Raw genomic sequence first — 57,410 nt, 5'->3', positions numbered from 1 at the left:
GTATCAACGATCAATGATATTGACAGTATGCCGTTCCGCCCAAGCTGGATTTACCCTTCCGTCGCCGAGATAGACGTTATCTAAACCTGTCCCCTGCCCGATGACGCGCCGCTTTCAGGCCTACGGTTCGAACAACATTGTAGGCCTGATAAGCGAAACGTCATCAGGAAAAACATAATTCAATTAAACCACGATAAAACTGAAGATCCATCAATAAATCCGCGCAATACGTAATCATTTTTCACTAATCAACAATGGCGATTGCATTTTTCATTTTTCAGACCGTAATCCCCTTGCGCCTTCCACGCCTTTGCGGCATTTTTTAGTCAAGCAAATACAAAAAGTACGACGCAACAGATTAACGGAGAAGGCTATGTGTTCTATTTTCGGCGTATTCGATATCAAAACAGATGCAGCGGAACTGCGTAAAAAAGCCCTTGAACTGTCACGCCTGATGCGCCATCGCGGCCCGGACTGGTCCGGCATCTACGCTTGCGATAACGCGATTCTCGCACATGAACGCTTGTCGATTGTTGATGTTAACGCTGGCGCCCAGCCCCTGTATAACGCCAGAAAAACCCACGTACTGGCGGTGAACGGTGAAATTTATAACCATCAGACGTTACGCGCGGAGTATGGCGATCGTTACGCGTTCCAGACAGGCTCCGACTGCGAAGTTATTCTCGCGCTATATCAGGAAAAAGGGCCGGATTTCCTTGACGATTTACAGGGGATGTTCGCCTTCGCCCTGTATGACAGCGAAAAAGACGCTTATCTGATTGGTCGTGACCATATCGGTATTATTCCGCTCTACATGGGCTATGACGAATTCGGCAACTTCTACGTAGCGTCAGAAATGAAAGCGCTGACCCCGGTCTGCCGCACCATTAAAGAGTTCCCGGCGGGCAGCTACCTGTGGAGCAAAGACGGCGAAATTCGTCAGTACTATCAGCGCGACTGGTTCGATTACGATGCGGTAAAAGACAACGTCACCGACAAAAACGCGCTGCGCCAGGCGCTGGAAGAATCCGTGAAAAGCCACCTGATGTCCGACGTGCCCTATGGCGTGCTGCTCTCCGGCGGTCTGGACTCGTCGGTTATTTCGGCAATCACCAAAAAATTCGCCGCCCGTCGCGTCGAAGATCAGGAGCGCTCCGAAGCCTGGTGGCCACAGTTGCACTCTTTTGCGGTCGGTCTGGAAGGTTCGCCTGACCTGAAGGCGGCCCAGGAAGTGGCTAACCACCTCGGCACCGTGCACCATGAAATTCACTTCACCGTGCAGGAAGGCCTTGATGCCATTCGTGATGTTATCTATCACATTGAAACCTATGACGTGACCACTATCCGCGCCTCAACGCCAATGTATCTGATGTCGCGTAAGATCAAAGCGATGGGCATCAAAATGGTGCTCTCCGGCGAAGGTTCCGATGAGGTGTTTGGCGGCTACCTGTACTTCCATAAAGCGCCGAACGCCAAAGAGTTACATGAAGAGACGGTCCGTAAGCTACAGGCGCTGCATATGTATGACTGCGCCCGCGCCAACAAAGCGATGTCCGCCTGGGGCGTGGAAGCGCGCGTACCGTTCCTGGATAAAAAATTCCTCGACGTGGCGATGCGTATCAACCCACAGGATAAAATGTGCGGCAACGGCAAGATGGAAAAACACGTGCTGCGCGAGTGCTTCGAGTCTTATCTGCCAGCAAGCGTCGCGTGGCGTCAGAAAGAGCAGTTCTCTGACGGCGTAGGCTACAGCTGGATCGATACGCTGAAAGAAGTGGCGGCGAAACAGATTTCCGATCAACAACTGGAAACCGCCCGCTTCCGCTTTCCATACAACACGCCGTCGTCTAAAGAGGCGTACTTGTACCGGGAAATTTTTGAAGAATTGTTCCCGGTGCCGAGCGCGGCGGAATGCGTACCCGGCGGCCCGTCCGTGGCCTGTTCTTCCGCCAAAGCCATTGAGTGGGATGAAGCATTCAAAACGATGGATGACCCGTCAGGCCGCGCGGTCGGCGTGCATCAGTCGGCGTACCAGTAAATTAACGATGACGAAAGAGCCCTTAGTGGCTCTTTTTTTATAGCAAACCACTTTCGGAAAAACGATTAATAACCAATAATTGCCGAATATTGCGCCACGCTGTTCGCAACCTAACCAAACAGACACTTTCCGACGTTTTTCGATGAAAAAGAGGTTGACGCTTCAAGGCTCAATACGCATAATGCGCCCCGCAACGCCGATAAGGTAACGCGAAAAAAAGATGGCTACGTAGCTCAGTTGGTTAGAGCACATCACTCATAATGATGGGGTCACAGGTTCGAATCCCGTCGTAGCCACCATCTTTTTTGCGGGAGTGGCGAAATTGGTAGACGCACCAGATTTAGGTTCTGGCGCCGCAAGGTGTGCGAGTTCAAGTCTCGCCTCCCGCACCATTCACCGATAAGCGTTGTACGGATGGGGTATCGCCAAGCGGTAAGGCACCGGTTTTTGATACCGGCATTCCCTGGTTCGAATCCAGGTACCCCAGCCATATTTCTTCGAGTTTGCGGTTCACCGCGACGGTATTGGGGTATCGCCAAGCGGTAAGGCACCGGTTTTTGATACCGGCATTCCCTGGTTCGAATCCAGGTACCCCAGCCATCGAAGAAATCATCTGGCTACGTAGCTCAGTTGGTTAGAGCACATCACTCATAATGATGGGGTCACAGGTTCGAATCCCGTCGTAGCCACCATATTCAGAACACGTCGAGGTATTCGACCGGTTCGAAAATAATTTGTTGGGGTATCGCCAAGCGGTAAGGCACCGGATTCTGATTCCGGCATTCCGAGGTTCGAATCCTCGTACCCCAGCCAGTTTTAAAGACGCTCTGCTAATGAGCGCAAGAAGTACGACAATTGGGGTATCGCCAAGCGGTAAGGCACCGGATTCTGATTCCGGCATTCCGAGGTTCGAATCCTCGTACCCCAGCCACCTTTAAAAAGCTCGCTTCGGCGAGCTTTTTGCTTTTCTGGCAATTCGGACTGCCTGATGGCGCTACGCTTATCAGGCCTACGGGCGAATACAGGCCGGGTAAGGTATCCGCCACCCGGCATAACACAAACTACAACCCCAACGCATACTTCAGCGCCTGACGTTTTAGCACGCCTGCGCGCTGCGCCGCCATCAGCCCCATATTGCGTAAAATACGCAGCGGCGGCAGTTCATTGCTGAACCCGGCATAAAACAGATCCATTCCACTTTGCATCATAAAATTATCTGCCATGCGCCGCGTCTGATAGCGTTTCAACACCGAATGGCTGGCCCAGGACTCGCCATAGCTACGGGCACTCGCCAGCACATCAATCAACGCATCAACATCCCGATACCCCAGGTTGACGCCCTGCCCGGCCAGCGGATGAATGGTATGCGCCGCGTCGCCTACCAGCGCCAGCCCCGGTTGCGCATACTGCAACGCGTGACGACGGGTTAGCGGAAACGCGCCCGCCGCGACAGGCATCACCGCCCCCAGACGCGCCGGAAAGTGCTGGTTAATTTCCACCTGCAATTGCGTCATCGATAAACCCTGCAACTGGCGAATACGTGCCGGAGCGTCATACCACACCAGCGACGCCCAATCATCGAACAGCGGCAAAAAGGCGCGCGGCCCCGTTGGCGTAAACTGCTGCCAGGTGCTGTCGCCTGGCGAATTTTCACACTTGACGGTGATAAGCATACACGACTGCGCATATTGCCAGGCATGAATGCCAATTCCCGCCATTTGCCGAACCTGCGAATTCGCGCCGTCGGCGCCAATCACTAACTTCGGCGTTACCCATTCGCCGTCGGCCAGTTCCAGCGCATAACCATCGTGGCGGCGGTGCAATGCCGCCAGTGAAGCCGGAACGCGCAGCGTCACGCCGGGGTGCGCTTCCAGCGCCTGCCACAGCGCCTGTTGCAGGACGTTGTTCTCTACCATATAGCCTAACAGCGGCAGCTTGAGTTCAGCGGCGTCGAACACCACATGGGCGTTTTCCCACTCCCAGGTCTCCAGTCGCCGATAAGGATGGCTACGCATCCCCTGCACCGCCTCCCAAACGCCCAGTCCCTTGAGCAGCGCCACGGATGCCGCGCTAATGGCCGAAATCCGCACGTCAGGCTGGCTGTCAGCCACAAACGGCGCAGGCGCGGCATGTTCTATTACCATCACCGTAAACCCTTGCTGCGCCAGACCCAGCGCCAGCGCGCCGCCGACCATTCCCCCGCCGACAATGGCAATTTCCGTTGGTTGATTTGTCATGGTCATTCATCCTGTTACGTTTTAGACAAGTTTACAGGATTTTTTACCCATTAGGGCTGACGTCAGTCATACTGGTCACAACCGCGCCAAAGCATTACACTATGCGCCCTGCTTTTCAGCCACTATTTCGCAAGAGCAAGTCGATGACTAAAAAACTCCATATTAAAACCTGGGGCTGTCAGATGAACGAGTACGATTCATCGAAGATGGCCGATCTGCTGGACGCCACCCACGGCTATCAACTGACCGACGTGGCGGAAGAGGCGGATGTGCTGCTGTTGAATACCTGCTCAATCCGCGAGAAGGCTCAGGAAAAAGTCTTCCATCAATTAGGTCGCTGGAGACTGTTAAAAGAGAAAAATCCCGATCTGATTATCGGCGTCGGCGGCTGCGTGGCTTCCCAGGAAGGCGAGCACATTCGTCAACGCGCCCATTACGTCGACATTATTTTTGGCCCGCAAACCTTACACCGCCTGCCGGAGATGATTAACTCCGTGCGTGGCGACCGCAGCCCGGTGGTCGATATCAGCTTCCCGGAAATCGAGAAGTTCGACCGTTTGCCGGAACCGCGCGCAGAAGGCCCGACCGCTTTCGTTTCTATCATGGAAGGCTGCAATAAATATTGTACTTACTGTGTGGTACCGTATACCCGCGGTGAAGAAGTCAGCCGTCCCTCAGACGATATCCTGTTCGAAATCGCCCAGCTAGCGGCGCAGGGCGTGCGTGAGGTCAACCTGCTGGGCCAGAACGTTAACGCCTGGCGCGGAGAAAACTACGACGGCACCACCGGCACCTTTGCCAATCTGCTGCGTCTGGTTGCCGCCATCGACGGCATTGACCGTATTCGCTTTACCACCAGCCATCCGATTGAGTTCACCGACGATATTATCGAGGTGTACCGCGATACGCCGGAGCTGGTCAGTTTCCTGCATCTGCCGGTACAGAGCGGTTCCGATCGCGTGTTGAATCTGATGGGGCGCACCCACACTGCGCTGGAATATAAAGCAATCATCCGTAAACTGCGCGCGGCGCGGCCGGACATTCAGATAAGCTCTGACTTTATCGTCGGATTCCCTGGCGAAACTACCGATGATTTCGAAAAAACCATGAAGCTTATCGCTGACGTCAACTTTGATATGAGCTACAGCTTTATCTTCTCTGCGCGTCCGGGAACGCCGGCTGCCGATATGGTTGATGACGTACCGGAAGAAGAGAAGAAGCAGCGTCTGTATATTCTGCAAGAGCGTATCAATCAGCAGGCGATGGCATGGAGCCGCCGTATGCTCGGCACGACACAGCGCATTCTGGTGGAAGGCACGTCACGTAAAAACATTATGGAACTGTCTGGCCGTACCGAAAACAATCGGGTGGTGAACTTTGAAGGCACGCCGGAGATGATTGGTAAGTTTGTCGATGTGGAAATTACTGACGTCTATCCGAACTCCCTGCGCGGAAAAGTGGTGCGTACCGAAGATGAAATGGGTCTGCGCGTCGCCGAAACGCCGGAGTCCGTCATTGCCCGTACCCGTAAAGAAAATGAGCTGGGCGTAGGATTCTACCAGCCTTAATCCTGCAGGAAAGGCAATAATGCCCGATGGCGCTACGCCTGTCGGGCTTCCTGGTCATGGCCTGTCGCCCGACGGGCCTTGCAATTTTCCCTCTTCATCCCCATCTTCATTGCAATGCTTGCGCCTTTTCCCTATGGCGTGAATAATTTCCTTAGATGCCGGTAAATGTTCAGCGTCCGGCGATACAGACACAAGAGGAACAGTTTGAATATAGACACTCGCGAAATTACCCTTGAGCCCGCAGACAACGCCCGTCTGTTGAGCCTTTGCGGGCCGTTTGATGACAATATTAAACAGCTCGAACGTCGTCTCGGTATTGAAATCAACCGCCGTGACAATCACTTTAAACTGACCGGTCGTCCGATTTGCGTGACCGCGGCGACAGATATTTTGCGAAGTCTGTATGTCGATACCGCACCGATGCGCGGCCAGACTCAGGATATCGAACCGGAACAAATTCATCTGGCGATCAAAGAAGCGCGGGTGCTGGAACAGAGCGCGGAAAGCGTGCCTGACTATGGCAAAGCGATTAATATCAAAACCAAGCGCGGCGTGATTAAACCGCGTACCCCGAACCAGGCGCAGTACATCGCCAATATTCTCGATCATGATATTACCTTTGGCGTCGGCCCGGCGGGTACCGGTAAAACGTATCTTGCGGTCGCCGCTGCGGTAGACGCCCTGGAGCGCCAGGAGATTCGCCGTATTCTACTGACCCGTCCGGCGGTGGAAGCGGGCGAAAAACTCGGCTTTCTGCCAGGCGATTTAAGTCAGAAGGTGGACCCGTACCTGCGTCCGCTGTATGACGCGCTGTTCGAAATGCTCGGCTTTGAAAAAGTCGAGAAGCTGATTGAACGCAATGTGATTGAAGTCGCGCCGCTGGCCTATATGCGCGGACGCACATTAAACGACGCCTTTATCATTCTGGATGAAAGCCAGAACACCACTATCGAACAGATGAAGATGTTCCTGACGCGTATCGGCTTTAACTCGAAAGCGGTGATCACCGGCGACGTGACGCAGATTGACCTGCCACGCAACACCAAATCCGGCTTGCGTCATGCCATTGAAGTGCTGGCGGAAGTTGATGAAATCAGCTTTAACTTCTTCCACAGCGAAGACGTGGTTCGCCATCCGGTCGTTGCCCGCATTGTGAACGCCTATGAAGCCTGGGAAGAGGCCGAACAAAAACGCAAAGCGGCGTTGGCGGCAGAGCGTAAGCGTGAAGCCCAGGAGCAGGAACAGAAATGAACCAGGTGATCCTCGATTTACAGTTGGCCTGTGAAAACCACGCGGGCCTGCCGGATGAAGCTCAGTTTCAACGCTGGCTGGACGGCGTTATTCCGCAGTTTCAGGAAGAGGCGGAAGTCACAATCCGTCTGGTGGATGAGGCCGAAAGCCACGACCTTAATTTGACGTACCGCGGGAAAGATAAACCCACTAATGTTCTCTCCTTCCCGTTTGAAGCGCCCCCCGGCATTGAAATGCCGCTACTGGGCGATCTGATTATTTGCCGTCAGGTCGTGGAGCAGGAAGCGCAAGAACAGAGCAAGCCGCTGGAGGCGCACTGGGCGCACATGGTCGTGCACGGTAGCCTGCATTTGCTGGGTTACGATCATATCGACGATGACGAAGCAGAAGAGATGGAGTCTCTCGAAACGGAGATTATGCTTGCTATGGGCTATGAGGATCCGTACATTGCCGAGAAGATTGCAGAATAGTAGCTTGCCGGATGGCGGCGCTTGCGCCTTATCCGGCCTACATTCATGCCTTTTGTAGCCCTGATAAGCGTAGCGTCATCAGGCAAAACATGCCGTCACAGCTGAGTATACGCATGACGAGCTTTGTATTAACTAACATGAGAACCCATACGACGCCATGAGCGACGACAATTCACACAGTAGTGACACAGTAAACAGCAAAAAGGGATTTTTCTCCCTCTTACTCAGCCAGCTTTTCCACGGTGAACCGAAAAACCGTGAGGATCTTCTGGCGCTGATCCGTGATTCCGGGCAGAACGAACTTATCGATGAAGATACGCGCGACATGCTCGAAGGGGTGATGGACATCGCGGACCAACGCGTTCGCGACATCATGATCCCCCGTTCCCAGATGATTACCCTGAAACGCAACCAGACGCTTGACGAGTGCCTTGATGTCATTATCGAGTCTGCCCACTCGCGTTTTCCGGTGATCAGCGAGGACAAAGATCACATTGAAGGGATTCTGATGGCGAAAGACTTGCTGCCGTTTATGCGCAGCGACGCCGAAGCCTTCAGCATGGAGAAAGTGTTACGCCAGGCGGTTGTTGTCCCGGAAAGCAAGCGGGTCGATCGTATGCTGAAAGAGTTCCGCTCACAGCGTTACCATATGGCTATCGTGATTGACGAATTCGGCGGGGTATCCGGTCTGGTAACCATCGAAGATATCCTCGAACTGATAGTCGGCGAAATCGAAGATGAGTATGACGAAGAAGACGATCTCGATTTCCGCCAACTCAGCCGCCACACCTGGACCGTTCGCGCGCTGGCGTCCATTGAAGACTTTAATGAAGCCTTCGCGACCCACTTTAGCGATGAAGAGGTTGACACCATCGGCGGTCTGGTGATGCAGGCATTTGGTCATCTCCCGGCGCGCGGTGAAACCATTGATATTGATGGTTACCAGTTTAAAGTCGCAATGGCCGACAGCCGGCGTATTATTCAGGTTCATGTCAGGATCCCGGATGACTCGCCCCAGCCCACGCTGGATGAATAAAACCGATATTGGACGTATAACTCAATGGCATTTGCCTCATTAATTAAACGCCAGCGCATTCGCCTGCTGCTGGCGTTATTATTCGGCGCCTGCGGAACACTGGCTTTCTCTCCGTATGACGTCTGGCCCGCAGCGATAGTGTCGCTTATCGGGCTGCAGGCCTTAACGTTTAATCGCCGCCCGCTCCAGTCTGCCGCCATCGGCTATTGCTGGGGACTCGGACTTTTCGGTAGCGGGATTAACTGGGTTTATGTCAGTATCGCGCAGTTTGGCGGCATGCCGGGCCCGGTTAACGTTTTTCTGGTGGTGCTGCTTGCAGCTTATCTCTCGCTGTATACCGGACTGTTTGCCGGGATTTTGTCGCGCCTGTGGCCAAAAACCAACTGGCTGCGCGTCGCTATCGCCGCGCCTGCAATATGGCAAATCACCGAATTTTTACGCGGCTGGGTGCTGACCGGCTTCCCCTGGCTGCAATTTGGCTATAGTCAGGTCGATGGCCCGCTAAAAGGCCTGGCGCCGGTAATGGGCGTCGAAGCGATCAACTTCCTGCTGATGATGGTCAGCGGCCTGTTAGCGCTGGCACTGGCGACGCGGAACTGGCGTCCGCTGGCTGTCGCCGTGATTCTGTTTGCTTTGCCCTTTCCGCTACGTTATATCCAGTGGTTTACGCTGGAACCTACCAAAGCGACCCAGGTATCGCTGGTGCAGGGCGATATTCCGCAGTCGCTGAAGTGGGACGAAAACCAGCTACTGAATACGCTAAAAATTTATCTCAACGAAACTCGCCCAGAGTTAGGCAAATCACAGATTATTATCTGGCCTGAGTCGGCGATTCCGGATCTCGAAATCAATCAGCAGCCTTTCCTTCGTTCGCTGGACGAGATGTTACGCGAAAAAAATAGCACGCTGATCACCGGTATTGTCGATGCGCGTCTCAATAAACAGAATCGATACGACACCTACAATACGATTATTACGTTGGGCAAGGATAATCCATACAGTTATGACTCGCCCAATCGCTACAATAAAAATCACCTTGTGCCCTTTGGCGAGTTCGTTCCGCTGGAGTCTATCCTGCGTCCGCTGGCGCCGTTCTTCGATCTGCCCATGTCCTCCTTTAGCCGCGGCCCTTATATCCAGCCGCAGTTACATGCGCACGACTATAAGCTGACGGCGGCAATCTGTTATGAAATTATTCTTGGCGAGCAGGTGCGAGATAACTTCCGCCCGGACACCGACTACCTGCTGACGATTTCTAACGACGCCTGGTTTGGTAAGTCCATTGGCCCGTGGCAACATTTCCAGATGGCGCGGATGCGTTCGCTGGAGCTGGCGCGTCCGTTACTGCGCAGTACTAATAACGGTATTACGGCGGTGATTGGCCCGCAGGGCGAAATTCAGGCGATGATCCCGCAGTTCACACGCCAGGTACTGACCACCAATGTCACGCCAACCACGGGTTTAACTCCCTATGCCCGTACCGGCAACTGGCCGCTATGGGTACTGACCGCGCTGTTTGCTTTTGGCGCGGTAGTGATGAGTCTGCGACAACGACGGAAATAATCTCTCCCCAGGCCGGATAGCGCTTCATTTATCCGGCCTGAAAATCCTCCTTTTTTCCTCATTCTGGCACGTCTATTGCTTTGTTAAACATGGCAAACCTGTTCTGGCTGCTTGTGCAACCGGGTCGCACCAAAAACGATCATCGGTAGCACCTGAACGGTGCAATGTAGGATTTTTGCCTCTGAACGGTGCGGCGCACTTCGCAAAAATAAACAATATCGCAGCAAAATATTTACAACAAGCCACACTAAATGTTAACAAACACACATAACACTGCACGCGCAAGTTGCAGGCAATAACAACATCACAATAGCTATCAATGCGTCGACGGCGCAGATGATAAAGGAGTTGGATATGCAATTACGTAAGCTAACCACAGCAATGCTGGTCATGGGACTGTCTGCGGGCCTTGCGCACGCAGAAGATGGCGCGCCTGCCGCTGGTAGCACCCTGGACAAGATCGCTAAAAATGGCGTGATCGTCGTCGGGCATCGCGAATCTTCTGTGCCCTTTTCTTATTACGACAACCAGCAGAAAGTGGTCGGCTATTCCCAGGACTACTCCAACGCCATTGTGGAAGCGGTAAAAAAGAAACTTAACAAGCCCGATCTGCAGGTGAAGCTGATCCCGATCACCTCGCAAAACCGTATTCCGCTGTTGCAAAACGGAACCTTCGATTTTGAATGTGGTTCAACGACTAACAACCTTGAGCGCCAGAAACAGGCCGCTTTCTCCGATACGATTTTCGTCGTCGGGACGCGACTGCTGACTAAAAAAGGCGGCGATATTAAAGATTTCCCGGATCTGAAAGGCAAAGCGGTTGTCGTCACCTCCGGGACGACCTCTGAAATTCTGCTGCATAAGCTTAACGAAGAACAAAAGATGGGGATGCGTATTATTAGCGCGAAAGACCACGGAGACTCGTTCCGCACCCTGGAAAGCGGTCGCGCCGTCGCCTTTATGATGGATGACGCGCTGCTGGCCGGCGAGCGCGCCAAAGCCAAGAAACCGGATAACTGGGAGATTGTCGGTAAACCGCAGTCCCAGGAAGCCTACGGCTGTATGCTGCGTAAAAACGACCCTGAGTTTAAAAAGCTGATGGACGATACCATCGCCCAGGCGCAAACCTCCGGCGAAGCGGAAAAGTGGTTTGATAAGTGGTTTAAAAATCCGATCCCACCGAAAAACCTGAACATGAATTTCGAATTGTCTGACGAGATGAAAGCCCTGTTCAAAGCACCGAATGATAAAGCGCTTAACTAACTAAAACTAAATGGGACGGGACTCCTGTCCTCTCGATTGTCGCTCAGCACGGACAGACTATAAGCCTGATGGTCGTTCCCCATCGGGCCTGAAGCCGCAAATCGCCGGGCAACAATCTTCGAGGGTAGCGCTGCTACCCTTTTTTTTCGGAGTAGATGTATGTCAATAGACTGGAACTGGGGTATTTTTTTACAGGAAGCCCCCTTCGGCAATACCACCTATCTCGGCTGGCTATGGAGTGGTTTTCAGGTCACCGTAGCCCTTTCGATTACCGCCTGGATTATCGCTTTCCTGGTAGGATCTATTTTCGGCATTTTACGTACCGTTCCCAACCGTTTCCTCTCCGGACTGGGCACATTGTACGTAGAACTGTTCCGCAACGTGCCGCTGATCGTGCAATTCTTCACCTGGTACCTGGTGGTGCCTGAACTGTTGCCGGAAGATCTTGGCATGTGGTTTAAGGCAGAACTCGATCCCAATATTCAGTTTTTCCTCTCCTCAATGATCTGTCTGGGACTGTTTACCGCCGCCCGCGTTTGCGAACAGGTGCGCGCCGCGATTCAGTCTCTGCCTCGCGGGCAGAAGAACGCGGCGTTGGCGATGGGGCTAACGCTGCCGCAGGCTTATCGCTATGTCCTGCTGCCGAATGCCTATCGCGTTATCGTGCCGCCAATGACGTCAGAGATGATGAACCTGGTGAAAAACTCGGCTATTGCCTCAACCATCGGCCTGGTGGATATGGCGGCGCAGGCAGGCAAACTGTTGGATTACTCGGCGCACGCCTGGGAATCCTTCACCGCCATTACGCTGGCCTATGTGCTGATTAACGCCGTTATCATGCTGGTCATGAGCCTGGTTGAACGCAAAGTCCGCCTGCCGGGCAACGTGGGGAGCAAATAATGTACGAATTTGACTGGAGTTCGATTATCCCCTCACTGCCTTACCTGCTGGCCGGGTTGGTCATCACGCTGAAGATCACCGTCACCGCCGTTGTCGTGGGGATAGTCTGGGGAACCATTCTGGCCGTCATGCGCCTCTCAAGCTTTGCCCCTATCGCCTGGTTTGCTAAAGCGTATGTTAACGTTTTCCGTTCCATCCCGTTGGTGATGGTCTTGCTGTGGTTCTATCTGATTGTACCCGGCTTTCTGCAAAACGTGCTGGGACTATCGCCGAAAACCGATATCCGCCTGATCTCCGCGATGGTGGCATTCTCCATGTTTGAAGCGGCCTACTATTCCGAGATTATTCGCGCCGGTATTCAAAGTATTTCCCGCGGGCAGTCCAGCGCCGCGCTGGCGTTGGGGATGACCCACTGGCAGTCGATGAAGCTCATTATTCTGCCGCAGGCGTTTCGGGCGATGGTGCCGCTGTTGCTTACGCAGGGCATCGTGCTATTTCAGGACACCTCTTTAGTTTATGTACTCAGCCTGGCGGACTTCTTCCGCACCGCGTCGACTATCGGCGAGCGTGACGGTACTCAGGTCGAAATGATTCTGTTCGCCGGCGCCGTTTATTTTGTTATCAGCCTGAGCGCGTCGTTGCTGGTCAGCTATTTGAAGAAAAGGACAGTTTAATGATTACCCTGAAAAATGTTTCAAAATGGTATGGTCACTTTCAGGTGCTGACCGATTGTTCAACAGAAGTGAAAAAAGGTGAGGTGGTGGTAGTCTGCGGGCCATCGGGTTCCGGTAAATCCACGCTGATTAAGACCGTCAATGGTCTGGAACCGGTGCAAAAAGGCGAAATTACCGTTAACGGCATTATAGTGAACGACAAAAAAACCGATCTGGCGAAACTGCGTTCCCGCGTAGGCATGGTATTCCAGCACTTCGAACTGTTTCCCCACCTGTCGATCATCGAAAACCTGACGCTGGCGCAGGTGAAAGTGCTGAAACGCGATAAGGCCGCCGCCCGCGATAAAGGCCTGAAGCTGTTGGAGCGCGTTGGCCTGTCTGCACATGCCAACAAGTTCCCGGCGCAGCTTTCCGGCGGCCAGCAGCAGCGCGTGGCGATCGCCCGCGCGCTATGTATGGACCCCATTGCCATGTTATTCGATGAACCGACTTCCGCGCTCGATCCGGAAATGATCAACGAGGTGCTGGACGTGATGGTCGAACTGGCGAACGAAGGGATGACTATGATGGTGGTGACGCACGAAATGGGCTTTGCCCGTAAAGTGGCTAACCGGGTGATCTTTATGGATGAAGGTAAAATCGTCGAAGATTCGCCAAAAGAGGAGTTCTTCGCTAACCCCAGTTCCGATCGCGCAAAAGACTTCCTTGCGAAAATCCTGCACTAATCTTCCCGGCGCGCACGTCAGAGTGCGCGCTATCTCACGCTTTACTTCTTCGCTTCTCGAAACGTATCCAGCCGGGCGTTAACCTTGTCACAAAGTACCGCTTACAAGGAGCCACAATGGCACTGCCCATTATTATTGATTGCGATCCGGGTCATGATGACGCGATCGCCCTCGTTCTCGCCCTCGCCTCCCCTGAACTGGAAGTGAAAGCGATCACCTCTTCCGCCGGCAACCAGACGCCGGAGAAGACCCTGCGCAACGTGCTGCGGATGCTGACGCTGCTCAAACGCCCGGATATTCCGGTGGCGGGCGGCGCGGTGAAACCGCTCATGCGCGAACTGATTATCGCTGATAACGTTCACGGCGAAAGCGGTCTTGACGGCCCGGCGCTGCCCGAGCCGTCATTCGCCCCGCAAAGCGGCACTGCCGTTGAGCTGATGGCAAAAACACTGCGCGAGAGCGCACAGCCGGTCACCATCGTCTCCACTGGCCCACAGACCAACGTGGCGCTGCTGCTGAATAGCCATCCGGAACTGCATACGAAAATCGCCCGCATTGTGATCATGGGCGGCGCGATGGCGCTGGGTAACTGGACGCCTGCTGCGGAATTTAATATTTACGTCGACCCGGAGGCAGCCGAAATTGTCTTCTAGTCAGGCATTCCGGTGGTGATGGCCGGGCTGGACGTCACCCATAAGGCGCAGATTCACGCCGCCGATATCGAGCGTTTCCGCGACATCGGCAATCCAATTTCGACGATCGTGGCTGAACTACTCGACTTCTTCTTTGAATACCACAAAGACGAAAAATGGGGATTTGTCGGCGCGCCGCTGCACGACCCTTGCACCATCGCCTGGCTGCTGAAACCTGAGATTTTCACCACCGTTGAGCGTTGGGTTGGCGTGGAAACCCAGGGGAAATACACCCAGGGGATGACGGTGGTGGATTATTATTTCCTGACGGGGAATAAGCCGAATGCGACGGTGATGGTGGATGTAGATCGCCAGGGATTTGTCGATTTGCTGGCGGAACGGCTGCAATACTACGCATAAAGCGCAAAGTAGAATCCAGGGATGAACAGCGATGTTTTGGCGTAACAATAGACCTGAAATCAGCCTGCTACAGCACGATGTAGCCCATATAACGTTTTCAGTACGTAACGGAAAAGCATTGCTTCGTCCCTGCGTTATTCACGCTCCCGACTCTGACGCCGGTATTCATACGCTTTCCTGGCATGGCTCGCCGCTGATTCGTTTTTTCTCTGAATCCTGGTGCCCAACCTGCGCAGAATTTGTTTATGCCGGTTTTAGCAATGATGATGAAGGCGCCGCGCAGTTTTTATCCTCACTTGCCGAGTGGAATCAGCCAGGAGTCGGGTTGAACGAAGCATTTACCGCCCTGACGCCGCTGTTTTCACTCTTTGCCGATGGCTATTACCGGCTGGAAGAACGCGAACTTTATCCGACGGATGGCAACGGGCATTTTTTCTGGGCGGTGGGTAACGAAAAACAACCGAATCCCGCGACCACAGGGCAGTGGATTGCTGACGTGGACTATCACTACCAGTCCGGCGAACCCTGTTTTTTACTGCCAGGCCAGCCCCCATCGCGATTTAACCCACAACGCGCCGGGTATTATCGCGATAAGCCAGAGAGCCACGCGCTGGCCTGGTATATGAATGACAGCTGGCTTTGCGTCCTGCTTGATGGTCACCATAAAGCCACCGCCGCCGCGCTGGAAGGCCGGCCCGTGAAGACCTGGGTCATCAGCCAGCCGGTGGCGATGACATGCTACGAGACGCGACAGCAATACCTTCGATTTTATGACGGCGAGCGCCTGGAAGAAGCCCAGTTTCAGCGCCGCATCCCCCTGAAAATACAGTACGAAAAACTACCGCCATCCCTTTGGGAGGATTACTTTACTCGCCATGACGAACGTTATACCCGCGTCAACTGGCCGAACGCATTGGCTAACTGCGCGGCGAATTATCCCAATCTTGCGGCCTGCGCAGACATTATTGCCGCAGGCGATCTGAGCGAGGCCGGCCTCAACAAAATCATGGCGCAAGGGATCACCGAAGAGGGATTTCCCGCCGTATTGTTACGCGCGCTGTTTTATACCCATTCCCCCTTGTTGATTGATTTTGTCCGTTTTCTGACTCGCACCCCCGATTATGCTTGCCACTACCCGCTGGCGTTTCGTTTACTGGCCCAGAAACGCACGCCACAGGCCGATGCTTTTTTCCTCGATTTCGCCATCAATGATGACGACGAGCGCCCGGAGTTGACGAACATTATGGATGAATACTTTCGCCAGGCGTGACATTGATAAAGATCACCACGCCCGAGAGTAGTGTTCTTTATTCTATGAACTCTTTTTCCCGATAAATTAAACGCAATGGATAATGCAACGTTAGCGATTGGTATCGATCTCGGCACCACCAATAGTTTAATTGCCGTCTGGCAAGACGGGGCCGCACAATTAATACCTAATAAATTTGGTGAATATTTAACACCATCCATAATTAGTATGGATGAAAATAAGCAAATTCTGGTGGGAAAACCTGCCGCAGCCCGTAAAACATCGCATCCGGATAAAACCGCTGCCTTATTTAAACGCGCAATGGGCAGTAATACTCACTGGCATTTGGGTGAAGAGTCGTTTAATGCGCCGGAATTATCTTCGCTGGTTTTACGCTCGCTGAAAGAAGATGCGGAAGACTACCTTCAGCAGCCAATCAAGGACGTCGTGATCTCGGTTCCGGCTTATTTCAGCGATGAGCAGCGGAAGCATACACGACTTGCCGCTGAGCTTGCGGGGTTAAACGCCGTGCGTTTGATCAATGAACCCACGGCGGCGGCAATGGCTTATGGCCTGCATACGCAGCAAAACAGCCGTTCGCTGGTTTTCGATCTGGGGGGCGGAACCTTTGATGTGACCGTTCTGGAATACGCTACGCCGATTATCGAAGTTCACGCCTCCGCTGGCGATAACTACCTCGGCGGCGAAGATTTCACGCATTTGTTACTTGATGAAGTGCTGAAACGCTGGAATCTCGATAAATCAGCGCTGACGGATAGCGATCTGGCTGCGCTGTATGCCTGTGTTGAAGCCGCAAAATGCGCCAGCGGCTCCCCGCTGCGCATGAGCTGGCTTTATCAGGAGCGCGTGCTGGAAAGCACGTTTTATGATGATGAGCTGGAAGCCCTGTGGCTACCGTTGCTCAACCGGCTGCGCACGCCCATTGAGCAGGCGCTGCGCGACTCCCGACTCAAACCGGAGCAAATTGACAGCCTGGTGCTGGTCGGCGGCGCGTCACAGATGCCGCTGGTGCAACGCATCGCGGTGCGCTTATTCGGTAAATTGCCCTATCAAAGTTACGATCCCAGCACCATCGTGGCGCTTGGCGCCGCGACTCAGGCCGCCTGTCGCCTGCGCCATGAAGACGTTGAAGAGGTGATCCTCACGGATATCTGCCCCTACTCGCTGGGCGTGGAAGTCAACCGACAGGGAGTGCCTGGTATTTTCTCGCCCATCATTGAACGCAATACCACCGTTCCGGTGTCAAAAGTGGAAACGTACTCCACCATGCACCCTGAGCAGGACTCTATTTGCGTCAGGGTATACCAGGGCGAAAGCCATAAGGTGAAAAATAATATCCTGATTGATTCTTTTGACGTCATGCTGAAGCCGAACGGGCACATTCAGGCCATTGATATTCGTTTTAGCTACGATATTAATGGTCTGCTGGAAGTTGACGTGCTGCTGGAAGACGGCAAGAGTGAATCCAGAATCATCAGTCACAATGCCACCTCACTGACGACGCAGCAAATCGACGCCAGCCGCGAGCGCCTGCAGGCGCTGAAAATTTATCCCCGCGATATGCTGATTAACCGGACGTTTAAAGCACAGTTAGAGGAGCAGTGGTCACGCGCGTTAGGCGATGAGCGCGAAATGCTGGGGGAGATTATTACCGATTTCGACGCGGCGCTGCTGTCTAATGATATGCAGCGCGTCGATGATGTGCGCCGTCGCGCCTGTGAATATCTGGGTATTGACGAGCCGAAAGCGCCGTAACGGCGCTTTCACTGCCCCTGTTCAGAAAAAATGGAAGAATCGATTTAACGCGCAGACAATCAACGCGATCAAACCGACAATCTTCATGATTTTCATCACCCCGCCAGATTCCGCCTGACGGGGCGCTTCGGTTTTCGCTTCAGAAGACAATTTTTTCTCAGCCGCCAGCCTGAGCTCTTCCGCCAGCTCCTTTTTGTCGCGAATATCGCCTGGCTTCATGGCAATTTTAGATGACAATGCCTGCGTTATCAGCGCCTCCAGCGGACAGGCTTGCCCCTCCTCCAGCCGGATCAGCAGGCGAAAAAAGGGCTTTTCTTTGGGAAACGCTTCCAGCACCACCTGCTCCGCCGTCCGGTACAGATCCAACAGCGGCGTTTCGGGTTCCCCCTGGGTACTCAGCCGCGAATTTGCCCACGCCATCGCTTTTCGCTTATAAAACAGGGAGTCAACAAATGAACGCCCCAGCGGTGATAACCTACCGCTGTGCAAAATGTCGGCCCACAGTAAACGCGTGCGCGCGCTTTCACCGGGCACATATTCGGCATCCGCCATACAGCGCGCTTCGACCGCCATCACCGCCAGCGGGAAGAAATCAGGCCGGTGCTGGCGGCACCAGCCCAGCAACAGGTCGTCCGCCTGCGTGGAGGGATAACGCTGCCAGAAATCGCAAAGATCGGCCAACAGGCTTTCCCCTTCACCGCAGAGCAAACGCTGTTTGCACAGGTAATAGTGCGCATCTTCGTTATCCGGCTCCGCGGCCTGCCAGCGACGAGCAATATCGACCAGTTCCGCCATGCCCCACTGCTCGGCGCTAAACCAGTGTAATAGTTTACGATGCAGCTGTTTATCATCGGGAATTATCCAGGCTCCCTGAACCTGTAGAGCGTCGGCAAAATGTTCGGGATAAAAGCGCCAGATACGCTCAAGCTTAAAAAAGTAGGCGTCAGTTTGGTCTTGAACAACAAGAGGCAATTTGGCCAGACTTAGCAGATCAAACGCATCGCCCCGCTTTACGGTCTCCAGAAATGCTTCCAGCTCTTCTCCCTCAGCATCATCGTCTGCTTCCTGCGGCTGCCAGTTCAGACGCTGCGCCAACAATGCCAGGCAAGACAGCGAGATCGTTTCCGTTTTCATGGCGATGTCGCACAACTGCCAGCGCAGCTTATCTATCTCATCCATTGAACACTGGTTCAATTGCTGAATAAATTTCTGCCATGCCGAGGGCTGAAAGCGATCGCGCTCTGATGCCAGCAATTCCCTGAACGCCACCAGTATTTCATGTTCGTCGCCCACCTCTTCCGTTTTTGCGTCCTCCGCAGGCGAGGCGGCCCAGTGCTGCGCTTCTTCATAGGCCTGGCGCAATCGCTTAAAACCCTGCGGATCGCTCTCAGGGTGGAATGAGGGCAACAGGGCAAGATAAGCCTGACGGATACATTCCAGATCGGTGGTAGGTTCAATGCCCAGGATTTCCCAACAGATATTCATAAATCGCTCACTCCTTTAAGCGTTTCCGGGCATGTCGGTTGTTCGTTGAGCGGACGCCACGGTAGCTGCACATAATAACTCTCTGTCGTAGAGGCCAGTTCATTAAACATCCGCGCGCCTGAAGCGTCGTACTTTAGGTGAGCGAAATATGCCTGTATGGTGTCCCCTTTAGCCTGCCAGTACAGCCGACCCAACGAATAGGCGGCAAAATATTGCGTCCAACCGTCGTAAAAATAGTACGCCCGCGCATAGATACGCGATTGCAGCCACAGGCTTTCCTCTTCCGTCAGCCATTGATTCAACACCCCCATCCGGCATAAAAACCCCATACGCACATAGTCCCAGGCTTTAATGCCTCCGCGCCCGCAGCATAGTGCGGTTTCGGCAACAAATCGCGCATAAATCTGGCCCTGTTCGCTAAGCTGTGCGGTGAATTCGCGCCATTGATGAGGAGATAGCGTAAACCAGCGGATATAAAAGGGAGCCAAATCTGCCGCATGACCGTCGTCCGTCATTCGATAGATGGTTTGAATAAGATCTTCACGATTATCAATCCCCCATGAATCGGAGAGATCGACAGCAGGAATTCCGGTATACATTGCTGGAGAGGTATGCGAAGGCTCATTGCCGATGTATAGCACCTCCATCGGCGTGGAGAGCGCAAAAAGTAAATATTGTTCTTCCTTGTCCATATTCGATATCCCTAATGCATAAACTGGCGTAATACATGGCCGACAACGCCAATAAATAAAATGATTTTAATCACCTGCCAGAGGCCAAAGCCGCCGCCAGATTCCTCCGTACTCGGCGAAGTCACCGTCGTCACCGGTTCTTCATCTGCGACTACAGCTTCACACGGTGTGGCGACAGCCGCAGCCCGCCCCAGCAACCCGCGAATAACCAGCGCTTCCAACGGGCAGATATCCGGCGCATCAAGCTTCGTTACCAGACTCTGTAACAATGCCGCTGACGGCTCCTCGGCGCACGCCAGGCTATCCGCCACCTGATACAACAGCCAGTATGGATGCTGGCTATGCGCCTCACTCACCGCTGGCGCGCCATAATTCAAACGCCGCGCAATAAAACTTTCGCTTAGCGGCGATAATGCGCCGCTGTGCAGCGCCTCGGCCCACAGCAAGCAGGAACGAGCGCTTGAGCCGGGAATATACAGCAGCTGTTCAGCGTTAATATCCACCTGCTCACGCCCCTCAACCGCCATCACCAGCAGCGGGAAAAAGTCCGGTCGATGCTGACGGCACCAGCGCAGCAACAGATCGTCAAGCTGGGTAGAAGGATGCGCCCACCACTGCGCGTAAAGTTCTGGCAGCAGGCTATCGCCTTCACCGCAAAATACGCGCTGGGCTAAGTAGTAATAACCCGGCGTTGCGTTATCGGGTTCGGCTTCCTGCCATGCCAGGGCGACAGGCAGCAGCTCCGCAATACCCCAGTGCAAGGTGCTGAACCAGCGTAACAGACGTCGTTGAAAGCGTAGATTGTCCGGGATAATCCAGGCGCCGTGCTGCGCCATAAGTTGGGCGAAATAGAGAGGATGCTCGAAAAAGGTGTTGTCCAGGGCATCATAAAAAGCAATGGTCTGGTTTTGTACCGCCACTGGCAAATGCAGCAATAGCGAATAATCAAACAGGTCGCCACGGCGGATTTCAAACAAAAGATCCTCCACCTCCTCGGCATCGACATCTCGATTATCACTCCCCTGTTCCCAAGCCAGGCGATCTGACAGCAGTTTCAGACACGAGTAAGAAATAGGAAAGGTCTTCATCGCGATAGCGCACAGCCACCAGCGCGATTTTTCGACCTGTAAAATCGATAATTTATTGATCTGTTGGATAAACTCCTGCCATGCCTGCGGCTGAAAGCGCCGTTCGCCATCCGCCAGCAAATCACCGAATATCTCCCTGAGATAATTCACCCACGGGGTATCGGGATCCTCATCAACCACCGTAATGGCGGGCGATGTTGTCCCCTGCAATGCATTCTCATAGGCTTCTCGCAATTGCTTAAAACCCTGCGGATCGGTTTCCGGATGAAATGACGGCAGCAGCGCCAGATAAGCCTGACGAATGGCGTCGGTATCCGTGGTGGCCTCAATGCCAAGGACTTGCCAACAGGTTTTCATAGATCGCTCACCTCCTGAAGCGTGTCCGGGCATTCAGGGTAATGGGGCAGGTAGCGCCACGGCAGCGTGGCGTAAAAACTGTCCTTCCCTGCGATCAGCTTATTCATCATACGTCGCCCCGCGTCATCAAACTCCTTACGGGCGAATGTCTCGCGTAGCAACGGTAGGTTATCGCCATTCCGTAACTGCCAGTACAAACGCCCGGTGTAATAAGCGCTGAAATACGGCAACCAGCCGGAATAATAGCTGAGCGCGCGAAGCTGTATCCGCGACTGCAGCCACAGGCTCTCCTCTTCCGTCAGCCATTCATTGAGCACGCCCATGCGGCAGAGAAATCCCATCCGCACATAATCCCAACTGCGAATACCACCTTCGCCGCAACACACGGCGGTATCAGCGACGAATCGGGCATAAATGCGATCTCCCTCGTCCAGCGCGTCGGTATACTCCTGCCACTCCTGCGGCGCATACCTAAACCAGCGGCGATATAGCCATTCCAGTTGCGTGGCATGACCGTCATCCGTCATGCGGGAAATGGTCTGAAGCAGTTCATCGCGATTTTCAATACCCCACGACGATTCAAGATCGAAACGTTTTACACCTAAATACATTTTCGGTGACGAATGTGAAGGTAAACAGTCCTCGTTCAATACTTCCATCGGCGAGGAAAGTGCAAAGAGTAAATATTGTGATTCTTTATCCATAATAAATCGCCAAAATATATTCACACCACAAATAAAAACGCAATTGAAAACTAAAATAGAGTACAACAAAGCCAAATCGCAATATATTATTAATCTAAAAAACAATGGCGGGATAAATTAAAAAATGAATCATTCCATAACCAGTCATCCCTGCGACAACGTATCTTTAGCACAATTAACCGAACTGGCGCAGTCAGGAAATAGTGAAGCTCAATATATATTAGGCCGTTTATATAATGACGAACGTATAGATGGCAGCGAAGAGGATAAGCTCTCTTTTTATTGGTTGCAGCAGGCAGCTGAACAAGGACACTGCGAGGCGCAATATTGGCTCGGCTTACGATACAAAGACACGCCTACCGACATGAAAGATAATACGCTGGCTTTATTCTGGTCAGAAAAAGCCGCACAGCAAGGACACCGCCACGCTTTCAACACATTAGGCTGGGTTCAGGAAGGAGAAACCGGGATGGCGCCAGATTATGCCCAGGCCGTTGCCTGGTATCGCAAAGGAGCAGAACAGAGCCACAACCTTGCGCAATATAATCTCGGGAGAATGTATCATTCAGGAACTGGCGTAGAGCAAAATGATACACAGGCACTCTACTGGTTTAAACAGGCAGCATTACAAGGCCATTGCGCCAGCCAGGAAAGACTGGCGTATATGTATGGCAATGGGAAAGGATGTCGGAAAAATTTATCCCTTGCCGCCCTTTGGTACAAGAAGAGCGCGCTACAAGAGAGCAGCTACTCGCAATATCAGATGGGCTATTGTTATTACATCGGAAAAGGTATCAAACAAGATTACCAGCAGGCAATATACTGGTTTCGAAAAGCGGCAGACCAGGGTGACGATGATGCCTATAACAGTATCGGCTGGATGTACAAATGCGGTCATGGCGTCGAGCAAAATTATTCGCTAGCACTGGAATGGTTCCACAAATCAGCAGAATGTAACAATTCATCGGGCTGGTACAACCTCGGATGCATGTACAGAGATGGACACGGTACCGCACAAGACCTACAACAAGCGCTCTACTGGTTCAAAAAAGCACAGCCCACGGGCAAATGGAACGTCGATGAAGAGATCCGCAAACTGGAAGCCCAACTGCACGCTTAACATGGCGGACGGCAACCGTCCGCTCACGATAATGAACCTTACGGCTCAAACGGCCTGCGCTGGAACTGATCGTGGCCACACTTCGGGCAGAGCGGCAACACATCCGGCGTGTAAACCGCCAGATGATAGTGGCATTTCTCGCACACCAGATTCCCCAATCCCACCACTTCGCCACTGTGATACACGCCGTGGTGATTCAAATCCTGGAAGACTTCACGCCATTCCAGCTGGGTTTTGTCGGTAATGTCCGCCAGTTCCTGCCAGAGACTCTCTTTAATCACCCGTAAGAAGACGCTATCGTCCTGGCTCTCTTCGTAGCTCATGGCGAACTCTTCCAGATCGCGTCTGACAGCGCGCGTCAGTTCGTCCACCTCGGTTCGCGTTAACTCCCCTGTTTGCATCACGCGCTGGCGCGCCTGCTCCACCAGCGCATCAATGTCGCGCTCGCCATTGCGTAAACGCTCGCTTAATGAGGCCACCAGTTCACGGTAATATTGAGCAACCTTGTTCATCACTTCACCTCTTGGATCGTTAACTGCCTATAATAATAGACGTTATTTGCGTTACGCTTTGCAAGGCTGCCCACAGAGTCTGTAAATTCTTGTCAGGCCGACTCGCGTATCCAGCGCGTCAGCGAGGTACGATCGACATTTAACCGTTTCGCCACTAACGATTTATTATCCCTTTCCGCCTCTAATAATTTTCTCAAAATACGCAGGCGAATCGTTTTATAATCGCCAGCCAGCATCTGGCAGTCGTGGCAGGTAGTTGGCTCGCGTCGGCTCCCCTCTTCCAGATCGTCCAGCAAGAGGCGACCCTCATCCAGCGTTGCCGGGGAGTGATCAATAGAGAGTACCAGCCGTTCGATAATATTGCTTAACTGCCTGACGTTTCCGGGCCAGGCGAAGCGCTGAAGCTCTTGCCACAGCGCCGGGGTTAACGTTAGTGCCGGGCGTTTATAATGCTGGCTGAAACTAGTAAGCAGCGACAGGCCGATGGCTTTGATATCCTCCGGACGTTTGCGTAGCGGGATGGTGGTCACTTTTAATACGTTAAGCCGATAGTAAAGATCTTCGCGAAATGTCCCGTCCGCAATGAGCCTCGTTAACGTCTGATTGGTCGCCGCAATCACGCGAATATCAACAGGTATCATCTGGTCTGAGCCCAGCCGCATAATCTGCCGCTCCTGCAATACCCGTAATAAGCGCGTCTGTAGCGGTTTATCCAGCTCGCTAATCTCATCCAGAAAAATGGTACCGTGGTGCGCTAATTCAAACAGGCCTATTTTGCCTTTCGGCGACGCGCCGGTAAATGCGCCGGCGACATAGCCAAAGAGTTCGCTCTCCAGAATCTGAGGGGCCATCGCGCCGCAGTTAATGGCGACAAACGGGCCGTTGACGCGTTGGCTGGCATTATGAATACTTTGCGCCAGCACCTCTTTCCCCGTCCCGCTTTCGCCATTAATTAAGATAGTCGCGTCCGTACCGGCATAATTTTTAATGATCGCCAGACGACGCAGCATTTCCGGGTTTTCGGTAAGCAGATCGTCGAAATGATAGCGGGCGCTCAAGCCGCGGCGAGACAGTTCCTGGCGGCGAACATGATGTTCCGCCCCCTGTAAACTGGAGACGGTTTGCATCGTCAACACTACCCGGCTTAACTGTCTGGCCGCAAATACCGGATACAGATTAACCACCATCGCGCCTTGCGGCGTATCGACGACTTTCGCGCTGACGGTTTTTCCCTCACGTAATGTATGCCGCTCCTGGTGCAATACCTGTTTCAGGAAAGATGCGTCATAAATCTCACCGGAGGCGTTAATTTTAAAAAGTTGGCTCGCATATTTATTGTAATGCAGTAACGCGCCGGTATCATCAAGCGTGATAACAGCTTTATCAAACTGATCGAGAATCAGCTGCAGATGATGACGCTCGAGTAATTGGCTGCGAAAAGCCAGATATAATGAGCGGGCTTCTTCCAGAGCTTCGGTTATTGAGGCGGGGCTGGAATCAAGTAAACGGAATTGCGAGCCCAGCGGTGAAAAATAATCCTGACAAACGGTATCGCCAACAATGCAATCTAATGGCGTGGACACTAATTGCCGCTTCAGGCAAGAAATCGTTTCTTTATCATTTCCCTGTAAGGTAAAAATTTTATAGTTAATATTTAACTGTTCCGCTACGCGCGCGCATCCTTTGATCACACTGGAAAAGCCGACAATACCGACAGTGCCTTTTTGTCCTTTAAAAGGGATAAGCGCATCAAGAATGTCGTAGCCGGACATTTTAATTTCGACTACCGGTAATTTACTGTGCTTTTTTAATATTTCCGCACAGCCGCCACGACTAATCAGTACCTGGTGCCCACGGGACTCTAATAAAGGTAGCTCATCCAGGATACGATTAAGCGTCGTTTGATGAATAGTGACGGCGTAATCCAACTGCGCGACCAGCGCCTCGGCAGCCTTTGCCAGTTGAGGGTAAGGAGAGACAAAACAGAGAGGAGATGCGGCTATATCTTTCGTCTTATTCATCACTCACCATCCTGTTGGTTTATGAACGGGCGAGACCGCCCGTCGTGATTTATTTTCCGCCGAAACGCTAACCGCCTGCGGCGGCTGGGTTCAGTTTACGATCGTAGCGTTTTTTTATCCATACGGTCAGGAAGGGGGCGCACAGAGCGGTAATAATCGTCGAGGCCGCCACCTGCGCCGCCGCCGTCGACGCCAGGTCGGTAAAATGCGGATCGAGCAGCGCGATTGCCGCTGGCGTCGCGACGGCGTTGCCAGAGGTGGTGGAGACCGCCGCGCCTGCCACGCCGCTGCCTCCCGTCAGACGATCGGCGAAAATATTAAAAAATCCGCCAATCGCCACCGTCATGAGTCCCAGTAAAATGCCTGAAGAACCTGCCGTGATAAGTCTTGCGAAATCAATACCGTATCCTAACCCAAAGGCAAAAAAAGGAATCGTTACCACGCTGCCCTGTTTAAGAAACTTGCGCATGTCCTCATCCAGATTACCCAAAATCATGCCAATGATAATGGGAATAATAACCGCCACCAGATTCATAAAGGGTATCGACACCATGCCTGCCGACCCTAACGCCAGCATGGTGAAAAAGGGACCATCGTTCAACGATATTACCGCAATCGCGCCGCCGTCGGTTTCATCGCCGTACTCCCCCACCAACGCGGCATATAACCCACTGTTTGAGTTGGTCATCGCCGAAATAATCGCTAAAGCCGACAGACCTAATAACCCATCCGGGCCGCAAAATTTTCCGACCAGAATGCCAATAATCACGCCGCTGGCAAATTTCGCAAAGGTGATCGCAGCGCCTTTTTTCAGCGCTTTCGGCGCGGCTTTAAACTGGATATCCGCGCCCATACAGACTAAAAACATGCCTAAAATCGCCATTGCGCCATGCGAAATAGAGGTGACAAAACCGCCTATTTCCAGCGCCTCCGGCGCAAAGGTTTTAAACAATGCGCCGATGATCAGCGGTACAACCATCATACCACCAGGAAAACGTTCCAGTGTTTTTTTAATTTTCATAGCTTATTCCCAGGAGATAACCGGACAGCTTGTGCTGCCCGATTTGGTATCAGAACGTCGGCGCGATCTTATAAATAGAGAATTCGTTATGACCTAAATCTTCTGATTTAGTCGTTTTCCCATTCGCGACGCGTAAAATTTCCTGATAAATTTCCTCGCCCATTTGCGTAATAGAAGCCTCGCCAGACATAATGGCGGACACATCAATATCAATATTGTCCTGCATCATTTCCCACGTTGCTTTATTACCCGTAATTTTTATTACCGGCGCTATTGGGTTACCGGCAGGCGTTCCGCGACCGGTAGTAAAAATAACGATCTGCGCTCCACCCGCCACCATGCCGGAAATAGATTCAATATCCTGCCCCGGGGTATCCATAATCCACAGGCCCGGATGCGTTGGGCTATCGGCATATTCCAGTACGCCCTGTAACGGCGCATGACCCGCTTTATGCATACAGCCTAACGATTTTTCTTCAATGGTAGTCAACCCGCCTTTAATATTGCCCGGCGTCGGCTGTCCCCCGCGAATATCCTCGCCCAGCGCTTTTGCTCGCGCCTCGCAGCCGACCACTAAATCAATAAGCTGTTGACCAACCTCCGGCGTCACCGCGCGTTTCGCCATCACATGCTCGGCGCCAATAAATTCCGTCGTTTCAGAAAGAATTGAGCTTCCGCCGCAGCGTATCAGCTTATCCGAGGCGACCCCGCAGGAAGGGTTAGACGCCAGCCCCGATGTCGTATCTGACCCGCCGCACTCCATCGCCAGCAGCAGCTCGCTAACCGGTGCTTGCTGCGGTTTTTGCATGGAGAGTTGTTGCGCATAGTCGCGGGCCAGCGAAATCCCTCTGGCCTGACATTTAAGCGTGCCGCCCTCTTCCTGAATGGTGATGCAGGAGGTCGGTTTGCCAAATGCGGTAATCTCTTCTGCGATGCGCAGCGGCTCCGCGCCTTCACAGCCTAAGCCCACAACCACAATAGCGCCGACGTTGGGATTATTCGCCACATTAATCAATGTCTTTTCCGTCAGACGCGCATCGCCTGCTACCTGGCAGCAGCCAAAATCGTTATTCACCCATGTCGCGCCTTTTACCTGCCGGGCAATATCCCGGGCGACTTTATTCGCACAAACGCTGGTAGGTAAAATCAGTACATAATTACGGATGCCAAAACGGCCGTCAGGGCGGCGGAACCCCAAAAAAGTCTCATTGCTCATAATCATTTTCCCTTGTTTTATATTATTTCCAGTCACCACGTCCGCGTTCACTTTCCACATTGTGGACGTGCACATAGTCGCCACTTTTTATTTCCTGAGTGGCGCGGCCAATGGATTCGCCATATTTATAAACTTCGCCATGAAAAGGCACATCGCAGATGGCGAATTTGTGACCAAATGGCACATCCTGATGTAACACAACGCTTATCTCGCGTTCGCCAATGAACATTGTGGCGGTTTCGCCGGCCTTGAGCGCCGTAATAGCCGTCGCGACGCAATCCTGAGGGTGAATCACCACTGCATTTTTTTTCACGATTAACTCCTTTGCTTTAGTCCTGTCTTCCCTAATCAAAAGACGTGCCACTTTTTAACAACATGATTTATATGACTTTATTTTCATGAGATGATCTGGCGGTGACAGGAACTGCGGTAATTTGCCTCAGTCGTGTCGCATTTTGCGTCACCTGCTCATGGACGCCTGGCGCAACAAATGTTCTACCCCCTGTTTTGACGTGCGTGTTTGGGCTATGCTATGCGGATCTAAACACCACCTCTAAAGCTACATTTGTAGCTGTATCGAAAACAGGACTACTGGCTGCCATGCAAGAGCAATACCGCCCGGAAGAGATAGAATCCAAAGTACAGCTTCACTGGGATGAGAAGCGCACATTTGAAGTGACCGAAGACGAGAGCAAAGAGAAGTATTACTGCCTGTCGATGCTTCCCTATCCTTCTGGCCGACTACACATGGGCCACGTACGTAACTACACCATCGGCGACGTGGTTGCCCGCTACCAGCGTATGCTGGGCAAAAACGTGCTGCAGCCAATCGGCTGGGACGCCTTCGGCCTGCCGGCGGAAGGCGCGGCGGTGAAGAACAACACCGCGCCGGCACCGTGGACGTACGACAACATCGCGTATATGAAAAACCAGCTCAAAACGCTGGGTTTTGGCTATGACTGGAGCCGTGAAATCGCGACCTGCACCCCGGAATACTACCGTTGGGAACAGAAGTTCTTCACCGAGCTGTATAAAAAAGGCCTGGTGTACAAGAAGACTTCTGCCGTTAACTGGTGCCCGAACGATCAGACCGTTCTCGCCAACGAACAGGTGATCGACGGCTGCTGCTGGCGCTGCGACACCAAAGTTGAGCGTAAAGAGATCCCACAGTGGTTTATCAAAATCACCGCTTACGCAGACGAGCTGTTGCGCGATCTGGATAAGCTGGACCACTGGCCTGATACCGTAAAAACGATGCAGCGCAACTGGATTGGCCGCTCTGAAGGCGTGGAAATCACCTTCGATGTGAAGGGTTACGATAACACCCTGACCGTCTATACCACCCGTCCAGATACCTTTATGGGCGCCACTTACCTGGCGGTGGCCGCCGGTCATCCGCTGGCGCAAAAAGCGGCGGCGAACAACGCCGAACTGGCGGCGTTCATCGACGAATGCCGTAACACCAAAGTGGCCGAAGCCGAAATGGCGACCATGGAGAAAAAAGGCGTCGACACCGGCTATAAAGCGATTCATCCGTTAACTGGCGAAGAGATCCCGGTCTGGGCGGCAAACTTTGTCCTGATGGAGTACGGCACTGGCGCGGTGATGGCCGTTCCGGGTCACGATCAGCGCGACTACGAATTTGCCTCCAAATACGGTTTGACCATCAAGCCGGTGATTCTGGCCGCCGACGGTTCCGAGCCAGATCTTTCCGAACAGGCGCTGACCGAAAAAGGCGTGCTGTTTAACTCCGGCGAGTTCGACGGCCTGGCCTTTGAAGCGGCGTTTAACGCCATTGCCGATAAACTGGCGGAAAAAGGCGTCGGCGAACGTAAAGTGAACTACCGTCTGCGCGACTGGGGCGTTTCCCGTCAGCGTTACTGGGGCGCGCCGATCCCGATGGTCACCCTGGAAGACGGCACTGTGCTGCCGACGCCGGAAGATCAACTGCCGGTTATTCTGCCGGAAGACGTCGTCATGGACGGCATCACCAGCCCGATCAAGGCCGATCCTGAGTGGGCGAAAACCACCGTTAACGGTATGCCGGCGCTGCGTGAAACCGACACCTTCGACACCTTTATGGAATCGTCATGGTACTACGCGCGTTACACCTGCCCGCAGTATCAGGAAGGAATGCTGGATTCGAAAGCGGCAAACTACTGGCTGCCGGTCGACATCTACATCGGCGGTATTGAACATGCCATCATGCACCTGCTCTACTTCCGTTTCTTCCATAAGCTGATGCGCGATGCGGGCATGGTCACCTCTGACGAGCCGGCTAAACAGTTGCTGTGCCAGGGCATGGTACTGGCGGATGCGTTCTATTATGTCGGCGAGAACGGCGAACGTAACTGGGTTTCGCCAGTTGACGCTATCGTCGAGCGCGATGAAAAAGGCCGCATCGTCAAAGCAAAAGACGCAGCGGGTCATGAGCTGGTCTACACTGGCATGAGTAAAATGTCCAAGTCGAAAAATAACGGTATCGACCCGCAGGTAATGGTTGAACGTTATGGCGCGGATACGGTACGCCTGTTTATGATGTTCGCTTCTCCGGCGGATATGACTCTGGAATGGCAGGAGTCCGGCGTAGAAGGCGCAAACCGCTTTATTAAACGCGTCTGGAAGCTGGTTTACGAACACACCGCTAAAGGTTCTGTCGCGGCGCTGAACGTCGATGCGCTGAGCGAAGATCAAAAAGCGCTGCGTCGCGATGTGCATAAAACCATTGCCAAAGTGACCGATGATATCGGCCGCCGTCAGACGTTCAACACCGCCATTGCGGCGATCATGGAGTTGATGAACAAACTGGCGAAAGCCCCGCAGGAAGGCGAACAAGACCGCGCACTGCTTCAGGAAGCGCTGCAGGCCGTCGTGCGTATGCTTAACCCGTTCACCCCGCACGTCTGCTTTACCTTGTGGCAGGAACTGGGTGGCGAAGGCGATATCGACAACGCACCGTGGCCGGTTGCCGACGAGCAGGCAATGGTGGAAAACACCACGCTGGTTGTCGTGCAGGTTAACGGTAAAGTTCGCGGTAAGATCACCGTTGCGGTGGATGCCACCGAAGAACAGGTGCGTGAACGTGCAGGCCAGGAACATCTGGTGGCAAAATATCTTGATGGCGTTACCGTGCGTAAAGTGATTTACGTTCCGGGTAAACTCCTCAATCTGGTTGTTGGCTAAGCGCGGGAGGAAGCGTGCGATATCTGGTAACACTGTTGTTATCTCTGGCGGTGCTGGTCACCGCCGGATGCGGCTGGCATCTGCGTAGCACTACGCAGGTTCCGGCTTCAATGAAAACGATGATCCTCGATTCCGGCGATCCGAACGGTCCGCTAAGTCGTGCGGTACGTAATCAGTTACGGCTGAATAACGTAAACCTGCTTGATAAAGACACAACGCGCAAAGACGTTCCGTCTCTGCGGCTTGGAACGGTGACTATTTCGCAGGATACGGCGTCAGTGTTCCAGGACGGCCAGACGGCGGAATATCAGATGGTGATGACCGTCAATGCCTCGGTATTGATTCCGGGCCATGACATCTATCCTATCAGCACGAAAGTGTACCGTTCGTTCTTCGATAACCCGCAGATGGCGTTGGCGAAGGATAACGAGCAGGCCATGATCGTTCAGGAGATGTACGACAAAGCCGCTGAACAGCTGATTCGTAAGCTGACCAGCGTCCGCGCGGCGGATATTCAGGCGACGAAAGAGGAGGCTACCGCCGACAATGAGACGGCGGCGCCCGCCTCTACGCCAGCACGCGTCTCCACTACGCTGAGTAACTAATGATCAGGTTGTATCCTGAACAACTCCGCGCGCAGCTCAACGAAGGGCTGCGCGCGGCATATCTGCTATTGGGCAACGATCCGCTGCTGCTGCAGGAAAGTCAGGACGCTATTCGTCTGGCGGCTGCGTCGCAAGGCTTCGAAGAGCACCACGCTTTTACTCTCGATCCCAGTACCGACTGGGGATCGCTTTTCTCACTCTGCCAGGTGATGAGCCTGTTCGCCAGCCGTCAAACGCTGGTGCTGCAACTGCCGGAAAACGGGCCTAACGCGGCAATGAATGAGCAACTCGCCACCCTGAGCGAGCTGCTGCATGACGACCTGTTATTAATAGTACGCGGAAACAAGCTCACCAAAGCGCAGGAAAACGCCGCCTGGTATACCGCGCTGGCAGACCGTAGCGTTCAAGTCAGTTGTCAGACGCCGGAGCAGGCGCAGCTTCCCCGCTGGGTTGCCGCCAGAGCGAAAGCACAGAATTTGCAACTGGATGACGCCGCGAACCAACTGCTGTGCTATTGCTATGAGGGCAATCTGTTGGCGCTGGCGCAGGCGCTGGAACGACTGTCGCTGCTTTGGCCTGACGGTAAGTTAACGCTTCCTCGCGTGGAGCAGGCCGTCAATGACGCCGCCCACTTTACCCCTTTCCACTGGGTGGATGCGTTACTGATGGGGAAAAGCAAACGCGCGCTGCATATCCTGCAACAGCTACGCCTTGAAGGCAGTGAACCGGTTATTCTGCTGCGCACCCTCCAGCGAGAGCTGCTGCTACTGGTCAATCTCAAACGTCAGTCCGAGCATACGCCGTTACGCGCGCTATTTGATAAACACCGGGTCTGGCAAAACCGTCGCCCCATGATCGGCGACGCGTTGCAGCGTCTCCATCCTGCGCAGCTTCGCCAGGCCGTGCAGTTACTGACGCGTACAGAAATTACGCTCAAACAGGATTATGGTCAGTCGGTATGGGCAGATCTTGAAGGGCTATCGCTCCTGCTCTGCCATAAGGCGCTGGCAGACGTATTTATTGATGGGTGATATGAAATCGTTACAGGCTTTATTCGGCGGCACCTTTGATCCGGTGCATTATGGACATCTTAAACCTGTTGAAACGCTGGCGAATCTGATCGGCTTATCGCGGGTGATTATTATGCCTAACAATGTGCCGCCGCATCGCCCCCAGCCGGAAGCCTCCAGCGCGCAGCGTAAATATATGCTGGAGCTGGCTATCGCCGATAAGCCGCTTTTTACGCTGGATGAACGCGAGCTACAGCGAAACGCGCCCTCTTACACTGCGCAAACGCTGAAAGCATGGCGCGAAGAACAGGGCCCCGAAGCGCCGCTGGCGTTTATTATCGGCCAGGACTCGCTGCTTAACTTCCCCACCTGGCATGATTACGACACCATCCTTGATAACACTCACCTGATCGTTTGTCGTCGTCCGGGCTATCCCCTTGAAATGACGCAGGCGCAACACCAGCAGTGGCTGGAACAGCATCTGACCCATACGCCAGACGATCTGCACCAGTTGCCAGCCGGTAAAATTTACCTGGCGGAAACGCCCTGGCTTAATATCTCCGCAACCCTCATCCGCGAACGGCTGGAAAAAGGCGAGTCCTGCGACGATCTGTTGCCGGAAAACGTGCTGAACTACATCAATCAGCAGGGGTTATACCGGTAAGCACATTGCGCAGCGCCGCCAGCAGACGCTCGTTTTGCGCAGCGCTGCGTATCGCCACACGATAATAGCGGCTGTCCAGCCCCGGGTAGTTAGCGCAGCTACGGATTAAAATTCGCTGCGTCAGCAACCGCCGCTGCAGGTCAATATCCTCTCGCTCACAGCGTAACAACAGATAGTTTGCCCGCCCGGGATAGACCGTCAGCAGGGGGAGCTGACAAAGCGCCTGATAAAACCGGGCGCCCTCCTCCCGTAACCAATGCCAGGTCGCCTGTTGCCAGGCACTATCCTGTAACGCTACCTCACCGGCCAGCGCCGCCAGCGCGTTAATCGACCACGGCATTTGTTGGCGACGCATCCGCGCTACCGCCGCGTCATCGCTATTGACGAGATATCCCAACCGCAGGCCGGGAATGGCATAAAATTTGGTCAGCGAACGCAGCACCCAGATATGCGGATTATCTTTAAGAGCAGGAATAAAGCCCGTCTCATGCGGAATAAAATCGATAAACGCCTCATCCAGGATCAGGTTAATGCTCAGCGATTTGCAGCGATCGGCAATGGCCTGTAATAACGGCCGCTCCGGCAGCAGGCCGGTAGGATTATTGGGCGTACACAGAAACAGGCAGTCCAGATCGGGCGTCAACGCCTCGAGAATGGCATCGGTAAGCTGCCAGTCATCCGCTTCGCGTAGAGACCAGCGACGAATTTCACAGCCACTTTGCGCCAGCGCCCGGCCATACTCCGCGAAACCTGGCGTGACAATCATTGCACGACGCGGTTTAAGACCGCTCGCCACGGTAAAGATTGACTCCGTCTCGCCATTTCCCGCCAGTATCCACGATGCCGGCACCTGATGGTGACGCGCCAGCGCCTGGTGCAAATGAAAATAATCGGCGTCCGGGTAGCGCTCAATGCAGTCCAGATTGTCGATAAGCGCGCGTTTCACGCTGACAGGCATACCCAGCGGATTAATGTTTGCGCTAAAATCCAGTAACTGGTCAGGCGAGATGCCCAACACCGTCGCGGCTTCCCGAATATTACCGCCATGCGCGCTGTTGAATAACGCCATTATGCCTCCGGTCAAAAAACGCTATTTTAGTGAAAAAAACGTTGCGCAATCAGGGGCATTATCATGTTTTGCGCATTTAACCTCATGAGAAATACCATGCGATTGTGGCTAGTGCGTCATGGCGAAACCGAGGCTAATGTCGCCGGGTTGTATAGCGGACATGCTCCCACGCCGTTAACGGAAAATGGGATTGGCCAGGCGAAAACGCTACATACTTTATTGCGCCACGCGCCATTTGACCGGGTGTTATGCAGCGAGCTGGAACGCGCGCGCCATACCGCCCGGCTCGTACTGGAGGGCCGGGATACGCCGCAACACATCTTACCTGAGCTTAATGAGATGTACTTCGGCGACTGGGAAATGCGCCATCACCGCGACCTCGCCCATGAAGATGCCGAAAGCTATGCCGCCTGGTGTACGGACTGGCAGAATGCGGTTCCGACCAATGGCGAGGGTTTTCAGGCTTTTACCCGGCGCGTAGAGCGCTTTATCTCGCGACTCGACGCGTTCAGCGATTGCCAGAACCTGCTGATCGTCAGCCATCAGGGCGTACTCAGCCTGTTGATTGCCCGTCTGCTCGCAATGCCCGCCGCCTCGCTATGGCATTTCCGGGTAGAACAGGGATGCTGGAGCGCAATCGACATATGCGAAGGGTTCGCCACCCTGAAAGTATTAAATAGTCGTGCCGTCTGGCGGCCTGAGTGATGAATTTTCCGTTTTTTCTCGCCGCAGCGGTTTCGCCCATTGACAGCCCCCGACAGGCTGTTATTCTCCGCAGCCAGGCTTTTTTCACCTTGCAGAGCTTTGCAGAAATTGTTTTACAAAAATGGCGATGCTTTCTGTGACGTGGGATGGGATGATAATCTGGTTTTAAACGCCGATCCGGCGACATAAGTCCCGGTATCGCCGCTGATTCAGGTATACTACACGGCGTCCCGCCGGAAGGTTAGCGTTAACTCGCAACGCCTTACCGGTCCAGCCTGTTGGCCTTTTTTCTATCGTTATAACGCAATTATTCACCCAGGGGGAAAACTTGCAGGGTAAAGCACTCCAGGATTTTGTTATCGACAAAATTGATGACCTGAAAGGTCAGGACATCATCGCCTTAGATGTTCAGGGTAAATCCAGTATCACCGACTGTATGATTATTTGTACCGGCACCTCCAGCCGTCACGTTATGTCTATTGCCGACCACGTGGTGCAGTCGTCGCGCGCGGCCGGTATGCTGCCATTGGGCGTCGAAGGCGAAAATGCGGCTGACTGGATTGTCGTCGATCTGGGCGATGTGATTGTGCATGTCATGCAGGAAGAAAGTCGCCGCCTGTATGAACTGGAAAAACTCTGGAGTTAATGCGTGAAGCTGCAACTTGTCGCTGTCGGCACGAAGATGCCCGACTGGGTTCAAACGGGATTTACGGAATATCTGCGTCGTTTTCCGAAAGATATGCCCTTTGAGCTGATCGAAATCCCTGCGGGCAAACGCGGCAAGAACGCGGATATCAAACGCATTCTCGACAAAGAGGGCGAGCAGATGCTGGCCGCCGCCGGTAAGAATCGCATTGTTACCCTGGATATTCCAGGCAAGCCGTGGGATACGCCGCAGTTAGCCAATGAGCTGGAGCGCTGGAAACAGGACGGGCGCGACGTCAGTTTGCTGATTGGCGGCCCGGAAGGATTATCTCCCGCCTGCAAAGCGGCAGCGGAACAGAGCTGGTCGCTCTCGGCGTTAACGCTCCCTCACCCGCTGGTTCGGGTTCTGGTTGCGGAGAGTTTGTACCGGGCGTGGAGCATCACAACCAACCACCCTTATCACCGTGAGTGATCGTGAAGTCTTGAGAAGATTAAGCAGCGGATGAAACGACAAAATTCTTTTCGTGACTATACGGCTGAGTCCGCACTGTTTGTGCGTCGGGCGCTGGTCGCCTTTTTGGGTATTTTGCTGCTGACCGGCGTACTGATCGCCAATTTGTATAATCTGCAAATTCTCCGTTTTACCGATTACCAGACCCGCTCGAACGAAAACCGTATCAAGCTGGTGCCAATTGCGCCAAGCCGCGGGATAATCTACGACCGTAACGGCATTCCCCTTGCGCTGAACCGCACTATCTATCAGATTGAAATGATGCCGGAAAAGGTGGATAACGTTCAGCAAACGCTGGATGCGCTACGCAGTGTGGTCGATTTAAACGACGACGATATCGCCGCCTTTAAAAAAGAGCGCGCCCGATCCCATCGCTTTACTTCTATTCCGGTGAAAACAAACCTGACGGAAGTTCAGGTCGCGCGCTTTGCTGTCAACCAGTACCGTTTTCCGGGCGTCGAAGTCAAAGGCTATAAACGCCGCTATTATCCATACGGATCGGCGCTGACCCACGTTATCGGCTACGTATCGAAAATCAATGATAAAGACGTCGAGCGTCTCGACAGAGAAAACAAACTGGCGAACTACGCCGCCACCCATGACATCGGCAAGCTGGGCATTGAGCGCTACTATGAAGATATTCTGCATGGTCAAACCGGTTATGAAGAGGTTGAAGTCAACAACCGCGGTCGCGTTATTCGCCAACTCAAAGAGGTGCCGCCGCAGGCCGGACACGATATCTACCTGACGCTGGATCTCAAGCTCCAGCAGTATATTGAAACGCTGCTGGCAGGCAGTCGCGCGGCGGTGATTGTCACCGATCCGCGTACCGGCGGCGTGCTATCGCTGGTCTCCATGCCAAGTTACGACCCTAACCTTTTCGTGGACGGCATCTCCAGCAAAGATTACTCCGGGCTGCTTAACGACCCGAACACGCCATTAGTGAACCGCGCGACTCAGGGTGTCTACCCACCTGCTTCTACCGTTAAGCCTTACGTCGCCGTATCGGCGTTAAGCGCTGGCGTCATCACCCGTAACACCAGTCTTTTCGACCCTGGCTGGTGGCAGTTGCCGGGGTCTGAGAAACGCTACCGCGACTGGAAAAAATGGGGCCACGGGCATCTGAATATCACCAAATCCCTTGAAGAGTCGGCGGATACCTTCTTCTATCAGGTGGCCTATGACATGGGGATCGATCGCCTGTCAGAATGGATGGGTAAGTTCGGCTATGGTCACTATACCGGAATTGATCTCGCAGAAGAGCGATCTGGTAATATGCCGACCCGCGAGTGGAAACAGAAACGCTTTAAAAAACCGTGGTATCAGGGCGATACGATTCCGGTGGGCATCGGCCAGGGTTACTGGACAGCGACGCCGATTCAGATGAGTAAGGCGCTGATGATCCTTATTAACGACGGTGTAGTTAAAGTCCCGCACCTGTTAATGAGCACCGCGGAAAACGGTAAACAGGTGCCGTGGGTACAGCCGCATGAGCCGCCGGTGGGCGATATTCACTCCGGCTACTGGGAAATTGCGAAAGATGGCATGTATGGCGTCGCCAACCGCCCTAACGGCACGGCGCATAAATATTTTGCCAGCGCGCCCTATAAAATCGCGGCGAAGTCGGGCACCGCGCAGGTCTTTGGCCTGAAGGCCAACGAAACGTACAATGCGCATAAAATCGCCGAGCGCCTGCGCGACCATAAATTAATGACCGCCTTTGCGCCGTATAACAATCCCCAGGTCGCCGTCGCGATCATCCTTGAAAACGGCGGTGCAGGCCCGGCAGTAGGCACGATCATGCGCCAAATCCTTGATCACATCATGCTGGGCGACAACAACACCCATTTGCCTGCGGAAAACCCGGTGGTTGCAGCGGCGGAGGACCAATAATCATGACGGATAATCCGAACAAAAAAACCTTCTGGGATAAAATTCATATCGATCCCACGATGCTACTCATTCTGCTGGCGTTACTGGTTTATAGCGCGTTGGTCATCTGGAGCGCCAGCGGCCAGGACATCGGCATGATGGAGCGTAAAATCGGTCAGATTGCGATGGGGCTGGTGGTCATGGTGGTGATGGCGCAGATCCCGCCGCGCGTGTATGAAGGCTGGGCGCCCTATCTCTATATCATTTGTATCATTCTGCTGGTCGCCGTTGATGCCTTCGGCGCAATATCCAAAGGCGCGCAGCGCTGGCTCGATCTGGGAATCGTTCGCTTTCAGCCTTCGGAAATAGCCAAAATCGCCGTGCCGCTGATGGTCGCCCGCTTTATTAACCGCGACGTCTGCCCGCCCTCGCTGAAAAATACCGCCATCGCCCTGGTATTAATCTTTATGCCTACCCTGCTGGTCGCCGCCCAGCCGGACCTGGGGACGTCTATTCTGGTCGCCCTTTCCGGTCTCTTTGTCCTATTTTTGTCTGGTCTGAGCTGGCGCTTAATTGGGGTCGCCATTGTATTGATCGCTGCATTTATTCCTATTTTGTGGTTTTTCCTGATGCACGATTACCAACGCCAGCGCGTCATGATGCTCCTTGATCCGGAGACCGATCCGCTGGGCGCGGGCTATCATATTATTCAGTCTAAAATCGCCATTGGCTCAGGCGGCCTGCGCGGTAAAGGCTGGCTCCACGGCACCCAGTCGCAGCTGGAGTTTTTACCCGAACGCCATACCGACTTTATCTTCGCGGTACTGGCGGAAGAGCTCGGTCTGGTGGGCATCCTGATTCTGCTCGCGCTCTATATTTTGCTAATAATGCGCGGCTTGTGGATTGCCGCCAGAGCGCAAACTACATTTGGTCGCGTGATGGCTGGCGGATTAATGTTAATATTATTCGTTTATGTCTTCGTAAATATTGGTATGGTGAGCGGTATTCTGCCTGTGGTTGGAGTACCTTTACCCCTGGTCAGCTACGGGGGCTCCGCACTGATTGTGCTGATGGCCGGGTTCGGGATTGTGATGTCGATCCACACCCACAGAAAAATGTTGTCGAAAAGCGTATAAGGGGTGCGCAATGCGTAAGCAGTTGCCTGTAATCTGCGTCGCGGCAGGGATAGTACTACTCGCGGCATGTACTAATGACGGCGGTCAGCAGCAAACCACCGTCGCGCCGCAACCTGCGGTATGTAATGGTCCGACTGTGGAAATCAGCGGAGCGGAACCGCGTTATGAACCTCTGAATCCGACCGCAAACCAGGATTATCAGCGTGACGGTAAAAGTTATAAAATCGTTCAGGACCCGTCCCGCTTTAGCCAGGCTGGCCTGGCCGCTATTTATGATGCGGAACCCGGCAGTAATTTAACCGCCTCCGGGGAGATGTTCGATCCGATGCAGCTTACCGCCGCCCATCCGACACTGCCTATCCCCAGCTATGCGCGAATCACCAACCTGGCCAACGGTCGCATGATCGTCGTGCGTATTAACGATCGCGGCCCCTATGGCACCGATCGGGTCATCTCCCTGTCCCGCGCGGCGGCGGATCGTCTGAATACCTCGAATAATACTAAAGTACGGATTGACCCTATTATCGTGGCGCCGGATGGTTCGCTCTCCGGCCCGGGGATGGCCTGTACGACGGTGGCGAAACAGACCTACGCTCTGCCCCCGCGCCCTGATTTAAGCGGCGGAATGGGAAGCGCCTCTTCAGCGCCTGCGCAACCGCAAGGCGACGTTCTTCCGGTCAGTAATTCCACGTTGAAAAGTGACGATACCACCGGTGCGCCGGTGAGCAGTAGCGGCTTCCTCGGCGCGCCGACTACGCTGGCGCCTGGCGTGCTGGAGAGTAATGAACCGACGCCGACACCACAGACAGCGCCGGTTTCCGCGCCGGTGACGGCTCCAGCGACTGCGACGCCGGTAAGCGCGCCTGCCGCCGCAGCCCCGGTATCTACCCCGGTGAGCGCGCCTGCCGCCGCGGCGAGCGGTCGTTTCGTCGTCCAGGTCGGCGCCGTCAGCGATCAAACGCGTGCGCAGCAGTACCAACAGCGTTTAAGCCAGCAGTTCAGCGTACCAGGGCGCGTAATACAAAACGGCGCGGTCTGGCGTATTCAACTGGGGCCTTTTGCCAGTAAAGCCGAAGCCAGCGCGTTACAGCAACGTTTGCAAACAGAAGCACAATTACAGTCCTTTATCGCCAGCGCGCAGTAACCGATCGCAGGTATCTGTACTGTCAATTTCTGTAAATGACATTAACAAAGTCACGCGGAAAGTCAGATGCCTGCCAGTTATGCTTTTGCTATAGTAGGGCTCTTTTTTTAATTTCATCACGGACGTCGTAGTTCAGACCATGAAGACCACTTTTTCCGCTCGTTTTATGCAGCGCATGGCGCTCACCACGGCGCTTTGTGCCGCGTTTATCTCAACCGCACATGCCGATGACCTGAATATCAAAACTATGATCCCGGGCGTTCCGCAGATCGATGCGGAATCCTACATCCTGATCGACTACAACTCCGGCAAAGTTCTGGCGGAACAAAACGCCGACGAACGTCGCGACCCGGCTAGTCTGACAAAGATGATGACCAGTTACGTCATCGGACAGGCAATGAAAGCGGGTAAATTTAAAGAAACCGACCTGGTTACCGTCGGTAATGACGCCTGGGCCACCGGCAATCCGGTATTTAAAGGTTCCTCGCTGATGTTCCTCAAACCGGGAATGCAGGTACCGGTCTCTCAGTTGATACGCGGCATCAATCTGCAATCCGGCAATGACGCCTGTGTGGCGATGGCTGATTTCGCCGCCGGTAGCCAGGATGCTTTCGTCGGGCTGATGAACAGCTATGTGAACGCGTTGGGGCTGAAAAATACCCACTTCCAGACCGTACACGGCCTGGACGCCGACGGACAATACAGTTCAGCTCGCGATATGGCGCTGATTGGCCAGGCGTTAATTCGCGATGTGCCTAACGAATATGCCGTTTATAAAGAAAAAGAGTTCACCTTTAACGGCATTCGCCAGTTAAACCGTAACGGTCTGCTGTGGGATAACAGCCTGAATGTGGACGGCATCAAAACCGGCCATACCAGCAAAGCGGGCTATAATCTGGTCGCTTCCGCAACCGAAGGCCAGATGCGGTTGATTTCCGCCGTAATGGGCGGACGAACCTATAAAGGCCGTGAAACAGAAAGCAAAAAACTGCTGACGTGGGGCTTCCGTTTCTTTGAAACCGTTAATCCGCTGAAGGCTGGTAAAGAGTTCGCCTCTGAACCCGCCTGGTTTGGTAATACCGATCGCGCCTCGCTGGGCGTCGATAAAGACGTTTACCTGACGATCCCTCGCGGTCGCATGAAAGATTTGAAAGCGAGCTATGTACTGAATACCGCAGAACTGCACGCGCCGCTGCAGAAAAACCAGGTAGTCGGCACCATCAACTTCCAGCTGGACGGTAAAACCATCGAGCAGCGTCCGCTGGTCGTACTGCAAGAGATCCCGGAAGGGAACTTCTTCGGTAAAATCATTGATTACATTAAATTAATGTTCCATCACTGGTTTGGATAAAAATTGAACGCTTGAAAGTGTGATTTTCGTCCCCATATACTATGCATCAGTAAAACTCCCGCCCTGTGGCGGGAGTTGTTATTTTTTTTACGTAATGCCGGAGCTGACATGAAAACCAAACTTAACGAACTGCTTGAATTCCCTACGCCATTTACTTACAAAGTAATGGGGCAGGCGTTACCTGAGCTGGTTGATCAGGTGGTTGAAGTGGTACAGCGCCATGCGCCTGGTGATTACTCTCCGACGGTAAAACCGAGCAGCAAAGGCAACTACCACTCGGTCTCTATCACCATTAATGCCACCCATATTGAACAGGTTGAAACGCTGTACGAAGAACTGGGCAATATTGATATCGTGCGAATGGTATTGTAATACATCCAGACGGTTACCCGGTCTTATCCGGGTAACTCCCCGCCTCCCCCGCTGTGATATACTTTCCTCTCTTTTTTCATTCTCTACGGAGATGCCGTTTTGTATCAGGATAAAATCCTTGTCCGCCAGCTCGGCCTTCAGCCCTATGAAGCTATCTCTCAGGCCATGCATAACTTTACCGATATGCGCGATGAAAACAGCCATGATGAAATCTGGTTGGTTGAGCATTACCCGGTGTTTACCCAGGGCCAGGCCGGTAAAGCGGAACATATATTGATGCCTGGCGATATTCCCGTTGTGCAGAGCGATCGTGGAGGACAGGTGACCTATCATGGTCCGGGCCAACAGGTAATGTACGTTTTACTTAACCTGAAACGACGTAAACTGGGCGTGCGTGATTTAGTCACCCTACTTGAACAGACCGTGGTGAATACGCTGGCTGAAATTGGTATTGAGGCGCATCCGCGCGCCGATGCGCCGGGCGTCTACGTGGGTGAAAAGAAAATCTGCTCGCTGGGTTTACGTATCCGTCGCGGCTGCTCATTCCACGGTTTAGCGCTAAACGTTAACATGGATCTTTCTCCTTTCCTGCGTATCAACCCGTGTGGTTATGCCGGCATGGAAATGGCTAAAATAACGCAGTGGAAGGAAGACGCTACCACGGATAATATTGCGCCCCGCTTGCTGGCGAATATTTTAGCTCTGCTAAATAATCCACCGTATGAATATATTGCTGCTTAATGCGTAAAATATAATGGCCCAAGAAATTTATGGGTCATTAATCATATATGATTTGAATGCTTTACTTCTCCCCCCGCTTTCTATATTTTCGTTATATCCCTGCTGTAGCCGCCAGGCGGCATGGCCTCTTCAGTCCTCATGATGAGGAATTTTCCGTGAACAAAATCCCGGCCTTGCTGTTACTTATCTTATTGAAATGACTAAAAATACATTCATAAGAGTAATTTTAAAACCAACCCATAAATGCAAAATATACTATTTCATCTATTATTCATAATACGAATGAATTCGGAGCCAGAGCGTGAGTGATAATAATCAGGCAGAAAGACAACCGGCCGATCAACACCTACAGGACAAACCGCAAATTTTCAGAACACTGAGAAATATTGACCTCAATCTGTTGACGATTTTCGAGGCCGTATATGTCCATAAAGGGATCGTCAATGCAGCGAAAATTCTTAACCTGACGCCGTCAGCCATTAGCCAGTCCATTCAAAAATTACGGACTATATTTCCCGATCCGCTGTTTATTCGCAAAGGCCAGGGCGTAACGCCCACGACGTATGCTACGCATCTGCACGAATACATCAGCCAGGGGCTGGAATCTATTCTTGGCGCCCTGGATCTTACGGGCAGCTATGATAAGCAACGCACCATTACAATTGGCACGACGCCTTCGGTCGGCGCGCTAGTGATGCCGATTATTTACCAGGCCATCAGGCCGCGTTATCCTCAGCTTTTGCTGCGCAACATTCCGGTAGACGATGCCGAAAGCCAGCTTAGTCAGTTTCAGACCGATCTCATTATCAATACCCATAGCTATAACAACCGGAGCATTCAGCATCACGTCCTGTTTAGCGATACGCTTGAGATTGTCTGCCGCCAGCATCACCCGTGTCTGGCGAACGCCATTACTGAAGAGAGACTGAACAGCGCGGATCACACCTTTCTGATGCTGGATGGACAACATCTTTCCCTGCTGCGCCAGCGACTGCAGGAGACATTTCCCGATCAGCAAATCAGTTTTAGCAGCTACAATATTTTTACCATTGCCTCGCTGATCGCCAGCAGCGATCTGCTGGGACTGATGCCCACCCGCTTCTACGACTTATTTAGCCGTTGCTGGCCGCTTGAACGCCTTCCCTACGCGCCGGTGAATAGTGAACAGGTCGAGTTCTCGCTGCATTACAATAAACTGAGTCTGCGCGATCCGGTGCTGGAGAACGTCATTGATATCATCCGTGAGGCGTTCTGACAAAAATGTTGCATTCAGGTCACGGAAGATATGGGCAAACAGCACAAAACAACAACTATTTTACATTTTGCCGGGCTGTCAGGCTGCTTTATGGCCCTTATCAATGATATACTGCGTGTCACAAATTCAAAAATAGTTGATAAATACAACTTTCCCTTGAATTGAAACGCTTTCCTTCGTTATTCGCAACTGGAACACGCACGCTATGAGTAAACCCATTGTGATGGAACGCGGTGTAAAATACCGCGATGCCGATAAGATGGCTCTTATCCCGGTTAAAAATGTGGTCACAGAGCGCGACGCTCTACTACGTAAACCGGAATGGATGAAAATAAAACTTCCGGCGGATTCTACCCGTATCCAGGGCATCAAAGCCGCAATGCGCAAAAATGGCCTGCATTCTGTCTGCGAGGAAGCGTCTTGCCCAAACCTGGCTGAATGTTTCAACCACGGTACCGCTACGTTTATGATCCTTGGCGCCATTTGCACTCGCCGCTGTCCGTTCTGTGATGTCGCCCATGGCCGCCCCGTTGCGCCGGATGCGGAAGAGCCGCAGAAACTGGCGCAAACGATCGCCGACATGGCGCTACGCTATGTGGTCATCACCTCTGTCGACCGTGACGATCTGCGTGACGGCGGCGCCCAGCATTTTGCTGACTGCATCACCGCCATCCGCGCCAAAAGCCCGGAGATAAAAATAGAGACCCTGGTGCCAGACTTCCGTGGACGTATGGATCGCGCGCTGGATATCCTTAACGCGACGCCGCCGGATGTGTTTAACCACAACCTGGAAAACGTGCCGCGTATTTACCGCCAGGTTCGTCCGGGCGCCGATTACAACTGGTCGCTAAAATTACTGGAACGCTTCAAAGAAGCGCACCCGGAAATTCCGACAAAATCGGGTCTGATGGTGGGCTTAGGCGAAACCAATGCGGAAATCATTGAGGTTATGCGCGACCTACGCCGTCACGGCGTCACCATGCTGACGCTTGGTCAGTATCTACAGCCAAGCCGCCATCACCTGCCGGTACAGCGTTATGTCAGCCCGGAAGAGTTTGACGAGATGAAAGCGGAAGCTCTGGCGATGGGCTTTACCCATGCCGCCTGTGGCCCCTTTGTACGTTCTTCGTACCATGCTGATCTCCAGGCCAAAGGCATGGAAGTGAAATGATCGTGTAATAGACGCTTACATTTCAGGCAAAAAAAACCGGCAACTTGCCGGTTTTTTTACTCTGCGGAGCAAGCGCGTTGCGCTATTACTCTTTATGCGAGAGTTTTTCAGCCTGAACGCTACCGTCGACGTCTTTCTTAACGCCCGCGTCTTCATCGTTCATTGCTTTCTTGAATCCTTTAATCGCCGTGCCCAGGTCTCCGCCCAGCGTACGTAACTTCTTGGTACCAAACAGCAGAACAACCAGTGCGGCAACCACCAGCAGTTTGGTAATACTAATCTCACCCATAGATACCTTCTTCACTAAAAACAGGCTGCGTAACGCGCCGGATTAACCTGAGAATATTAACGGTCTTTCGACGCGCGCACACAATAGCAATCTGTAACAAGGTGAATCAAGCTTTGCGTAAAAAAACATCATAATAATTGCGGTGGCGCAAATCGTCGTTGCTGCAAAAGAGGAAGTTGCTCCCGCACCTGGTCTATTCGTTCTCTGAATATTTCCGCGACGATCAGCGCCGGACGATCGGCTGCCGCGGCTATCGTTACCCCCAACGGATCGATAATACGACTTTGACCAATATTACGATTACCACACTCCCCGGCCGCAATCATATAGCAGGTGGTATCCAGCGCTCTCGCCGCCAGCAGCGTCGACCACTGCTGCTCTTTCAACGGGCCGCGAACCCAGCCCGTCGGCAGCGCCAATACGTCAGCCCCCTGTAAAGCCAGCGCTAACGCCATGTCCGGAAAGCGCAGGTCATAACAGGTCATAAGCCCCACCTTAACCCCCTCCACGTCCAGCACAGGCGCGATAACGGTTCCGGCATCAATACTTTGGGATTCTTGCATCGAAAACGCATCATAGAGATGCAGCTTCGCGTAACGCGCGACAATGTGACCCGCCCGTAGCGCCACCAGCATATTAACCGCCCGTCCAGGCGTTGACGGGACAAGGATAGTGAATATCGTCGTCATATTATTATGAGCGCTTTCTTCCAGAAGCCGCGTCATAAACGCGCCATCCAGCGGCTGCGCGGCGCGAATCGGCAGGTCAAGGTCGATGTCATCTCGCGCTAATATCCCCTCAGGCAACACCAGAAGCGATACGCCGCGGCCCGCCGCCTGAGCCATTAAAGAAACGCAAACTTGCGCATTCTTTTCCCATACAGAACTCACCACAAACTGCCCGGCTGCAACGAACATATCCCCTCCCACACCTCTGTCAGGACTCGCCAATTATGCGTGTTCGGCGTTACACTCCTCCTGTATAGCAACTAAATAAAGGATTCGGCAGTGTTACAGCTTCTTTTAGCAGTTTTTATCGGCGGTGGAACGGGGAGCGTAGCCCGGTGGATGCTAAGTATGCGTTTTAATCCGCTTCATCAGGCGATTCCCATCGGTACGCTAACAGCAAATTTGCTTGGCGCGTTTATTATCGGCATGGGGTTCGCCTGGTTTAACCGCATGACACATATCGATCCGATGTGGAAAGTGCTCATCACAACCGGCTTTTGCGGCGGCCTGACGACCTTTTCTACTTTTTCTGCCGAAGTGGTATTCTTGCTGCAAGAGGGGCGCTTTGGCTGGGCGCTGCTGAATGTGCTGATTAACCTGTTAGGTTCGTTTGCCATGACGGCGCTGGCATTCTGGCTATTTTCCGCCGCAGCGGCGCGTTAAGCGCAAAAAAAACCCGCCGAAAGGGCGGGTTTTGAAATCTTGCTGTCGGACGTATGCTTACAGAGCAGTTACGTTTGCAGCGGAAGGGCCTTTGGCACCGTTAGTGATTTCGAACTCTACGCGCTGACCTTCAGCCAGAGTTTTAAAACCATTGGTCTGGATTGCAGAGAAGTGTACAAACACGTCTTTGCTGCCATCTTCCGGAGTAATGAAACCGAATCCTTTGGATTCATTAAACCACTTAACGTTACCTTTAATCTTAGACATCAAAATTACCTTTACATGAAAAATAGACACAAATGCTGTGTCGGATACCAGTACAACAATTGTGATGCATTTTGTCCAGTCGAACTTTGCGAAAAAGTGATAAATATCGCGTTAATTTTTAGCTAACCCTGTCTACTTGTTGTTTTTTAAGGCTTTTTAATTCACAACTGAAGCATGCCCTTCCCCGTCAAAACTGGAAACGCATCCAGGCGAAATAGACGTTTCCGTTGTTATACGAGCCCGGAATGTAGGTCATCTGAAAGGTAGCGGGCCCATAGCCTATCGACGCTAAAGGCAACAGCACAGGGATGGGAATATAATTCCAGTTGTCGCGCGCGGTAACGCCTGCGGTAAAGCCCAGTCCCAGACGAAAATTATCGTCTTCCAGCGGTCGCCAGGTTTTTTCCCAGCCATAACCGCCTATGGGTTCCCATTTGTTAAATGAATCTTTAAAGGCCATCATATAGAGGCCATGCCAGTTGCCTTTATCGTCCCAGCGCGACTGACCAAAACCAACGCCCCACGGCCGCTCGTTATAGCGATCCGTTTTCTCTTTATCGTAGGCAAAGCGCGCATGCCAGGTAATGGCGGGGACATACAAATCATAATGCTCAGGCTGTCGCCACGTTTCTGCGACGTTATCGGTAAACGTGTTAAACCACCCTTTATCCGCCGCAGAGACTGAAGGAATAGCCAGCCATGGCATAACAAGGAGAGCAATAATAAGAAAATACTTTCTGATAATCATCACAACAGCCATACCGTTCAAAAATTCGACTGTGATAATAACAACATTAACCTGAATAAAATCTTAACAAACTATAAACAGAGAATAATCTGAGAGAGTATCGGGTTAACGGCGTTTGATTTAGCACTCAGAACCGTCGCGCGCTCCTTAATAAGCTTTCACAAAAAACACAAAACAAAGCACAACAAATAAAACAATAAAATAACAATAAATCAATACTTATAGCGCTACAGAAAATTCGTATAAGCATATTTCATCTTTAGCGATGACATGAAAAAATAACCGCGCCGTGATTTTAATCAGTAAGGCGCCATCCTTTATTCGGTACATTTTTATACCACTTTTGTGGCTCTTATTTTTACTCTGGGTGTCGATAAGACAGGGGAAACAATGCTAACAGTTATAGAACTCCTTATCGGAGTCGTCGTTATTGTGGGTGTAGCGCGCTACATCATTAAGGGATATTCCGCCACTGGCGTTTTATTTGTCGGCGGTCTGGTTCTGCTTATTATCAGCGCGCTGATGGGGCATAAGGTATTACCTGCCAGCGAAACCAGTACCGGCTATACCGCAACAGATATTGTTGAATACATCAAAATTTTGCTTATGAGTCGCGGCGGCGATCTTGGCATGATGATCATGATGCTGTGCGGCTTTGCCGCCTATATGACGCATATCGGCGCGAATGATATGGTCGTGAAGCTGGCGTCGAAACCTTTACAGTACATAAACTCGCCCTACCTGTTGATGATTGCTGCCTATTTTGTCGCCTGCCTGATGTCGCTGGCCGTCTCTTCCGCGACGGGGCTTGGCGTACTGCTCATGGCTACTCTCTTCCCGGTGATGGTCAACGTCGGCATTAGCCGCGGCGCGGCGGCGGCTATTTGCGCCTCTCCGGCCGCCATCATCCTCTCGCCAACGTCTGGCGATGTGGTTTTAGCCGCAAAAGCGGCGGAGATGCCGTTAATCGATTTTGCGTTCAAAACCACGCTGCCGATTTCCATCGCCGCCATTATCGGTATGGCGATTGCGCACTTTTTCTGGCAACGCTATCTGGATAAAAAAGAGAACATTTCACATGAGATGCTGGACGTGGCGGAGATTACCACCACAGCCCCGGCGTTTTATGCCCTTTTACCGTTCACGCCCATTATCGGCGTACTGATTTTTGACGGTAAATGGGGGCCGCAGTTGCACATTATTACCATTCTGGTGATCTGTATGCTGCTGGCCGCCGTGCTGGAATTCGTGCGCGGCTTCAACACGCAAAATGTGTTTTCCGGCCTGGAAGTGGCTTATCGCGGCATGGCGGATGCGTTTGCCGGCGTTGTGATGCTGCTGGTCGCGGCGGGCGTTTTCGCCCAAGGGCTGAGCACCATTGGCTTTATCCAAAGTCTGATCTCGATTGCCACTTCTTTTGGCTCCGCCAGCATTATTCTGATGCTGGTCTTAGTGATTTTAACCATGCTGGCCGCGATGACCACCGGTTCAGGCAATGCGCCTTTTTACGCCTTTGTTGAGATGATCCCTAAACTGGCGCACTCCTCCGGTATCAACCCAGCCTATTTATCCATCCCAATGCTGCAAGCCTCAAACCTGGGGCGCACGATTTCGCCGGTCTCCGGCGTCGTGGTCGCTGTCGCCGGGATGGCTAAAATATCACCGTTTGAAGTGGTGAAGCGCACGTCCGTTCCGGTCATCGTCGGTCTGTTGATCGTCATTATCGCCACGGAAATTATGGTGCCAGGCGCCTCTTCCGCCGTTACTGGCGGCTGATAGCCGGTAAGCCGGGGCGAGGGAAAACATCGCCCCGGCATCTTAAACCAGGCTTAGCCGCCGTGGTAAATACGCTGCGGCCTGCCCACTTTGCCATGAATAATCTCTGCGACAATCAGGTGCCGACTCGCGCAATATTCCAGGTAGCGTCGGGATGTGGTGCGGCTTATCGTTAAGGCCTGCGCGACCGTTTCAGCCGTATGGCGTACGGTTGGATCGGCAAACAGCTTCATCACCGCATTAAGGGTTAAGGCATCAATACCTGTCGGCAAATCCCCTTTCGGTTCGCCGCGCGCATAGGCGTTGAACATTTCATCTATCTGCTTCTGGCTTGCGCTATCCGCGCTCGCCAGCATACGTCTGCGCTGTTGATAGCGGGTCAGCGTCTGCCCCAAACGCTCATAAGCAATAGGTTTGACCAGATAATCAAACGCGCCGCTACGTACCGCTTCCGCTACCGTCTCCATGTCACTGGCGGCGGTCGTAAACACAACGCCGCCGGGATAGCGCGACTGCATTAATTCATGCAGCAGCGTAATCCCCTTCCCATCCGGCAGATAATTATCCAACAGAATTAATCCAGGTTTGAACCGGTCAATCATCATTCTCGCCTGCGCCAGATTGCCCGCCAGCCATATCTGCTTAAAGCCAGGAATATGGCGGATATATTCTGCGTGCATCTCCGCCAGCAGCGTTTCATCCTCAACGATCAATAGGGTTAATGGTTCTGTCATCGTTTTTTTTCACTTTCGGAAGGAATAAAGAAAATAAGGTGCCACAAGGATCATTGTCTTCCAGCGTAATGACCCCGCCACAGCGCCCCACATAACTTGCAATCAGATATAACCCGATACCATGCTCACCGGGTTCGTCGGTGCGGGTACTTACGCCCTGTTCAAAAATCTTTTCCCGCAGCGCTTCAGGAACGCCGCAGCCCTGGTCGGCGACCTCTATTACCACCTCGTCGCCCTCGTCGCTCAGGAAAAGTTCGATGGTATTGTCGCCTTCCGGTGTACGTAAACTCGCCTCAAACGCGTTATCCAGCAGATTCCCGACGATGGCGGCGAACTCCGTGCTATCCAGCCCCTCCGGCAGTTGATGTAGCTGGCTGCCGGGAACAATCACCATCTTGAGCCCCAGTTCACGCGCGCGCTGAACTTTGCCAAACAGCAAACCGGCCACCTGACGATCGGCGAAGGCGCCGCGTAAACTATCAATAAGTTGCTGCTGCGCCTGCGACTCACCCTGCACCATCTCTCTGACCCGATCATACTCTTTCATTTGCAGCAGGCCGTTCAGAGTCGACATCCAGTTCAGGTGCTCATGGCGTAGCGTGCGCAGGCTCTCAACATACTGTTTAATCTGGGTTAGCTGCGCGTTCAACGTCGCGATTTCATCTTTGCTGCGAAAACTAATAATAGCGCCCAGCAGCTCCTCGCCGGAACGGATAGCCTCACGATTGGCGATGACGCTCAGGCCATTGAAGTTGGCCATCACGTCCTGGCGTCTTTCTGCGATCTGGCAGGTAAAAAAGTCTGCCGGATTGACGACTTCCGCGATCAGCTTGCCCAGCCACTGACGCCCCGGCGACGGCAGCCCCAACATTTTTCTCGCACTGCGGTTAATCGCGGTAATATGTCCCTCCGGATCAACGGCGATCAGCCCTTCATAAACCGAGCTAAACAACGCCTCCTGCTGGCGTACCACGCGCGCAATCTGTTTCGGCTCCATGCCCAGCATTTGTCGGCGGATATGCGCGGCGAAAAACCAGGAAAGCAGCATTAATACCACCAGCAACAGGACAAAAACCCCCGCCATCGGTAATAAGAAGTCCAGCCGCCAGGAGTCGATTTTACTGACCAGATAGCCAATTGAAACAACGCCGATCACGTTGCCTTCGTTGTCAAAGATAGGCGTTTTGGCGCGCATCGCCATCCCTATTGAGCCCTTACCGGTAATGAAATAACTTTCTCCTCTTTCCAGCGCGCCGGGTTTCGTAAACTGCATGGGATAGCCGATTTTTTCCGGATTCGGATGGTAAAGCCGGATCGAGTGGCGATCGCCTATCACCACATAGTCAAAATCCGTCCCGCGCTGCAGTTTATTCGCAATTATCGCCAGGCGTTTATAGTCCCGGTTTTTTACGGCAGCGATAATGCTGTCGTTAGAAGCAATAATTTTTGCCTGATTCATCGCCATATCACGAACATGGGACGCCAGATAATCTTCGAAACTGGCAGACAAATATTGTGCTAACGCTGCCACGATGAAAACAGAAACCACCAGAATGAGCAGAAAAATACGTAACGGAAACGCGAGTTGCCGAAAAAAAGGAAACAGCTTTTTATTTTTCTGATAGGACATTAAGGTTCCTTATGGGCATTTCTCTTCAGATTTATCGCAAATGTAATAAAAATGTTTTCAGCATCTTGATGCATATAAAAACCAATCGTTACAGATTCCCCACATTAAATCAATTAAACAACTAAAACCCACCGCCGGAATGGCGATTAAATTAATTAAAAAACTTAAAACCATAAAACACTTAAAAACCATCTAACGCTTTGTGAAATAAATCAAAATTTACCACCAAAATACTCCTTACGATGTATACGTCAGAGAGAAAAATAAATAACTCGTCATAAAAAAACTCCCACTCTGACTGAAAAGAAAAAGTTATCAAGTTGCAACACAGCGCAACATATACAGAAAAGTGGCAACAAGCATATCACCAGGATATTTCTTACTATGTTTGGCAATAATGTATTCACTCGGGTAAAACGCTCTGAAAATAAAAAAATGGCGGAGATCGCTCACTTTCTCAAAGAGAATGATTTAAGCGTCGATACCACTGTAGAAGTGTTTATTACCGTCAGCCGTGATGACCGTCTTATTGCCTGCGGCGGTATTGCCGGAAATATCATTAAATGCGTGGCCATTAGCGAATCAGTACGCGGCGAAGGCTTAGCGTTAACGCTGGCGACGGAATTGATTAATCTCGCCTGGGAGCGGCACTGCACCCATCTTTTTATTTATACCAAAACGGAATACGAAGCGCTGTTTAAACAGTGCAGCTTTTCGACGATAGCCAGCGTCCCTGGCGTAATGGTCTTAATGGAAAATAGCGCGACCCGGTTGAAACGGTATGCGGAATCGCTGGCGACATTGCGTCATGAGGGAAAGAAAATTGGCTGTATTGTGATGAACGCCAATCCTTTCACGCACGGCCATCGCTATCTGATCCAACAGGCGGCGGCACAGTGCGACTGGCTGCATCTGTTCCTGGTCAAAGAAGATACATCACGCTTTCCCTATGAAGACCGACTCGATCTGGTTCTTAAAGGGACCACCGATATCCCGCGCTTAACCGTTCACCGCGGCTCCGAATACATTATTTCTCGGGCGACGTTCCCCTGCTATTTCATTAAAGAGCAGAGCGTCATTAATCACTGTTATACCGAAATCGACCTGAAGATTTTTCGCCAGTATCTGGCGCCCGCGCTTGGCATCACACACCGCTTTGTCGGTACGGAACCGTTTTGCACCGTTACCGCCCAGTACAACCTTGATATGCGTTTCTGGCTGGAGACGCCAACGCTTCCCGCCCCACCCATTACGCTGGTGGAAATAGAGCGGCTTTGCTTCCAGGAGACGCCGATATCCGCCTCCTGGGTACGCAAGCTGCTGGTTAAACACGATCTCACGGCTATCGCGCCGCTGGTTCCCGACGCCACCCTGCGCTATTTGCAGGGCATGGTCGAACGCCATCCGGGCAGCGCGGCAGCCCGTCAAAAGTCCCCCGTATTAGCAACAGGTGAAAAATGAAAATAAACCAGCTAGCCGTCGCAGGCACGCTTGAGTCCGGCGATGTGATGATACGCATTGCGCCGCTCGATACGCAGGATATTGACCTGCAAATCAACAGTAGCGTTGAAAAACAGTTTGGCGAGGCCATTCGCGCCACCATCCTGGAGGTGCTTTCTCGCTACGACGTGCGCGGCGTACAACTGAACGTCGATGATAAAGGCGCTCTGGACTGCATTTTGCGCGCCCGACTGGAAACGCTACTGGCGCGCGCCAGCGGTATTGCCGCTCTGCCCTGGGAGGATCGCCAATGATTTCCGCCTCTCTGCAACAACGTAAAACCCGCACCCGCCGCAGTATGTTATTCGTACCGGGCGCCAACGCGGCGATGGTGAGCAATTCGTTTATCTACCCGGCCGACGCGCTGATGTTCGACCTGGAAGACTCCGTTGCATTACGCGAAAAAGACGCGGCGCGCCGTCTGGTATATCACGCGCTGCAACACCCGCTTTACCGTGACGTCGAAACCATTGTCCGCGTGAATGCGCTGGATTCCGAATGGGGCGTCAACGATCTGGAAGCGGTCGTGCGCGGCGGCGCGGACGTGGTGCGTTTACCGAAAACCGACACCGCGCAGGACGTCATTGATATCGAAAACGAAATTCTGCGCATTGAAAACGCCTGCGGTCGCGAACCGGGCAGTACCGGCCTGTTAGCCGCCGTGGAATCGCCGCTGGGTATTACCCGCGCGGTAGAAATCGCCCACGCCTCTGAACGGTTGATCGGGATTGCGCTGGGCGCGGAAGACTATGTTCGCAACCTGCGCACCGAACGCTCTCCGGAAGGCACCGAACTGCTGTTCGCCCGCTGCGCCATTTTGCAGGCCGCGCGTTCCGCCGGCATTCAGGCCTTCGATACCGTCTATTCCGACGCCAACAACGAAGCCGGTTTCCTGCAAGAAGCCGCCCACATTAAACAGTTGGGCTTTGACGGTAAGTCACTGATCAACCCCCGCCAGATAGAACTGCTGCACAACCTTTATGCGCCGACGCGTAAAGAGGTCGCCCATGCGCGTCTGGTCGTTGAGGCCGCAGAAGCCGCCGCCCGCGAAGGTCTCGGCGTCGTTTCCCTTAACGGCAAGATGGTCGACAGCCCGGTGATTGAACGCGCCCGTCTGGTGCTCTCCCGTGCAGAACTTTCCGGTATTCGCGAAGAATAAGGCAAAAAAATGACGCAGAAAAATGAATCTCAACGCCAGGATCGCGTAGCCGCCTGGAGCCGTCACGCTGAAAGCGAACTGAGCGCTTACCAAAGTGCGGCAAAATTGGATCTACAAGCGCAAAAACCGCGCGACCACAAACTGTGCGCCAGCCTGGAAGAGGCCATCCGCCGTTCCGGTTTACGCGACGGCATGACGGTCTCCTTTCACCACGCGTTTCGCGGCGGCGATCTGACGATTAACCTGGTGATGGAAACCATCGCGAAGATGGGCTTCAAAAATCTGACCCTGGCCTCCAGCTCGCTGAGCGACTGCCACGCGCCGCTGGTTGAACACATTCGTAACGGGGTGGTCAGCCGCATCTACACGTCAGGCCTGCGCGGCCCGCTGGCGGAAGAAATTTCTCGCGGCCTGCTGGCTGAGCCGGTTCAGATTCACTCCCACGGCGGTCGTGTGCATCTGGTACAAAGCGGCGAACTCAATATTGATGTTGCGTTTCTTGGCGTGCCCTCCTGCGATGAATTCGGTAATGCTAACGGTTATACCGGCAAAGCCTGTTGCGGTTCACTGGGCTACGCGATGGTGGATGCCGACAGCGCGAAGCAGGTCGTGATGCTGACGGAGCAACTGCTGCCGTATCCGCATAACCCGGCAAGCATCGCTCAGGATCAGGTTGATCTGATCGTGCAAATCGAAGAAGTCGGTGATGCAAACAAAATCGGCGCTGGCGCGACCCGCATGACCACTAATCCGCGTGAACTGCTGATCGCCCGCAGTGCGGCGGAAGTCATTGCTCACTCCGGCTACTTCAACGAAGGTTTCTCCCTACAAACCGGCACCGGCGGCGCATCGCTGGCGGTCACCCGCTTCCTGGAAGACAAAATGCGTAGCCGCAACATTGTGGCTAATTTCGCGCTGGGCGGTATCACCGCCACCATGGTCGACCTGCATGAAAAGGGCTTAATCCGCAAACTGCTTGACGTTCAGAGCTTCGATCGTAACGCTGCGCAATCTTTGGCCCGCAACCCGAACCATATCGAAATCAGCGCTAACCAGTACGCCAACTGGGGCTCTAAAGGCGCTTCCGTCGACCGTCTGGACGTGGTGGTACTGAGCGCGCTGGAAGTAGACACTCACTTCAATGTTAACGTGCTGACCGGCTCCGACGGCGTTCTACGCGGCGCGTCCGGCGGTCACTGCGATACCGCCGTCGCGGCGGCGCTGTCCATCATCGTCGCGCCGCTGGTACGCGGTCGCATCCCAACGCTGGTTGATAACGTCACCACCTGCGTCACACCGGGCTCCAGCGTCGACATTCTGGTCACCGATCACGGTATCGCCGTCAACCCGGCGCGTCCGGAGCTGGCTGAACGACTGCAAGCAGCGGGAATGAAAGTGGTATCGATTGAGTGGCTGCGCGAACGCGCGCAACTGCTTACCGGTCAGCCCCGCCCTATCGAATTCACCGACCGCGTGATTGCTGTCGTGCGTTATCGCGACGGTTCAGTGATCGATGTGGTGCATCAGGTGAAGGAATAAGCCATGCGCCTGTTTCCTGAACTCGCCACCTGTCACGACGTTTCTATTCCTGAGCTGCTCGCCAGCCGGGATGAGAGACAAGCAAGACAGCGCGCCTGGCTAACGCGTCACGCCACTCCGCTGGTCTCCTTTACCGTGGTGGCGCCAGGCCCGATGAAAGACAGCGCGTTAACCCGCCGGATCTTTAATCACGGCGTGACTGCCCTGCACACGCTGGCAGAAGAGTATGGCTGGACCATCCGGGAGCAGGCTGCACTGGCTTCCGCCAGCGGGCCGGAAGGACTGCTGGCGATTGACGCACCCGCTCAGGCGCTCAAACAGGCGACCATCGCGCTTGAACAGCGTTATCCACTGGGGCGCCTGTGGGATATCGATGTCCTGACGGCGGAAGGCGAAATACTCTCCCGCCGCCATTTCGCGCTTCCCGCTCGCCGCTGTCTGCTGTGCGGGCAAAGCGCGGCTGAATGCGCGCGGGGTAAAACCCACGCGCTGACTGATTTACTGATTCATATGGAGGCGCTGCTGCATGATGCCGATTCCCGCCAACCCGACTAACGCCTCCATTCAGCCTCAGTCGCTGTATGACGCCTGGGCCGATTTGGCCTGGCGCGCCATGCTGACCGAGGTAAATTTATCGCCAAAACCCGGTCTGGTAGACCGACTAAACTGCGGCGCGCACAAAGATATGGCGCTGGCGGATTTTCACCGCAGCGCGGAGGCGATTCGACACTGGCTGCCGCGCTTTATGGAATATGGCGCCAGCTGCACGCGCCTGCCGCCAGAGTCAGTTCTGGCGGGCCTGCGTCCATTGGGGATGGCCTGTGAAGCAGCGATGTTTCGCGCAACGGCGGGCGTCAATACCCATAAAGGCAGCATTTTCTCGCTGGGGTTACTGTGCGCCGCCATTGGCCGCCTGTATCAGCTA

At 53.2% G+C, this 57,410-nt stretch carries 54 protein-coding genes, 7 tRNA genes and 1 pseudogene (2 of these 62 cut by a window edge); 45 read left to right on the top strand and 17 right to left on the bottom strand.

Annotated features, from left to right (window positions below; all coding sequences use genetic code 11):
• From nagD to J4617_RS20365, 9 genes are all read left to right on the top strand, one after another.
• A protein-coding gene (nagD, locus tag J4617_RS20405; RefSeq protein WP_000153143.1) for a ribonucleotide monophosphatase NagD crosses the window boundary here: on the top strand, positions 1-84 show its 3' end. Its footprint begins 669 nt before the window's first position; only the last 84 of its 753 coding nucleotides appear in the window; its start codon lies off the left edge, out of view; the stop codon is at positions 82-84.
• A 289-nt stretch (positions 85-373) separates the two neighbouring features.
• A complete protein-coding gene (gene asnB, locus J4617_RS20400; RefSeq protein ID WP_000337034.1) occupies positions 374-2,038 on the top strand; it encodes an asparagine synthase B in 1,665 nt (554 codons plus the stop codon).
• A 222-nt stretch (positions 2,039-2,260) separates the two neighbouring features.
• Positions 2,261-2,337 (top strand) — tRNA-Met (locus J4617_RS20395).
• A gap of 8 nt (positions 2,338-2,345) precedes the next feature.
• A tRNA-Leu gene (locus J4617_RS20390) sits at positions 2,346-2,430 on the top strand.
• A gap of 23 nt (positions 2,431-2,453) precedes the next feature.
• A tRNA-Gln gene (locus J4617_RS20385) sits at positions 2,454-2,528 on the top strand.
• A 35-nt stretch (positions 2,529-2,563) separates the two neighbouring features.
• Positions 2,564-2,638, top strand: a tRNA-Gln gene (locus J4617_RS20380).
• Between the two features lie 15 nt (positions 2,639-2,653).
• A tRNA-Met gene (locus J4617_RS20375) sits at positions 2,654-2,730 on the top strand.
• Positions 2,731-2,776: 46 nt separating this feature from the next.
• A tRNA-Gln gene (locus J4617_RS20370) sits at positions 2,777-2,851 on the top strand.
• A gap of 43 nt (positions 2,852-2,894) precedes the next feature.
• Positions 2,895-2,969: transfer RNA gene (locus J4617_RS20365), tRNA-Gln, on the top strand.
• A 130-nt stretch (positions 2,970-3,099) separates the two neighbouring features.
• Here J4617_RS20365 and ubiF read toward each other — a convergent pair.
• The gene (gene ubiF / locus J4617_RS20360) at positions 3,100-4,275 is read right to left on the bottom strand and encodes a 3-demethoxyubiquinol 3-hydroxylase (RefSeq protein WP_000184628.1); all 1,176 of its coding nucleotides are present in this window, start codon (positions 4,273-4,275) and stop codon (positions 3,100-3,102) included.
• 143 nt (positions 4,276-4,418) lie between these two features.
• Here ubiF and miaB point away from each other — a divergent pair, with 143 nt between their 5' ends.
• The 12 genes and pseudogenes from miaB (at position 4,419) to J4617_RS20300 (ending at position 17,802) form a co-directional block, all read left to right on the top strand.
• Entirely contained in the window at positions 4,419-5,843 is a 1,425-nt protein-coding gene (miaB, locus tag J4617_RS20355; RefSeq protein ID WP_017465564.1) for a tRNA (N6-isopentenyl adenosine(37)-C2)-methylthiotransferase MiaB, read from the top strand.
• 204 nt (positions 5,844-6,047) lie between these two features.
• Complete coding sequence (locus J4617_RS20350) at positions 6,048-7,094, top strand: PhoH family protein (protein ID WP_001018045.1); 1,047 nt, start codon at positions 6,048-6,050, stop codon at positions 7,092-7,094.
• The gene (gene ybeY / locus J4617_RS20345) at positions 7,091-7,564 is read left to right on the top strand and encodes an rRNA maturation RNase YbeY (RefSeq protein ID WP_001077547.1); all 474 of its coding nucleotides are present in this window, start codon (positions 7,091-7,093) and stop codon (positions 7,562-7,564) included. Before J4617_RS20350 ends, ybeY begins: the two co-directional genes overlap by 4 nt.
• 157 nt (positions 7,565-7,721) lie before the next feature.
• A complete protein-coding gene (corC, locus tag J4617_RS20340; protein ID WP_017465565.1) occupies positions 7,722-8,600 on the top strand; it encodes a CNNM family magnesium/cobalt transport protein CorC in 879 nt (292 codons plus the stop codon).
• Between the two features lie 24 nt (positions 8,601-8,624).
• On the top strand, positions 8,625-10,163 hold the full coding sequence (gene lnt, locus J4617_RS20335) for an apolipoprotein N-acyltransferase (protein ID WP_017465566.1): 1,539 nt from the start codon (positions 8,625-8,627) through the stop codon (positions 10,161-10,163).
• 354 nt (positions 10,164-10,517) lie between these two features.
• Entirely contained in the window at positions 10,518-11,426 is a 909-nt protein-coding gene (locus tag J4617_RS20330; RefSeq protein WP_001518176.1) for an amino acid ABC transporter substrate-binding protein, read from the top strand.
• Positions 11,427-11,585: 159 nt separating this feature from the next.
• Positions 11,586-12,326 carry a glutamate/aspartate ABC transporter permease GltJ gene (gene gltJ / locus J4617_RS20325; protein WP_000020930.1) on the top strand — a complete coding sequence of 247 codons (741 nt, stop codon included), beginning with the start codon at positions 11,586-11,588 and terminating at the stop codon, positions 12,324-12,326.
• Positions 12,326-13,000, top strand: a complete 675-nt coding sequence (gene gltK, locus J4617_RS20320) for a glutamate/aspartate ABC transporter permease GltK (protein WP_000272799.1) — start codon at positions 12,326-12,328, stop codon at positions 12,998-13,000. Before gltJ ends, gltK begins: the two co-directional genes overlap by 1 nt.
• Positions 13,000-13,725 carry a glutamate/aspartate ABC transporter ATP-binding protein GltL gene (gene gltL / locus J4617_RS20315; protein ID WP_000631369.1) on the top strand — a complete coding sequence of 242 codons (726 nt, stop codon included), beginning with the start codon at positions 13,000-13,002 and terminating at the stop codon, positions 13,723-13,725. The genes gltK and gltL overlap by 1 nt, the downstream gene beginning before the upstream one ends.
• Before the next feature lie 116 nt (positions 13,726-13,841).
• Positions 13,842-14,777 (top strand): annotated as a pseudogene (gene rihA, locus J4617_RS20310) (pyrimidine-specific ribonucleoside hydrolase RihA).
• A gap of 31 nt (positions 14,778-14,808) precedes the next feature.
• On the top strand, positions 14,809-16,047 hold the full coding sequence (locus tag J4617_RS20305) for a hypothetical protein (RefSeq protein WP_017465567.1): 1,239 nt from the start codon (positions 14,809-14,811) through the stop codon (positions 16,045-16,047).
• Positions 16,048-16,122: 75 nt separating this feature from the next.
• The gene (locus J4617_RS20300; RefSeq protein ID WP_000368029.1) at positions 16,123-17,802 is read left to right on the top strand and encodes a molecular chaperone HscC; all 1,680 of its coding nucleotides are present in this window, start codon (positions 16,123-16,125) and stop codon (positions 17,800-17,802) included.
• A gap of 21 nt (positions 17,803-17,823) precedes the next feature.
• Here the strand turns inward: J4617_RS20300 and J4617_RS20295 are convergent, their stop codons facing one another.
• From J4617_RS20295 to J4617_RS20280, 4 genes are read right to left on the bottom strand one after another with little or no spacing between them, the layout of a single operon-like run.
• Positions 17,824-19,287 (bottom strand): J domain-containing protein, encoded by a 1,464-nt coding sequence (locus tag J4617_RS20295; protein ID WP_001017756.1) that lies wholly within the window; start codon positions 19,285-19,287, stop codon positions 17,824-17,826.
• Positions 19,284-19,979: a DUF1266 domain-containing protein gene (locus J4617_RS20290; protein ID WP_000356623.1), complete on the bottom strand. Its 696-nt coding sequence runs from the start codon at positions 19,977-19,979 to the stop codon at positions 19,284-19,286. The genes J4617_RS20295 and J4617_RS20290 overlap by 4 nt, the downstream gene beginning before the upstream one ends.
• 11 nt (positions 19,980-19,990) lie before the next feature.
• On the bottom strand, positions 19,991-21,424 hold the full coding sequence (locus J4617_RS20285) for a J domain-containing protein (RefSeq protein WP_017465568.1): 1,434 nt from the start codon (positions 21,422-21,424) through the stop codon (positions 19,991-19,993).
• On the bottom strand, positions 21,421-22,128 hold the full coding sequence (locus J4617_RS20280; protein WP_001575803.1) for a DUF1266 domain-containing protein: 708 nt from the start codon (positions 22,126-22,128) through the stop codon (positions 21,421-21,423). Before J4617_RS20280 ends, J4617_RS20285 begins: the two co-directional genes overlap by 4 nt.
• 124 nt (positions 22,129-22,252) lie before the next feature.
• Here J4617_RS20280 and J4617_RS20275 point away from each other — a divergent pair, with 124 nt between their 5' ends.
• The gene (locus J4617_RS20275; RefSeq protein ID WP_001016626.1) at positions 22,253-23,248 is read left to right on the top strand and encodes a tetratricopeptide repeat protein; all 996 of its coding nucleotides are present in this window, start codon (positions 22,253-22,255) and stop codon (positions 23,246-23,248) included.
• A 38-nt stretch (positions 23,249-23,286) separates the two neighbouring features.
• Here J4617_RS20275 and J4617_RS20270 read toward each other — a convergent pair whose 3' ends face one another.
• The 5 genes from J4617_RS20270 to J4617_RS20250 all read right to left on the bottom strand — a co-directional run bounded on the left by J4617_RS20270 (position 23,287) and on the right by J4617_RS20250 (position 28,382).
• Positions 23,287-23,760 carry a zinc ribbon-containing protein gene (locus J4617_RS20270; protein ID WP_001044884.1) on the bottom strand — a complete coding sequence of 158 codons (474 nt, stop codon included), beginning with the start codon at positions 23,758-23,760 and terminating at the stop codon, positions 23,287-23,289.
• 92 nt (positions 23,761-23,852) lie between these two features.
• Positions 23,853-25,781, bottom strand: coding sequence for a sigma-54-dependent Fis family transcriptional regulator (locus J4617_RS20265; RefSeq protein ID WP_001044194.1), 1,929 nt, complete (start codon positions 25,779-25,781; stop codon positions 23,853-23,855).
• Positions 25,782-25,848: 67 nt separating this feature from the next.
• The gene (locus J4617_RS20260) at positions 25,849-26,802 is read right to left on the bottom strand and encodes a 2-keto-3-deoxygluconate permease (RefSeq protein WP_000694477.1); all 954 of its coding nucleotides are present in this window, start codon (positions 26,800-26,802) and stop codon (positions 25,849-25,851) included.
• Between the two features lie 49 nt (positions 26,803-26,851).
• On the bottom strand, positions 26,852-28,024 hold the full coding sequence (locus J4617_RS20255) for a UxaA family hydrolase (RefSeq protein ID WP_001675440.1): 1,173 nt from the start codon (positions 28,022-28,024) through the stop codon (positions 26,852-26,854).
• A 16-nt stretch (positions 28,025-28,040) separates the two neighbouring features.
• The gene (locus tag J4617_RS20250) at positions 28,041-28,382 is read right to left on the bottom strand and encodes a UxaA family hydrolase (protein WP_001574029.1); all 342 of its coding nucleotides are present in this window, start codon (positions 28,380-28,382) and stop codon (positions 28,041-28,043) included.
• 236 nt (positions 28,383-28,618) lie between these two features.
• On the opposite strand from J4617_RS20250, the gene leuS reads away from it, so the two are divergent.
• The 4 genes from leuS to nadD are packed head-to-tail and all read left to right on the top strand — an operon-like array spanning position 28,619 to position 33,480.
• Positions 28,619-31,201, top strand: coding sequence for a leucine--tRNA ligase (leuS, locus tag J4617_RS20245; RefSeq protein WP_001157919.1), 2,583 nt, complete (start codon positions 28,619-28,621; stop codon positions 31,199-31,201).
• A gap of 14 nt (positions 31,202-31,215) precedes the next feature.
• Positions 31,216-31,806: an LPS assembly lipoprotein LptE gene (gene lptE / locus J4617_RS20240; RefSeq protein ID WP_001269950.1), complete on the top strand. Its 591-nt coding sequence runs from the start codon at positions 31,216-31,218 to the stop codon at positions 31,804-31,806.
• Positions 31,806-32,837, top strand: coding sequence for a DNA polymerase III subunit delta (gene holA / locus J4617_RS20235; RefSeq protein WP_208290709.1), 1,032 nt, complete (start codon positions 31,806-31,808; stop codon positions 32,835-32,837). Before lptE ends, holA begins: the two co-directional genes overlap by 1 nt.
• A gap of 1 nt (position 32,838) precedes the next feature.
• Positions 32,839-33,480 carry a nicotinate-nucleotide adenylyltransferase gene (gene nadD, locus J4617_RS20230; protein ID WP_001518902.1) on the top strand — a complete coding sequence of 214 codons (642 nt, stop codon included), beginning with the start codon at positions 32,839-32,841 and terminating at the stop codon, positions 33,478-33,480.
• Here nadD and cobD read toward each other — a convergent pair.
• Complete coding sequence (gene cobD / locus J4617_RS20225) at positions 33,455-34,549, bottom strand: threonine-phosphate decarboxylase CobD (protein WP_001173251.1); 1,095 nt, start codon at positions 34,547-34,549, stop codon at positions 33,455-33,457. The genes nadD and cobD overlap by 26 nt on opposite strands.
• A 96-nt stretch (positions 34,550-34,645) precedes the next feature.
• Here cobD and J4617_RS20220 point away from each other — a divergent pair, with 96 nt between their 5' ends.
• The 11 genes from J4617_RS20220 (at position 34,646) to lipA (ending at position 45,452) form a co-directional block, all read left to right on the top strand.
• Positions 34,646-35,254: an adenosylcobalamin/alpha-ribazole phosphatase gene (locus tag J4617_RS20220; protein ID WP_001241926.1), complete on the top strand. Its 609-nt coding sequence runs from the start codon at positions 34,646-34,648 to the stop codon at positions 35,252-35,254.
• Between the two features lie 328 nt (positions 35,255-35,582).
• Positions 35,583-35,900: a ribosome silencing factor gene (gene rsfS / locus J4617_RS20215; RefSeq protein ID WP_001161670.1), complete on the top strand. Its 318-nt coding sequence runs from the start codon at positions 35,583-35,585 to the stop codon at positions 35,898-35,900.
• Positions 35,901-35,903: 3 nt separating this feature from the next.
• Entirely contained in the window at positions 35,904-36,371 is a 468-nt protein-coding gene (gene rlmH, locus J4617_RS20210) for a 23S rRNA (pseudouridine(1915)-N(3))-methyltransferase RlmH (protein ID WP_000776107.1), read from the top strand.
• A gap of 30 nt (positions 36,372-36,401) precedes the next feature.
• The gene (gene mrdA / locus J4617_RS20205; RefSeq protein ID WP_000828700.1) at positions 36,402-38,303 is read left to right on the top strand and encodes a peptidoglycan DD-transpeptidase MrdA; all 1,902 of its coding nucleotides are present in this window, start codon (positions 36,402-36,404) and stop codon (positions 38,301-38,303) included.
• Positions 38,304-38,305: 2 nt separating this feature from the next.
• Entirely contained in the window at positions 38,306-39,418 is a 1,113-nt protein-coding gene (mrdB, locus tag J4617_RS20200; protein WP_000131713.1) for a peptidoglycan glycosyltransferase MrdB, read from the top strand.
• Between the two features lie 10 nt (positions 39,419-39,428).
• On the top strand, positions 39,429-40,562 hold the full coding sequence (gene rlpA / locus J4617_RS20195) for an endolytic peptidoglycan transglycosylase RlpA (protein ID WP_017441660.1): 1,134 nt from the start codon (positions 39,429-39,431) through the stop codon (positions 40,560-40,562).
• A 139-nt stretch (positions 40,563-40,701) separates the two neighbouring features.
• A complete protein-coding gene (dacA, locus tag J4617_RS20190) occupies positions 40,702-41,913 on the top strand; it encodes a D-alanyl-D-alanine carboxypeptidase DacA (protein WP_000858711.1) in 1,212 nt (403 codons plus the stop codon).
• A gap of 108 nt (positions 41,914-42,021) precedes the next feature.
• Complete coding sequence (ybeD, locus tag J4617_RS20185; protein WP_000850547.1) at positions 42,022-42,285, top strand: DUF493 family protein YbeD; 264 nt, start codon at positions 42,022-42,024, stop codon at positions 42,283-42,285.
• A gap of 99 nt (positions 42,286-42,384) precedes the next feature.
• Positions 42,385-43,026, top strand: a complete 642-nt coding sequence (gene lipB, locus J4617_RS20180) for a lipoyl(octanoyl) transferase LipB (protein WP_000284009.1) — start codon at positions 42,385-42,387, stop codon at positions 43,024-43,026.
• A gap of 301 nt (positions 43,027-43,327) precedes the next feature.
• Positions 43,328-44,281, top strand: coding sequence for a YbeF family transcriptional regulator (locus tag J4617_RS20175; protein ID WP_017465570.1), 954 nt, complete (start codon positions 43,328-43,330; stop codon positions 44,279-44,281).
• 205 nt (positions 44,282-44,486) lie between these two features.
• Positions 44,487-45,452 carry a lipoyl synthase gene (gene lipA / locus J4617_RS20170; protein WP_000042640.1) on the top strand — a complete coding sequence of 322 codons (966 nt, stop codon included), beginning with the start codon at positions 44,487-44,489 and terminating at the stop codon, positions 45,450-45,452.
• A gap of 85 nt (positions 45,453-45,537) precedes the next feature.
• Here the strand turns inward: lipA and tatE are convergent, their stop codons facing one another.
• On the bottom strand, positions 45,538-45,741 hold the full coding sequence (gene tatE, locus J4617_RS20165) for a twin-arginine translocase subunit TatE (RefSeq protein ID WP_000503938.1): 204 nt from the start codon (positions 45,739-45,741) through the stop codon (positions 45,538-45,540).
• A 128-nt stretch (positions 45,742-45,869) separates the two neighbouring features.
• Complete coding sequence (locus J4617_RS20160; RefSeq protein WP_000495791.1) at positions 45,870-46,658, bottom strand: deaminated glutathione amidase; 789 nt, start codon at positions 46,656-46,658, stop codon at positions 45,870-45,872.
• Between the two features lie 90 nt (positions 46,659-46,748).
• On the opposite strand from J4617_RS20160, the gene crcB reads away from it, so the two are divergent.
• A complete protein-coding gene (gene crcB / locus J4617_RS20155) occupies positions 46,749-47,132 on the top strand; it encodes a fluoride efflux transporter CrcB (RefSeq protein ID WP_000939753.1) in 384 nt (127 codons plus the stop codon).
• Positions 47,133-47,189: 57 nt separating this feature from the next.
• On the opposite strand, the gene cspE is transcribed toward crcB, so the two are convergent.
• Together cspE and pagP are read right to left on the bottom strand one after the other, a co-directional pair.
• On the bottom strand, positions 47,190-47,399 hold the full coding sequence (gene cspE, locus J4617_RS20150) for a transcription antiterminator/RNA stability regulator CspE (protein ID WP_000034826.1): 210 nt from the start codon (positions 47,397-47,399) through the stop codon (positions 47,190-47,192).
• A gap of 187 nt (positions 47,400-47,586) precedes the next feature.
• Positions 47,587-48,159: a lipid IV(A) palmitoyltransferase PagP gene (pagP, locus tag J4617_RS20145; protein ID WP_001623090.1), complete on the bottom strand. Its 573-nt coding sequence runs from the start codon at positions 48,157-48,159 to the stop codon at positions 47,587-47,589.
• 378 nt (positions 48,160-48,537) lie between these two features.
• Here pagP and dcuC point away from each other — a divergent pair, with 378 nt between their 5' ends.
• Positions 48,538-49,923: an anaerobic C4-dicarboxylate transporter DcuC gene (gene dcuC / locus J4617_RS20140; RefSeq protein WP_000958619.1), complete on the top strand. Its 1,386-nt coding sequence runs from the start codon at positions 48,538-48,540 to the stop codon at positions 49,921-49,923.
• A gap of 53 nt (positions 49,924-49,976) precedes the next feature.
• Here dcuC and dpiA read toward each other — a convergent pair whose 3' ends face one another.
• Together dpiA and dpiB are read right to left on the bottom strand one after the other, a co-directional pair.
• Positions 49,977-50,657, bottom strand: a complete 681-nt coding sequence (dpiA, locus tag J4617_RS20135; RefSeq protein ID WP_000138779.1) for a two-component response regulator DpiA — start codon at positions 50,655-50,657, stop codon at positions 49,977-49,979.
• A complete protein-coding gene (gene dpiB / locus J4617_RS20130) occupies positions 50,626-52,287 on the bottom strand; it encodes a sensor histidine kinase DpiB (RefSeq protein ID WP_017465571.1) in 1,662 nt (553 codons plus the stop codon). Before dpiB ends, dpiA begins: the two co-directional genes overlap by 32 nt.
• A 384-nt stretch (positions 52,288-52,671) precedes the next feature.
• Here dpiB and citC point away from each other — a divergent pair, with 384 nt between their 5' ends.
• The 6 genes in view from citC to citG are tightly spaced (at most 9 nt apart) and all read left to right on the top strand, a layout consistent with a single transcriptional unit that may run on beyond the window.
• Positions 52,672-53,748: a [citrate (pro-3S)-lyase] ligase gene (gene citC, locus J4617_RS20125; RefSeq protein WP_000467872.1), complete on the top strand. Its 1,077-nt coding sequence runs from the start codon at positions 52,672-52,674 to the stop codon at positions 53,746-53,748.
• Positions 53,745-54,041, top strand: a complete 297-nt coding sequence (citD, locus tag J4617_RS20120; RefSeq protein WP_000700679.1) for a citrate lyase acyl carrier protein — start codon at positions 53,745-53,747, stop codon at positions 54,039-54,041. Before citC ends, citD begins: the two co-directional genes overlap by 4 nt.
• Positions 54,038-54,946: a citrate (pro-3S)-lyase subunit beta gene (gene citE / locus J4617_RS20115; protein WP_000622342.1), complete on the top strand. Its 909-nt coding sequence runs from the start codon at positions 54,038-54,040 to the stop codon at positions 54,944-54,946. The genes citD and citE overlap by 4 nt, the downstream gene beginning before the upstream one ends.
• 9 nt (positions 54,947-54,955) lie before the next feature.
• Entirely contained in the window at positions 54,956-56,485 is a 1,530-nt protein-coding gene (gene citF / locus J4617_RS20110) for a citrate lyase subunit alpha (RefSeq protein WP_017465572.1), read from the top strand.
• Between the two features lie 3 nt (positions 56,486-56,488).
• Positions 56,489-57,040, top strand: a complete 552-nt coding sequence (citX, locus tag J4617_RS20105; protein WP_001236072.1) for a citrate lyase holo-[acyl-carrier protein] synthase — start codon at positions 56,489-56,491, stop codon at positions 57,038-57,040.
• Positions 57,012-57,410 carry the start of a triphosphoribosyl-dephospho-CoA synthase CitG gene (gene citG, locus J4617_RS20100; RefSeq protein ID WP_000982655.1) on the top strand. The gene runs 498 nt beyond the window's last position, so the window shows 399 of its 897 coding nt (coding positions 1-399); it begins with the start codon at positions 57,012-57,014; the stop codon falls past the right edge of the window. The genes citX and citG overlap by 29 nt, the downstream gene beginning before the upstream one ends.

Origin of the sequence: Salmonella sp. 32010601201800023SM, assembly GCF_017572235.1 — a bacterium.
Lineage (GTDB): Bacteria > Pseudomonadota > Gammaproteobacteria > Enterobacterales > Enterobacteriaceae > Salmonella > Salmonella enterica.
This window is presented reverse-complemented; position numbering and strand designations above follow the sequence as displayed.

Excerpts from the sequence above, each read along its gene's own strand:
- asnB (WP_000337034.1), top strand. The coding sequence starts at position 374 with ATGTGTTCTATTTTCGGCGTATTCGATATCAAAACAGATGCAGCGGAA.
- ubiF (WP_000184628.1), bottom strand. The coding sequence starts at position 4,275 with ATGACAAATCAACCAACGGAAATTGCCATTGTCGGCGGGGGAATGGTC.
- miaB (WP_017465564.1), top strand. The coding sequence starts at position 4,419 with ATGACTAAAAAACTCCATATTAAAACCTGGGGCTGTCAGATGAACGAG.
- ybeY (WP_001077547.1), top strand. The coding sequence starts at position 7,091 with ATGAACCAGGTGATCCTCGATTTACAGTTGGCCTGTGAAAACCACGCG.
- corC (WP_017465565.1), top strand. The coding sequence starts at position 7,722 with ATGAGCGACGACAATTCACACAGTAGTGACACAGTAAACAGCAAAAAG.
- lnt (WP_017465566.1), top strand. The coding sequence starts at position 8,625 with ATGGCATTTGCCTCATTAATTAAACGCCAGCGCATTCGCCTGCTGCTG.
- J4617_RS20330 (WP_001518176.1), top strand. The coding sequence starts at position 10,518 with ATGCAATTACGTAAGCTAACCACAGCAATGCTGGTCATGGGACTGTCT.
- gltJ (WP_000020930.1), top strand. The coding sequence starts at position 11,586 with ATGTCAATAGACTGGAACTGGGGTATTTTTTTACAGGAAGCCCCCTTC.
- gltK (WP_000272799.1), top strand. The coding sequence starts at position 12,326 with ATGTACGAATTTGACTGGAGTTCGATTATCCCCTCACTGCCTTACCTG.
- gltL (WP_000631369.1), top strand. The coding sequence starts at position 13,000 with ATGATTACCCTGAAAAATGTTTCAAAATGGTATGGTCACTTTCAGGTG.
- J4617_RS20305 (WP_017465567.1), top strand. The coding sequence starts at position 14,809 with ATGTTTTGGCGTAACAATAGACCTGAAATCAGCCTGCTACAGCACGAT.
- J4617_RS20300 (WP_000368029.1), top strand. The coding sequence starts at position 16,123 with ATGGATAATGCAACGTTAGCGATTGGTATCGATCTCGGCACCACCAAT.
- J4617_RS20295 (WP_001017756.1), bottom strand. The coding sequence starts at position 19,287 with ATGAATATCTGTTGGGAAATCCTGGGCATTGAACCTACCACCGATCTG.
- J4617_RS20290 (WP_000356623.1), bottom strand. The coding sequence starts at position 19,979 with ATGGACAAGGAAGAACAATATTTACTTTTTGCGCTCTCCACGCCGATG.
- J4617_RS20285 (WP_017465568.1), bottom strand. The coding sequence starts at position 21,424 with ATGAAAACCTGTTGGCAAGTCCTTGGCATTGAGGCCACCACGGATACC.
- J4617_RS20280 (WP_001575803.1), bottom strand. The coding sequence starts at position 22,128 with ATGGATAAAGAATCACAATATTTACTCTTTGCACTTTCCTCGCCGATG.
- J4617_RS20275 (WP_001016626.1), top strand. The coding sequence starts at position 22,253 with ATGAATCATTCCATAACCAGTCATCCCTGCGACAACGTATCTTTAGCA.
- J4617_RS20270 (WP_001044884.1), bottom strand. The coding sequence starts at position 23,760 with ATGAACAAGGTTGCTCAATATTACCGTGAACTGGTGGCCTCATTAAGC.
- J4617_RS20265 (WP_001044194.1), bottom strand. The coding sequence starts at position 25,781 with ATGAATAAGACGAAAGATATAGCCGCATCTCCTCTCTGTTTTGTCTCT.
- J4617_RS20260 (WP_000694477.1), bottom strand. The coding sequence starts at position 26,802 with ATGAAAATTAAAAAAACACTGGAACGTTTTCCTGGTGGTATGATGGTT.
- J4617_RS20255 (WP_001675440.1), bottom strand. The coding sequence starts at position 28,024 with ATGATTATGAGCAATGAGACTTTTTTGGGGTTCCGCCGCCCTGACGGC.
- leuS (WP_001157919.1), top strand. The coding sequence starts at position 28,619 with ATGCAAGAGCAATACCGCCCGGAAGAGATAGAATCCAAAGTACAGCTT.
- holA (WP_208290709.1), top strand. The coding sequence starts at position 31,806 with ATGATCAGGTTGTATCCTGAACAACTCCGCGCGCAGCTCAACGAAGGG.
- nadD (WP_001518902.1), top strand. The coding sequence starts at position 32,839 with ATGAAATCGTTACAGGCTTTATTCGGCGGCACCTTTGATCCGGTGCAT.
- cobD (WP_001173251.1), bottom strand. The coding sequence starts at position 34,549 with ATGGCGTTATTCAACAGCGCGCATGGCGGTAATATTCGGGAAGCCGCG.
- J4617_RS20220 (WP_001241926.1), top strand. The coding sequence starts at position 34,646 with ATGCGATTGTGGCTAGTGCGTCATGGCGAAACCGAGGCTAATGTCGCC.
- mrdA (WP_000828700.1), top strand. The coding sequence starts at position 36,402 with ATGAAACGACAAAATTCTTTTCGTGACTATACGGCTGAGTCCGCACTG.
- mrdB (WP_000131713.1), top strand. The coding sequence starts at position 38,306 with ATGACGGATAATCCGAACAAAAAAACCTTCTGGGATAAAATTCATATC.
- rlpA (WP_017441660.1), top strand. The coding sequence starts at position 39,429 with ATGCGTAAGCAGTTGCCTGTAATCTGCGTCGCGGCAGGGATAGTACTA.
- dacA (WP_000858711.1), top strand. The coding sequence starts at position 40,702 with ATGAAGACCACTTTTTCCGCTCGTTTTATGCAGCGCATGGCGCTCACC.
- ybeD (WP_000850547.1), top strand. The coding sequence starts at position 42,022 with ATGAAAACCAAACTTAACGAACTGCTTGAATTCCCTACGCCATTTACT.
- lipA (WP_000042640.1), top strand. The coding sequence starts at position 44,487 with ATGAGTAAACCCATTGTGATGGAACGCGGTGTAAAATACCGCGATGCC.
- tatE (WP_000503938.1), bottom strand. The coding sequence starts at position 45,741 with ATGGGTGAGATTAGTATTACCAAACTGCTGGTGGTTGCCGCACTGGTT.
- J4617_RS20160 (WP_000495791.1), bottom strand. The coding sequence starts at position 46,658 with ATGTTCGTTGCAGCCGGGCAGTTTGTGGTGAGTTCTGTATGGGAAAAG.
- cspE (WP_000034826.1), bottom strand. The coding sequence starts at position 47,399 with ATGTCTAAGATTAAAGGTAACGTTAAGTGGTTTAATGAATCCAAAGGA.
- pagP (WP_001623090.1), bottom strand. The coding sequence starts at position 48,159 with ATGGCTGTTGTGATGATTATCAGAAAGTATTTTCTTATTATTGCTCTC.
- dcuC (WP_000958619.1), top strand. The coding sequence starts at position 48,538 with ATGCTAACAGTTATAGAACTCCTTATCGGAGTCGTCGTTATTGTGGGT.
- dpiA (WP_000138779.1), bottom strand. The coding sequence starts at position 50,657 with ATGACAGAACCATTAACCCTATTGATCGTTGAGGATGAAACGCTGCTG.
- dpiB (WP_017465571.1), bottom strand. The coding sequence starts at position 52,287 with ATGTCCTATCAGAAAAATAAAAAGCTGTTTCCTTTTTTTCGGCAACTC.
- citC (WP_000467872.1), top strand. The coding sequence starts at position 52,672 with ATGTTTGGCAATAATGTATTCACTCGGGTAAAACGCTCTGAAAATAAA.
- citD (WP_000700679.1), top strand. The coding sequence starts at position 53,745 with ATGAAAATAAACCAGCTAGCCGTCGCAGGCACGCTTGAGTCCGGCGAT.
- citE (WP_000622342.1), top strand. The coding sequence starts at position 54,038 with ATGATTTCCGCCTCTCTGCAACAACGTAAAACCCGCACCCGCCGCAGT.
- citF (WP_017465572.1), top strand. The coding sequence starts at position 54,956 with ATGACGCAGAAAAATGAATCTCAACGCCAGGATCGCGTAGCCGCCTGG.
- citX (WP_001236072.1), top strand. The coding sequence starts at position 56,489 with ATGCGCCTGTTTCCTGAACTCGCCACCTGTCACGACGTTTCTATTCCT.